At 63.7% G+C, this 46506-nt stretch carries 44 protein-coding genes (1 of these 44 running past the window's edge); 13 read left to right on the top strand and 31 right to left on the bottom strand.

Going from position 1 to position 46506, the window contains the following annotated elements:
- The 3 genes in view from ybaK to rsgA are tightly spaced (at most 6 nt apart) and all read left to right on the top strand, a layout consistent with a single transcriptional unit that may run on beyond the window.
- Positions 1–171 carry the 3' end of a Cys-tRNA(Pro) deacylase gene (ybaK, locus tag ACODSO_RS09550; RefSeq protein ID WP_489036663.1) on the top strand. 324 nt of this gene lie to the left of the window's left edge, so the window shows 171 of its 495 coding nt (coding positions 325–495); its start codon lies beyond the left edge, outside the window; it ends in the stop codon at positions 169–171.
- Positions 172–177: 6 nt separating this feature from the next.
- Positions 178–1497, top strand: coding sequence for a 3-phosphoshikimate 1-carboxyvinyltransferase (gene aroA / locus ACODSO_RS09555; protein ID WP_489036664.1), 1320 nt, complete (start codon positions 178–180; stop codon positions 1495–1497).
- Positions 1494–2480, top strand: coding sequence for a ribosome small subunit-dependent GTPase A (gene rsgA / locus ACODSO_RS09560; protein WP_489036723.1), 987 nt, complete (start codon positions 1494–1496; stop codon positions 2478–2480). Before aroA ends, rsgA begins: the two co-directional genes overlap by 4 nt.
- Positions 2481–2506: 26 nt before the next feature.
- Here the strand turns inward: rsgA and ACODSO_RS09565 are convergent, their stop codons facing one another.
- From ACODSO_RS09565 to ACODSO_RS09585, 5 genes are all read right to left on the bottom strand, one after another.
- The gene (locus ACODSO_RS09565) at positions 2507–3733 is read right to left on the bottom strand and encodes a fatty acid desaturase family protein (RefSeq protein ID WP_489036665.1); all 1227 of its coding nucleotides are present in this window, start codon (positions 3731–3733) and stop codon (positions 2507–2509) included.
- An 84-nt stretch (positions 3734–3817) separates the two neighbouring features.
- The gene (locus ACODSO_RS09570) at positions 3818–5128 is read right to left on the bottom strand and encodes a fatty acid desaturase family protein (RefSeq protein WP_489036666.1); all 1311 of its coding nucleotides are present in this window, start codon (positions 5126–5128) and stop codon (positions 3818–3820) included.
- A gap of 118 nt (positions 5129–5246) precedes the next feature.
- On the bottom strand, positions 5247–6362 hold the full coding sequence (locus ACODSO_RS09575; protein ID WP_489036667.1) for a ferredoxin reductase: 1116 nt from the start codon (positions 6360–6362) through the stop codon (positions 5247–5249).
- Positions 6363–6474: 112 nt separating this feature from the next.
- Entirely contained in the window at positions 6475–6996 is a 522-nt protein-coding gene (locus ACODSO_RS09580) for a DUF6912 family protein (protein WP_489036669.1), read from the bottom strand.
- 7 nt (positions 6997–7003) lie between these two features.
- Positions 7004–8431: a WS/DGAT/MGAT family O-acyltransferase gene (locus tag ACODSO_RS09585; RefSeq protein WP_489036671.1), complete on the bottom strand. Its 1428-nt coding sequence runs from the start codon at positions 8429–8431 to the stop codon at positions 7004–7006.
- Positions 8432–8642: 211 nt separating this feature from the next.
- Between ACODSO_RS09585 and ACODSO_RS09590 the strand changes: the two genes are divergently transcribed.
- Entirely contained in the window at positions 8643–9230 is a 588-nt protein-coding gene (locus ACODSO_RS09590) for an Rv3235 family protein (RefSeq protein WP_489036672.1), read from the top strand.
- Between the two features lie 6 nt (positions 9231–9236).
- On the opposite strand, the gene secA is transcribed toward ACODSO_RS09590, so the two are convergent.
- The 14 genes from secA to ACODSO_RS09660 all read right to left on the bottom strand — a co-directional run bounded on the left by secA (position 9237) and on the right by ACODSO_RS09660 (position 28028).
- On the bottom strand, positions 9237–12128 hold the full coding sequence (gene secA, locus ACODSO_RS09595; protein ID WP_489036673.1) for a preprotein translocase subunit SecA: 2892 nt from the start codon (positions 12126–12128) through the stop codon (positions 9237–9239).
- A 278-nt stretch (positions 12129–12406) separates the two neighbouring features.
- Positions 12407–13075: a ribosome hibernation-promoting factor, HPF/YfiA family gene (gene hpf / locus ACODSO_RS09600; RefSeq protein ID WP_489036674.1), complete on the bottom strand. Its 669-nt coding sequence runs from the start codon at positions 13073–13075 to the stop codon at positions 12407–12409.
- A gap of 234 nt (positions 13076–13309) precedes the next feature.
- Positions 13310–14011 (bottom strand): ComF family protein, encoded by a 702-nt coding sequence (locus ACODSO_RS09605; RefSeq protein ID WP_489036675.1) that lies wholly within the window; start codon positions 14009–14011, stop codon positions 13310–13312.
- 47 nt (positions 14012–14058) lie between these two features.
- Positions 14059–15831 carry an MtrAB system accessory lipoprotein LpqB gene (gene lpqB / locus ACODSO_RS09610; RefSeq protein ID WP_489036677.1) on the bottom strand — a complete coding sequence of 591 codons (1773 nt, stop codon included), beginning with the start codon at positions 15829–15831 and terminating at the stop codon, positions 14059–14061.
- A complete protein-coding gene (gene mtrB / locus ACODSO_RS09615) occupies positions 15831–17603 on the bottom strand; it encodes an MtrAB system histidine kinase MtrB (protein WP_489036679.1) in 1773 nt (590 codons plus the stop codon). Before mtrB ends, lpqB begins: the two co-directional genes overlap by 1 nt.
- A complete protein-coding gene (gene mtrA, locus ACODSO_RS09620) occupies positions 17600–18277 on the bottom strand; it encodes an MtrAB system response regulator MtrA (RefSeq protein ID WP_068369022.1) in 678 nt (225 codons plus the stop codon). Before mtrA ends, mtrB begins: the two co-directional genes overlap by 4 nt.
- Positions 18278–18281: 4 nt before the next feature.
- A complete protein-coding gene (locus ACODSO_RS09625; protein ID WP_489036681.1) occupies positions 18282–18947 on the bottom strand; it encodes a dTMP kinase in 666 nt (221 codons plus the stop codon).
- 19 nt (positions 18948–18966) lie between these two features.
- Entirely contained in the window at positions 18967–20487 is a 1521-nt protein-coding gene (gene ahcY / locus ACODSO_RS09630) for an adenosylhomocysteinase (protein ID WP_489036682.1), read from the bottom strand.
- 67 nt (positions 20488–20554) lie between these two features.
- Positions 20555–21856 (bottom strand): alkane 1-monooxygenase, encoded by a 1302-nt coding sequence (locus ACODSO_RS09635; RefSeq protein ID WP_489036683.1) that lies wholly within the window; start codon positions 21854–21856, stop codon positions 20555–20557.
- An 88-nt stretch (positions 21857–21944) separates the two neighbouring features.
- Positions 21945–23450 (bottom strand): amino acid permease, encoded by a 1506-nt coding sequence (locus tag ACODSO_RS09640; protein ID WP_489036684.1) that lies wholly within the window; start codon positions 23448–23450, stop codon positions 21945–21947.
- Positions 23451–23583: 133 nt separating this feature from the next.
- Positions 23584–24840 (bottom strand): mannose-6-phosphate isomerase, class I, encoded by a 1257-nt coding sequence (gene manA / locus ACODSO_RS09645; protein WP_489036686.1) that lies wholly within the window; start codon positions 24838–24840, stop codon positions 23584–23586.
- Positions 24840–25955 carry a tobH protein gene (locus ACODSO_RS09650; RefSeq protein ID WP_489036687.1) on the bottom strand — a complete coding sequence of 372 codons (1116 nt, stop codon included), beginning with the start codon at positions 25953–25955 and terminating at the stop codon, positions 24840–24842. The genes manA and ACODSO_RS09650 overlap by 1 nt, the downstream gene beginning before the upstream one ends.
- An 88-nt stretch (positions 25956–26043) precedes the next feature.
- Positions 26044–27411 (bottom strand): phosphomannomutase/phosphoglucomutase, encoded by a 1368-nt coding sequence (locus ACODSO_RS09655; protein ID WP_489036689.1) that lies wholly within the window; start codon positions 27409–27411, stop codon positions 26044–26046.
- Between the two features lie 203 nt (positions 27412–27614).
- On the bottom strand, positions 27615–28028 hold the full coding sequence (locus tag ACODSO_RS09660) for a DUF3499 domain-containing protein (protein WP_489036690.1): 414 nt from the start codon (positions 28026–28028) through the stop codon (positions 27615–27617).
- 75 nt (positions 28029–28103) lie between these two features.
- On the opposite strand from ACODSO_RS09660, the gene ACODSO_RS09665 reads away from it, so the two are divergent.
- Complete coding sequence (locus tag ACODSO_RS09665; RefSeq protein WP_068368990.1) at positions 28104–28589, top strand: metallopeptidase family protein; 486 nt, start codon at positions 28104–28106, stop codon at positions 28587–28589.
- Positions 28590–28683: 94 nt separating this feature from the next.
- Here ACODSO_RS09665 and ACODSO_RS09670 read toward each other — a convergent pair whose 3' ends face one another.
- The gene (locus tag ACODSO_RS09670) at positions 28684–28917 is read right to left on the bottom strand and encodes a WhiB family transcriptional regulator (RefSeq protein WP_027496498.1); all 234 of its coding nucleotides are present in this window, start codon (positions 28915–28917) and stop codon (positions 28684–28686) included.
- Between the two features lie 728 nt (positions 28918–29645).
- On the opposite strand from ACODSO_RS09670, the gene cofD reads away from it, so the two are divergent.
- The 3 genes from cofD to ACODSO_RS09685 are packed head-to-tail and all read left to right on the top strand — an operon-like array spanning position 29646 to position 32516.
- Positions 29646–30614, top strand: a complete 969-nt coding sequence (gene cofD, locus ACODSO_RS09675; RefSeq protein WP_489036691.1) for a 2-phospho-L-lactate transferase — start codon at positions 29646–29648, stop codon at positions 30612–30614.
- The gene (locus tag ACODSO_RS09680; protein ID WP_489036693.1) at positions 30611–31966 is read left to right on the top strand and encodes a coenzyme F420-0:L-glutamate ligase; all 1356 of its coding nucleotides are present in this window, start codon (positions 30611–30613) and stop codon (positions 31964–31966) included. Before cofD ends, ACODSO_RS09680 begins: the two co-directional genes overlap by 4 nt.
- A 1-nt stretch (position 31967) precedes the next feature.
- A complete protein-coding gene (locus ACODSO_RS09685; RefSeq protein WP_489036694.1) occupies positions 31968–32516 on the top strand; it encodes an NUDIX hydrolase in 549 nt (182 codons plus the stop codon).
- 10 nt (positions 32517–32526) lie between these two features.
- Here ACODSO_RS09685 and manB read toward each other — a convergent pair whose 3' ends face one another.
- Genes manB through rfbD form a run of 3 tightly spaced genes read right to left on the bottom strand, consistent with a single transcriptional unit; the run spans position 32527 to position 35430 of the window.
- Positions 32527–33612, bottom strand: coding sequence for a mannose-1-phosphate guanylyltransferase (manB, locus tag ACODSO_RS09690; protein ID WP_068368995.1), 1086 nt, complete (start codon positions 33610–33612; stop codon positions 32527–32529).
- A 17-nt stretch (positions 33613–33629) separates the two neighbouring features.
- Positions 33630–34514, bottom strand: a complete 885-nt coding sequence (locus ACODSO_RS09695; RefSeq protein WP_489036696.1) for a glycosyltransferase family 2 protein — start codon at positions 34512–34514, stop codon at positions 33630–33632.
- A gap of 49 nt (positions 34515–34563) precedes the next feature.
- On the bottom strand, positions 34564–35430 hold the full coding sequence (rfbD, locus tag ACODSO_RS09700) for a dTDP-4-dehydrorhamnose reductase (protein ID WP_489036697.1): 867 nt from the start codon (positions 35428–35430) through the stop codon (positions 34564–34566).
- A 376-nt stretch (positions 35431–35806) separates the two neighbouring features.
- On the opposite strand from rfbD, the gene ACODSO_RS09705 reads away from it, so the two are divergent.
- Positions 35807–37255: an LCP family protein gene (locus ACODSO_RS09705; RefSeq protein ID WP_489036725.1), complete on the top strand. Its 1449-nt coding sequence runs from the start codon at positions 35807–35809 to the stop codon at positions 37253–37255.
- A gap of 33 nt (positions 37256–37288) precedes the next feature.
- A complete protein-coding gene (locus ACODSO_RS09710; protein WP_489036698.1) occupies positions 37289–37996 on the top strand; it encodes a TIGR03089 family protein in 708 nt (235 codons plus the stop codon).
- Here the strand turns inward: ACODSO_RS09710 and ACODSO_RS09715 are convergent.
- The 3 genes from ACODSO_RS09715 to ACODSO_RS09725 are packed head-to-tail and all read right to left on the bottom strand — an operon-like array spanning position 37993 to position 40206.
- Positions 37993–38358, bottom strand: coding sequence for a hypothetical protein (locus ACODSO_RS09715; RefSeq protein WP_489036700.1), 366 nt, complete (start codon positions 38356–38358; stop codon positions 37993–37995). The genes ACODSO_RS09710 and ACODSO_RS09715 overlap by 4 nt on opposite strands.
- 40 nt (positions 38359–38398) lie before the next feature.
- Positions 38399–38935 (bottom strand): 5-(carboxyamino)imidazole ribonucleotide mutase, encoded by a 537-nt coding sequence (purE, locus tag ACODSO_RS09720; RefSeq protein WP_489036701.1) that lies wholly within the window; start codon positions 38933–38935, stop codon positions 38399–38401.
- On the bottom strand, positions 38917–40206 hold the full coding sequence (locus tag ACODSO_RS09725) for a 5-(carboxyamino)imidazole ribonucleotide synthase (RefSeq protein ID WP_156520141.1): 1290 nt from the start codon (positions 40204–40206) through the stop codon (positions 38917–38919). Before ACODSO_RS09725 ends, purE begins: the two co-directional genes overlap by 19 nt.
- Before the next feature lie 115 nt (positions 40207–40321).
- Here ACODSO_RS09725 and ACODSO_RS09730 point away from each other — a divergent pair, with 115 nt between their 5' ends.
- Positions 40322–40885 carry a GtrA family protein gene (locus ACODSO_RS09730; RefSeq protein ID WP_068368962.1) on the top strand — a complete coding sequence of 188 codons (564 nt, stop codon included), beginning with the start codon at positions 40322–40324 and terminating at the stop codon, positions 40883–40885.
- Here ACODSO_RS09730 and ACODSO_RS09735 read toward each other — a convergent pair.
- From ACODSO_RS09735 to ACODSO_RS09750, 4 genes are read right to left on the bottom strand one after another with little or no spacing between them, the layout of a single operon-like run.
- Complete coding sequence (locus ACODSO_RS09735) at positions 40882–42204, bottom strand: sensor histidine kinase (protein ID WP_489036703.1); 1323 nt, start codon at positions 42202–42204, stop codon at positions 40882–40884. The genes ACODSO_RS09730 and ACODSO_RS09735 overlap by 4 nt on opposite strands.
- An 11-nt stretch (positions 42205–42215) precedes the next feature.
- A complete protein-coding gene (locus ACODSO_RS09740; RefSeq protein WP_489036705.1) occupies positions 42216–42896 on the bottom strand; it encodes a response regulator transcription factor in 681 nt (226 codons plus the stop codon).
- Between the two features lie 41 nt (positions 42897–42937).
- Positions 42938–43525, bottom strand: coding sequence for a PH domain-containing protein (locus tag ACODSO_RS09745; RefSeq protein WP_489036706.1), 588 nt, complete (start codon positions 43523–43525; stop codon positions 42938–42940).
- Positions 43526–43530: 5 nt separating this feature from the next.
- Positions 43531–44658, bottom strand: coding sequence for an AI-2E family transporter (locus tag ACODSO_RS09750; protein ID WP_489036727.1), 1128 nt, complete (start codon positions 44656–44658; stop codon positions 43531–43533).
- Positions 44659–44880: 222 nt separating this feature from the next.
- On the opposite strand from ACODSO_RS09750, the gene ACODSO_RS09755 reads away from it, so the two are divergent.
- On the top strand, positions 44881–45294 hold the full coding sequence (locus tag ACODSO_RS09755) for a DUF7144 family membrane protein (RefSeq protein WP_068368711.1): 414 nt from the start codon (positions 44881–44883) through the stop codon (positions 45292–45294).
- On the opposite strand, the gene ACODSO_RS09760 is transcribed toward ACODSO_RS09755, so the two are convergent.
- Entirely contained in the window at positions 45288–46124 is an 837-nt protein-coding gene (locus ACODSO_RS09760; RefSeq protein ID WP_489036707.1) for a biotin--[acetyl-CoA-carboxylase] ligase, read from the bottom strand. The two genes, ACODSO_RS09755 and ACODSO_RS09760, sit on opposite strands and share 7 nt — an antisense overlap.
- Positions 46125–46283: 159 nt before the next feature.
- On the opposite strand from ACODSO_RS09760, the gene ACODSO_RS09765 reads away from it, so the two are divergent.
- Positions 46284–46506 (top strand): carboxyl transferase domain-containing protein (locus ACODSO_RS09765; RefSeq protein WP_489036709.1); only part of this gene is annotated, 223 nt, incomplete at its 3' end.

Below are 46506 nucleotides of genomic sequence, written 5' to 3' on the forward strand. Positions count from 1 at the left end.
ATTTCGCCGCTCGGGCAGAAGCGATCACTCGCTACCGTGGTCGACATATCGGCATTGCAGTGGGACCGCGTGCTGTGCAGCGGCGGGCGGCGTGGCCTCGAAATCGAACTCGATCCCCGTGATCTCGTGCGACTCGCCCACGCTGTGACGGCTCCCGTCGCGACACGCTGATCGCCGATGCGCAAGGATAGTGCTGTGAGTACCTGGCCCGCACCGACGTCGTCGTTCCCCGTCCACGCGACGGTCACCCTGCCTGGATCCAAGTCCATCACGAACCGGGCCCTGATCATCTCGGCTCTGGCGTCCGCTCGATCGACCGTGACTGGAACGCTCCGAAGCCGCGACACCGACTTGATGATCTCGGCACTACGCGAAATCGGAATCGGAATCGACATCGATTCGACCGACCCGACATCGCTGACCGTGCACCCCGGCGCGGTTCGAGGCGGGACCGTCGACTGCGGCCTGGCCGGCACCGTGATGCGATTTCTGCCTCCACTCGCGGCCCTCGCCACCGGAACAGTGTCCTTCGACGGCGACGAACAGGCCCGAACGCGCCCCCTGGACACCATCCTGGGCGCCTTGCGTGCCCTCGGCGCCGACGTGGACGGAGATGCGCTCCCGTTCACGGTGACGGGCACTGGAAGCCTGCGCGGCGGTACCGTCGACATCGACGCATCGGGCTCGTCCCAGTTCGTGTCCGGTCTGATGCTCTCGGCCGCACGATTCGACGAGGGCATCACGATTCACCACGTCGGCAAGCCCGTTCCTTCCATGCCGCACATCGAGATGACCGTCGACATGCTGCGTCACGCAGGCGTCGTCGTCGATACTCCAGCAGACAGCGGCGAAGCCGACACCTGGCGAGTACATCCAGGTCCGGTCGACGCCGTCGACTGGGTGATCGAACCCGATCTGTCCAATGCAACGCCGTTCCTGGCCGCTGCCGCCGTCACCGGTGGCGAGGTTCGGGTACCGAACTGGCCGTCGTCGACGACACAGCCCGGAGACGCGATCCGCCACATCTTGGAGTCGATGGGCGCTGCAGTAGAACTCGACGCGGGCACACTCGTGGTCCGAGGACCGAAGACCCTGCGCGGTCTCGATATCGATCTGCACGACGTCGGTGAACTCACCCCCACCGTCGCAGCACTTGCCGCGCTCGCCGACGGTCCGTCGCATTTGCGCGGAATCGCGCACCTACGCGGTCACGAGACCGACCGACTCGCAGCCTTGGTCACCGAGATCGGCAGACTCGGGGGGAACGCCGTCGAGACCGACGACGGACTCGACATCACTCCGGCCGAGTTGCACGGGGGCGTATGGCAGGCCTACGCGGATCACCGAATGGCGACTGCCGGTGCAATTGTCGGACTCGCGGTTCCAGGGGTTCACGTCGACGACATCGGTACGACCTCGAAGACCCTGCCCGGATTCGAGCTCCTGTGGGCCGACATGCTCGCAGGTTCGCCGGCCCATGAAGGGTCGTCGTCCTGACTCGCCGCTACGACGAGTCGGATGTCCGGATCCGTCCGGGCAAGAGTTCGCGACCCCGAACCAAGACGCGACCAGATCATGCCGATGCCGAGTCCGGCATGGTGGTGTCGGTCGACCGTGGACGATGGGGCTGTGTGCTCGGTGGTGACCCCGCGCGTCCGGTCGTCACCATGAGAGCCCGTGAACTCGGCCGCACCCCCATCGTCGTCGGCGATGACGTCGACATCGTCGGCGATCTCTCCGGCAAAGTGGACACCCTCGCACGAATCGTCCGCGTGTCCGAACGCCGTACGGTATTGCGCCGCACCGCCGACGACACCGATCCGTACGAGCGCGTGGTCGTTGCCAACGCCGAGCAACTTCTCATCGTCGCGGCCCTGGCTGATCCCCCGCCCAGGACCGGTTTCGTCGAGCGCGCGTTGGTCGCCGCATTCGTCGGCGGACTGAAGCCGATTCTGTGCCTCACCAAGAGCGATCTCAAGGATCCGTCCGAATTCGCCGCGGCATTCGCCGACCTGGACGTCCCGGTAGTCCTTGCCGGACAGAGCGAGGATCTGACCGAATTGACTGCGACACTGAACAACACCGTGACCGCGCTGATCGGTCACTCCGGCGTCGGAAAGTCCACTCTCGTCAACCGATTGGTGCCCGACGCGCACCGCGCCACGGGCGTAGTGTCCGGCGTCGGCAAAGGACGTCACACCTCCACGCAATCGGTGGCTCTACCACTGCCAGGTGGGGGTTGGGTGGTCGACACCCCAGGAATTCGCTCGTTCGGGCTTGCTCACATATCACCCGAGGACGTCGTGGCGGCCTTCTCCGACCTTGCCGACGCCATCGAAAACTGTTCGCGAGGGTGCACTCACCTCGGTCCCCCAGCCGATCCCGAATGCGCGCTCGACCAACTCACGGGCGACGCGGCTCGGCGCGTTGCTGCGGTGCGGCTCTTGCTGGAGGCAGTGCGCACCAACGACGCCTGGTAGCTAACTCCAGGCGTCGTCGACGCAGCCTATTTCCTCTTCTTCTGCTTCGACTCGCGAATGGCGGTACGCAGGCCGCGGCGCTTTCCGGTGGCGGGATCGACGGTCAGCAGCCCACCTGTTGCATTGGCGAACTTACGCTCCGATGCCGTTTCGGGCGCATCGTCCGCAGTTGCCTTGAGGTACTTGTTGGGCAGTGACAGCTTCGCGATCGTCCGCCATGACAACAGGTACTGCTTGCCGATCGATCCGGTGGTGTACGGCAGGTCGTACTTCTCAGCGAGCTCGAGGACGCGAAACTTGATCTCTCGCAACCGATTGCTCGGCAGGTCCGGGAACAGATGGTGTTCGATCTGGTAGCAGAGGTTGCCGCTCATGAATTCCATGACAGGGCCAGCCTCGAAGTTGGCGCTACCGAGCATCTGCCGCAGGTACCACTCGCCCTGCGTCTCGCCCTCCATGTCGGACTTCGTGAATTTCTCTGCGCCGTCGGGGAAGTGACCGCAGAAGATCACGGTGTTCGTCCAGACGTTCCTGATCATGTTGGCCGCGATGTTCGCCGTCAACGTGCTCTTCCAGGCCGGACCGGTGATCAGCGGATGCAGGACGTAGTCCTTGGCAATCTGCTTGCCGACCTTCTCGAGGACCTCGCGCCGCTTCTGCTCGAACTCGTCACGCGGCACTCGGCCCTTGGCCACCTTGCCCAGCTCGAGGTGCTGCAGCGCCACACCGTACTCGAAGAACAGCTGAAGCAGCAGGTTGTACACCGGGTTGCCGAGATTGAACGGCTTCCAACGCTGGTCGCGGGTGACACGAAGCAGCCCGTAGCCGACATCGTCATCCATGCCGAGCACGTTGGTGTACTTGTGGTGAATGTAGTTGTGAGTCTGCTTCCAGTGCGCCGATGGACCGGTGTTGTCCCATTCCCACGATGTGGAGTGAATCTCCGGATCGTTCATCCAGTCCCACTGCCCGTGCATCACATTGTGCCCGAGCTCCATGTTCTCGATGATCTTCGCCACTCCGAGCATGCCGGTTCCGAGCAGCCACGCTGGACGCTTGCGACTCGCGAACAGCACTGCACGCCCACCGATTTCAAGTGATCGCTGCAGCCGGATCGTGTTGCGAACGTATCGAGCGTCCCGCTCGCCACGCGATGCTTCGATGTCACGGCGAATGGCGTCCAGTTCAATGCCGAGCGCCTCGACGTCTGCGTCGGTCAGATGTGCGTATTCCTTGATGTCCGATATCGCCACGGGTTACAGCCCTCCTGGCAGTCGACGGTGATGCACGTCGTGCACGTTCCGTCCCTACTGTACCGTAACCTACGGTCGCGTAGGTTACGTCTCCGAGGCTGTGATCGACTTCACTCGGTCCCGTTGCACCTTTGCCTGGCGCTTGGCTTCCTTCTTCGCGTTGCGCAGCGATACCCGCGCCTCCGCGATTGCCGAACGAAGCCCGCGCCGCTTGCCCGTCAACGGATCGATACGAAGAGCGTGCACGACCGGCGCGTCCCCGGTTCGGAACTTTCGCTCCGAACTGGTCTCGGGTGCATCGTCACTCGTCGCACGTAGCCAACTGTCCGGAAGCGACAGCTTGTGGATGGTCCGCAAGGCAAGCAGATACTGCTTCCCGAGAGATCCTGTCGTATACGGAAGGTCGTACTTCTCGCACAAAGCGTGCACTTTCTCGGAGATCTCCTCGTAACGATTGCTCGGGAGGTCCGGGAACATGTGATGTTCGATCTGATAGCACAGGTTGCCGCTCATGAACGCCATCACCTTGCCGGCCTCGAAATTGGCGCTGCCCAGCATCTGCCGCAGGTACCACTCGGCGCGGGTCTCGGATTCGAACTGCCCCACCGTGAACTTCTCTGCGCCGTCCGGGAAGTGCCCGCAGAAAATCACTGCGTATGCCCACAGGTTGCGGACGAGGTTGGCGGTCGCATTCGCAGTGAGCGTGCTCTTCCATGCCGGTCCGGTGAGCGCCGGGAACAGGACGAAGTCCTTGCCCACCTGACGACCGATCTTGCGCGCGAAAGCTCGGTTGGACGGCGAATCCCAGAAGCGCTTCTGGTGTTCCCCGTCGAGCTCTTTCTGAGCACCGAGGTCGTGCAGTGCGATGCCCCACTCGAACGTGGTGGCCAGCAACACGTTGGCAAGTGGCTGAAGGAGATTGATCGGTTTCCACGGCTCGTCGCGCGTCATCCGCAGAATGCCGAAACCGATGTCGTCGTCCATGCCGACGATGTTGGTATAGGTGTGATGCGAGTAGTTGTGGGCACGCTTCCACTGTTCGGACGGACCGGTCTGATCCCACTCCCAGGACACCGAGTGGATTTCCGGGTCGTTCATCCAGTCCCACTGCCCGTGCATCACGTTGTGACCGAGCTCCATGTTCTCGATGATCTTCGCCAAGCTCAGCAGTGCAGTACCCGCGAGCCATGCAGGCCGGTACTTGCTGCCCAGCAACACGATTCGACCACCGAGCTCGAGACACCGCTGAAGCCTGATGGCCCGCCTGATGTACGCGGCATCCTTCTCGCCTCGCGAGTCCTCGATGTCGCGGCGGACCGCATCGAGTTCACGACCGAAGGCTTCCAAGTCCTCTTCGGTCAAGTGAGCGAATTCCTTGATGTCCGTGATGGCCATCGTGGTCCTCCGAAAGTCGTGGGCGTCAGCCCGAGTACTTGTTCGCGACAATCCGCCACCAGCAAGGGTAACCGAACTTTCTCAGAAGTCCGTGTGTGTGACCCTTGTGTGCGGACCGCTACAGCTCCAGGGTGCAGTCGCCGGCTGCCGCCGATATGCACGTCTGGATACGATCGCCTTCGCCGTGTTCCTTGCCGGACCGTAGATCGATAACATGCCCCGCAGTGAGCGGTACTACACATGTCTGGCAAATTCCCATGCGACATCCGAAGGGCATCTGGACGCCGAGATTCTCGCCGGCTTCCAGCAGGCTGGTGGCGCCGTCCACGTCCGCCGACCTATCGGACTTCGAGAACGTCACCTTCCCGCCCTTACCGGACGTATCGGCGCGAGCGATCTCGAATCGCTCGAGGTGCAACTTGTCCTCGATGCCCTCGTGCTTCCATACCCGCTCGATCTCCTCGAGCAGTCCCGACGGACCGCAGGCCCACGTCTCGCGCTCGCGCCAATCGGGATAGAGCTTGTCGAGCGACGCCAATGCGAATTTGCCGTCCGAGCGAGTCAGTTGAACATGGGACGTGAACTGTGGATGCCCCTCGGCGATGGCAGTGAGTTCGGCGCCGAACATGAGTTCTTCCTCGGTCGGAGCCGAGTGAATGTGCACCGTGTCGGGCATGTCTCCATGCCGATCCAGCGTGCGCAGCATCGAGATGATGGGTGTGATTCCGCTGCCCGCGGTAATAAAGAGGATCTTCTCCGGCGGCGGGGTGGGGAGTGCGAAATTCCCCTTCGGTGCGGCAAGCCTGACGATCGTGCCCTGCGGAACTCCTCCGACAAGGTGGCTGGACAGGAAGCCCTCCGGCATCGCCTTGACGGTGATGGAGATCAGCTTCTCGTCCCAATTGGGTGCCGATGTAAGGGAGTAGGAACGCCAGTGCCAGCGGCCACCGAGATGCAAACCGATTCCGATGTACTGGCCGGGCTGGTAATCGAAGTTGAAACCCCACCCCGGCTGAATTACCAAGGTCACCGCTGTCGCGGTTTCCTGTTTGACGTCGACAACGCGGCCTCGCAACTCACGCGCAGACCAGAGCGGATTGGCAAGATGCAGATAGTCGTCGGGAAGTAGCGGTGTGGTGATTCTGGTGATCGCACCACGCAGCATGTTGAGCCTAGGGCGCTTGGGCGCGGATACGTCCGCAGCCGGGGCCTCCAACCACCTCTTGAGATCCATCGGAAAGTTCATACCCCTCGCTCGAGACACACCGATATTCGCCCGTCGGACCTGATGTACTCAGACCCGACCTCAAGGTTACGCTACCGTAGGTTACCGGGTGGTTCGAGTGCTACAAGAACTCGAGCAGGAACGGAAGCTCCTGCGTGGCGTACCACGCAAGACTGTGATCCTCCGCATCCCCCAGTACGAACTCGGCGTCGGGGTCACCCATGTCCGCCGCGTCGACCACCGCGACCGCCTTCTCCACAGCCGCCTCCGCACCTTCGAGGTCGACGTGCACGGACGCGACCTCGCTCATCCGCAACGGGTCCTTCAGACGTACGACGGCATCGTCGAGATCGGGCCGAAGTGTCGGATCCTCGACGTCGGCCGCGATCACCGCACGACGGAACACGACAGCTCCGTCGACGACCCCGTCCTGCTCGTCCTCCAGTACCGCGGCCACCAGCCGCAGAGACGCCCTGGCCGCCTCGTTCATCGCGACCTCGGCGAGTTCCTCGTCGTCTCCCGAGGAGTAGGACTCGCGCAGAGTCGGAGTGACGGCGAAAGCGGTTCGGCTCACAGGGTGGAATTCACCGTCGGCCACCAACGTCCGCAACATGGCGACCGTCGCCGGGACATACACCCTCACTGGTACCTCACACTCTCGAATCGTTGCTGGCGTCGACGAGCTCCTCGAGAGCTTCGAACAGCAAGGCGGTGATGACGTCGACGTCCGGCATCGCACCGCGGTCGGCGTTGAGACCGAAGCATACGAAACCGTCGTAGGACGTCAGACCGATGCTGAGAGCTTGGTTCTCGAATAGCGGTGATACGGGGAACATTTCCAACATACGTGCGCCGCCGACGTACAACGGAAACTGCGGGCCTGGCGCGTTGGTGACGATCAGATTGAACAATCGTTGCGAGAGCCGACTCCCAGCCCGCGCACCCATGGCGTGCAGGCTCGCGGGCGCGAAACCCGAAATTCGCATCAGGGTGTGCGCGGTGACGCCCGGGGACTGCTTCGCGTGCGCCTCGGTCGCGTGGGCGATGTGCGACAACCGCACCACTGCATTGAGCTCCCCGACGGGGAGATCGATGAGGAACGACGAGACTTCGCTTGCCTGCGCATTGTCGGTGTACTCGTCGTCCCCAGCCTGCTGGTCGGACACGTACACCGACATGGGCACCATCGCGCGAATCGTCGACGAGGCGGTCACCGGTTCACCTCGCGACAGCAGCCAGTTCCTGAGTGCACCGGTCACTACCGCGAGAACCACGTCGTTGATCGAACACTCGAAGCGGGTGTGAATCTTGCGGTAGTCGGCCAGTTCGGTTTTCGCGACGGCAAAACGACGATTCCGCGAAATGGGTGCGTTCAAGGGGCTCGCCGGTGCCACCTGAGCGGCGGTGCGCACCGCGGACAGCACCTTGCTCGCCGCGCCGAGCGCGCCTCCGGCAATGCCGAGCGCGCCCTTCGCGGCCCCGCGCAGCACCTCGATCCCCTCGCTCGGGGATGCAATCAACTCGGTGATCGCGTCGAGTACGAGCGCCGACTCCCTCGGCTCACGCGCAGGCATCCAGAGTTCCTCGGCCATCGGCGGCGGGCTCTTGCTCGCGTCGAGGATCACCTGACCGATCTCCAACGACTTCTCGCCGTCGACGAGTGCAGAATGCGATTTGGTGAAGATCGCGAATCGGTTCTTGCTCAAGCCCTCGACGAGGTACATCTCCCACAGCGGACGGGTTCGATCCAACGGCCTCGACGTGAGGCGAGCGACGAGGTCGTGCAGCTGCTCGTCCGAACCCGGCTTGGGGAGGGCAGATCGCCTGATGTGGTACGTGATGTCGAAGTCGGAGTCGTCGACCCACACTGGGCGCGCGAGCCCGAACGCCAGTTCGCGGACCTTCTGGCGGTACCGCGGAACCAGAACGAGTCGCTGCTCGACGAGTGACAGCAGATTTTCGTAGCTGAAGCCGTTGCGAGGAGTACGGAAGACCGCCAACGATCCGAGATGCATCGGCGTACTGCTGGCCTCGAGAAAGTAGAACGACGCATCCTGCGTTGTCAGCCTGTTAGCCATCGCGTGTACCGGTTCCCCGCTCTTCCTAGCCACACCTGTCGAAGTGTCTCAGCGCCCGAGACCACCCGTCGTCCTCGAACCTAGACGAACCGAAAGGCTACAGCCATTCGAGGTGGATCCGATGGAACCGCGCGCCCATCGGCGCCGTCTTAATTCTAGAGAACGAATGGTCCGCACGGGCAAGACCACGCACGAGCTCGAGGAGGAACGGGTGGACACGGGAGACGAACCGGTTCGACACGCCTTCCTCGCACGCGCGCCGTCGTACGAGCCGCCCGTCGAAAGCGACTGCACCCACCGTGCACGTGCGTGCGCACTCGATCGGCGCAGTCGACCCTTTCCGCGAAGCCTCGGCCTTCACGCAGGCTCCGCCACGCACCCCGCCGACACACATATCGACACCAGAGCGCACCGACCGAAGGGAGGCGAGGGAGAGACATCGGAGCGATTCCCCTTGGCCGACGCACGACGGGGCGCGGAACAAGCCTTCCGACTGCTGCTGGAAGTGCTCGATCGTCGTCGACCTGCCGACCACATGGACAAGCTGTTCACCCCAGGCGTGGTCGAGTCGGTCAAGACCATCGTTCGCACGCGACCGCCGGGGCTTCGACTCGGAACAGCATCCCTTCGGCAGGTGCATGTGAGCAGGGCAGCACCCGATGCGGCCGAGGTATTCGCCACCTACAACCGTGGTCAACGGGTGTTCGCCGTCGCCGCCCGACTCGAACTACGAACGTCCGCTCGACCGACAGCCGCCCGACGAACCACCTGGACTGTCACGTCCCTTCGGGTGGTGTGAGTGGCGCTAGCGCCTCTTCTTGGACCGTGACGACTTGGGGGTCTTCGTCTGGGCCCGAGCGGCTTCTCGGCGCTCCCTGCGTGTCCCCTGCTGCCCCGCATCGCTCCCGGTCGACGGCCGACCGCTGCGCTGCACGGCGGTCCCTCCGTCCTCGTCCGGTCCCGAGAACGTCAGGCGCTCCTCGGTCCGCTCGTCCAACCCCTTGGCTCGTAGAGCACTCGGCACCGGGGCAGGTGCTTCCTGCTTCGGCACGGTCTTCTGTGCGGGCTGGGGTGCTGCCGACTGGGGTGCTGCCGACTGGGGTGACTGTGACCCAACGGGGGAAGCGAGGCCGGGTGCTACCGCGAGGCCGGCGCCCACTGCTGGTCCGGCAGGAGCCGGGGTTGCCTCTACCTGCAGGTTGAAGAGGAAGCCAACGGACTCTTCCTTCAGTCCCTCCAACATGCCCTGGAACATGTCGTAACCCTCACGCTGGTACTCCACAAGAGGATCGCGCTGCGCCATCGCGCGCAAGCCGATTCCCTCCTTCAAGTAGTCCATCTCGTACAGGTGCTCGCGCCACTTGCGGTCGAGGACCGACAGCAACACTCGGCGTTCGAGCTCACGCATGCCGTTGTCACCGGCCACTTCCTCGATGCTCTTCTCGCGCTTGGCATATGCAGCGCGAGCATCGGCCAGCAGTGCTTCGAGGAGTTCCTCGCGACTGAGATCACTCTTCTCGCCGAACTCGTTCTCGTGCGAGAGCTCCTTGTGGTCGAGACCGACCGGGTAGAGCGTCTTCAGCGCGGTCCACAACTGCTCGAGATCCCAGTCCTCCACGTAGCCCTCAGCGGTGGCACCGTTGACGTAGGCGGTGATCACATCGGTGATCATGCCCTCGACCTGGCCCTCCATGTCGGCTCCCTCGAGGATGCGGCGACGCTCCTCGTAGATGACCGTGCGCTGCTGGTTCATCACCTCGTCGTACTTGAGAACGTTCTTACGAATCTCGAAGTTCTGCTGCTCGACCTGCGTCTGCGCACTCTTGATCGCCTTGGACACCATCTTGGCTTCGATGGGCACATCGTCGGGCAGATTGAGACGCGTCATGATCGACTCCAACGCGCCACCGTTGAACCGACGCATCAGCTCGTCTCCGAGCGACAGGTAGAAACGAGACTCGCCCGGATCACCCTGACGACCGGAACGACCTCGGAGCTGGTTGTCGATACGCCGCGAATCGTGTCTCTCGGTCCCGAGCACGTACAGCCCGCCTGCATCGCGCACGGTCTCGGCATCGGCCTTGACTTGCGACTGCACCGTCTCGAGCGTCGACTCCCACGCTTCTTGGTAGTCCTCGGGAGTCTCGACCGGGTCGAGGCCCTTCTTCCGGAGCTGAAGGTCTGTGAGGATGTCGGGGTTACCACCGAGTACGACGTCGGTCCCGCGACCGGCCATGTTCGTCGCCACTGTCACGGCGCCGAGACGACCCGCCTCGGCGACGATAGTCGCTTCCTGCTCGTGGAACTTTGCATTCAGAACGCTGTGCACGACACCGCGCTTGGTGAACTGCTTGGACAGGTACTCCGAGCGCTCGACACTGGTGGTACCGATCAGCACCGGCTGGCCCTTGCTGTGCCGCTCTACGACGTCGTCGACGACGGCGTCGAACTTGGCTTCCTCGGTCTTGTAGATGAGGTCGCCGTTGTCGACACGTACCATCGGGCGATTGGTCGGGATCGGGATGACACCCAATCCGTAGATCTGGTGCAGTTCGGCGGCCTCGGTCTGAGCAGTACCGGTCATCCCCGACAGCTTGTCGTAGAGCCGGAAGTAGTTCTGTAGCGTGATCGTCGCCAGCGTCTGGTTCTCGGCTTTGATCTCGACCTTTTCCTTGGCCTCGATCGCCTGGTGCATGCCCTCGTTGTAGCGGCGCCCGACGAGGATGCGTCCGGTGAACTCGTCCACGATGATGACCTCACCGTCGCGAACGATGTAGTCCTTGTCCTTCGTGTACAACTCTTTCGCCTTGATGGCGTTGTTGAGGTAGTTGACCAACGGTGAATTCGCGGCCTCGTACAGATTGTCGATACCGAGTTGGTCCTCGACGAACTCGACGCCGGCTTCGTGCACGCCGATGGTCCGCTTTCGGATGTCGACCTCGTAATGAACATCGCTCTTCAGCATCGGCACGATGCGGGCGAACTCGCCGTACCACTTGGACGACGCGTCGGCCGGTCCGGAAATGATGAGCGGAGTACGAGCCTCGTCGATCAGGATCGAGTCGACCTCGTCGACGACAGCGAAATTGTGACCGCGCTGAACCAGATCGTCCAGCGAGTGCGTCATGTTGTCGCGAAGGTAGTCGAAACCGAACTCGTTGTTGGTTCCATACGTGATGTCAGCGGCGTACGCGGTGCGACGCTCGGCGGGGGTCATTCCGGAAAGGATCACATCGACTTCGAGGCCGAGGAACCGGTGCACGCGTCCCATCCACTCGGAGTCACGCTTGGCCAGGTAGTCGTTGACCGTGACCACGTGTACACCGCCACCGGAGAGGGCGTTGAGGTATGCGGGCAAAACGCAGGTGAGGGTCTTGCCCTCACCTGTCTTCATCTCGGCGATATTGCCGAAGTGGAGCGCTGCTCCGCCCATGACCTGCACGTCGAAGTGCCGCTGTGACAGAACCCGCCACGACGCCTCTCGCGCAACCGCGAACGCTTCCGGCAGGAGATCGTCGAGCGACTCGCCTTTCGAATAGCGCTCTTTGAACTCTGCGGTCTTGGCTCGGAGAGCTTCGTCGGACAAGCCCTCGACGTCCGGAGACAGGGTGGACACATGGTCAGCGATGTTCTTGAGTCGCTTGACCATGCGACCTTCACCAACACGGAGCAGCTTGGAAAACGACAGCGAAGGCACGGGCTTTTTCGTCCTCGATCCTCGGTTACGGAAAACAGGTGACAGTAGGCAACACAGCATGTCGCCGGGCAACTACCCGACGCCGACGGCGTCAGGAGCCGACCCGACGCGTCCATGGTAGGCGTTGCTCCCCGACACGTAGTAGGCCCACCACGTCACCGTCGGGTCGCATCGCGGGCGGCGCTCTCACGAAAGCGGACCCGACCTGGTGTTTTCCAAGTCGGGTCCGCTTTGATGTGGTGTGTCGGACTGCCGCCGACGGGAACGATCGACGACGGTCAGGTCAGTCTGATCAGTCCGTAGTCGAATGCGTGCCGTCGGTACACGACCGACGGTCGGTCACTGGCGGCGTCGTGAAAGAGGAAGAAATCGTGACCGACGAGCTCCATCTCGTACAGAGCATCGTCGACGCTCATCGGCGCCGCGGAGTGGATTTTGGTACGGACGATCTGGCCGGGGCCCTTCGGTTCTTCTTCGAACGCGTCGAGCTTCGTGTCGGGATCGAGCGCAAGACTGTCGTCCTCGGCGAGTTCCGCGGTTGCCTCGGCGACAGACACCGGGGTCTTCTCGCCGTAGTGGACTCTGCGCCGGTCCTTGGTTCGCCGCAGCCTGCTCTCCAATTTGGAGGTCACGGACTCGAGCGCAGCGTAGAAGCTGTCCGCGGATGCCTCGGCTCGAACCACGGGACCTTTACCTTTAGCCGTGATCTCGACTCGTTGACATGCCTTGGCCTGGCGGCGATTTCGTTCGTGCTGGAGTTCGACGTCGAACAGGTAGATGGAAGGGTCGAATCGTTCGAGCCTGGCGAGTTTTTCGGATACGTAGACCCGGAAATGGTCCGGGATCTCGACATTGCGGCCTTTGACCACTACGTCGGCATTGGTGCCGCTGGACTCGTCCGAGGGTTTGTCGTCGAAGAAAACCGAAGCTTGTGAAGGGGTCGTCACGCGTACCTCCCGATATCGGCCACGCCGCCGGTGCGACGTGGCAATTGCTCATGCCAGGTGGGGAACCAACCGGCATCACGTTCAGCCGCATCACCTCCACGTACGAGAAGTCGCATCGCACCTCGGCAGTCACTTTCTCGCTGCACCGGTCGTATTCGCGACGTTAGTCTGTCATCCGCTCGTCTGCCACTGTTCACACCGAATTGGCAGCGTTGCGTGCCGACGATCCCACGGTCACACCGCGGCGATCACCACGACACCGTCTACACGAATCCCGAATTCGGCGAGCACACACACTGATTCGCTTGCGGTAGCGCCAGTAGTCAACACGTCGTCGACAAGCAGAACCGTCGGTTCCGACGCGGGGCCGGCGTCGCCGTTGGGCTCGCGCCGGCGACGGGACGGGCGCACGAACTGGACGTGCCCGGCAACGTTTTCTGCACGCGCCGCCGCCCCGAGTCCGACGGAATCGCGCACTCCCCTACCCATCCGCAGCACCGACGGTACCGACACGAATTCGGGCTCCAGTGACTCGGCGGCGGCCGACGCGAATCGCCGAACCGGATCGCCGCCGCGGCTTCGAGCCGCGCGGACTCGAGTAGGCGCAGGCACCAACACGAGGCGCCCGAGTTCCGGTGGATCGATGTGCCCGAGCATGCGTAACGTCCGAACCGCGCCGGCGAGTGCGGCACCGAGCGGGCGTGCCAGGTCGTGTCGATTACGCTCTTTGAGAGCGAGGACCGCACCTCGACGCGGACCCGAGTACGGCCCGAGTGCCCAACAAGGCACTCCCGGATCCACCCGCGGGCGCAGCGACAGTGGGGCGCGAGAGAGTTCGTCGTCGCACCGGCCACACCACGACGTGCCCACAACGTCGCAGCCACCACATTCGCGGGGTAGCGCCAGATCCAACACCCCTGCCAGCAGACCAGCCATGGACAGGAAGTATCGACTACAGGTCGGACACGAACACGACACTCGTTTCAGCCCGGCAGCACCGGCGTCGCTTTCACCCCGGCCAACCCTGACACCTCACGCCAGTAGCGATCACCGGCGGGATCGTTGTTGTTCAGTTGGAATACCGCGCGCGAATCGGCGACGTATTCCGTGGTGGTCGTCGCATCGACCGACAGCACCGGGGCCGTCAGGTTACGACTGGGCAGCGCGTCGAGACGAGAACCGTCTGTGGTGACCTGCACGACCGGAACGTCCGTGGCGATGCGAACCACGACGACCGCGTCTCCGGTGCTCCAGTCGAGCGCGAGGGCGTCGCTGCCCAATCCGTTCGCGACGGCCTTCGGCGAAACCAGCGAGTACGTACCGTTGGCCTGGCGGACCACCGTGGCGACGTAGACGAGCCCGTCGACGATCATCGCCGCTCGGACACCATCACGAGACAGCCGGAGATCTGTGATGCGTGAACCCAGAGCAGTGACGGCGCCTGCATCCACGGGCAGCACCGAAACCTGACCGTTGGCGGGATCACGGGAGGCGCGAATCACGTTGATGCCGTCGATGACTGCCCAAGCCGCGTTGTTGTCCACTCCCCACGTGGGTCTCGTGATCGACTGTCCCTCGGCGACCGGGAATGCCCCGCTGTCGTATCCGCCGATCATCAGCGTCGACGACGGCTCCGGTGCGGGTCGGCCCGTATCGGCTACGCCGGCGACGAGCGTTCCGTCGGTGGACAACGCCGCGCTCCTGAGATTCTGAACGGTCCCGAAGTAGCCCGGCACCGGCGTCGTGCTGCTGTCCCCGACGGAGACGAGTCGACCGTTCACCAAGGCGTGCAGGCCGACGTCGGTTTCCGGTGATGCCAGCGGATCGAGCGAACCGACGTCTGCCGTCGTCCACCCGTCCGGTTTGTCGGTATCGATCGGCTGGCCGTCTGCAAGCAACACGTACGGCCCGGAAATGTCCGCGGACGCCAGCGTCCATACGACCTGCGCGGCAAGAAGCTCGCGGTTCTTCGCATCGACCGCCTGCAGACCGCCGAAATCGATCTTCACTCCGCCAGTTCCGATGCCGACCTGAGTGGTTCGTCCGTCTGCCTTGGTGATCGGCCCCCTGACACCGACGTCCTTGGTCAGTTCGTTCGATACCGCAGGCGCGAGCGTCGGCTTGGGGCCGTCGATCAGCAGCTGCACGAGTTGATTGGCCATCTGGTCGGCGCCGCCGCTCACCCACCGAACATCGGGAACCAGCGCGGCGCCGAGCGGATCGACGAAGAACAACGATTTGCGCTGGTAGGCGCTGAAGAACTGGGAACGATCGACCACAACACCGGGCGGCAGCTCGTCGATCCTCCACTCCCCGTCGACCTGGACCATTCGAATGTTGGAGTCGACGGTGCCCGCACCCGCCTGGTAGTCGCCGCCGGGAGCCAGTAAACCGACCGTGTTCGACCGCAGCGTGAACTGAGCCTCGGTGTCGGTTCGCGGACCGGTCAGCAAATCGATCTTGTCGGCGATGACCGTCTTCGCGCCGTCGTCCCACGAGCTCGACGCAGCGCTGGTCAGAAACTGACGTGCAGCTTGATGGCGATTGGCCGAACTCGCACTGGCCGTGACGAAATCGCGAAGCAGCAGGTCCGGTTCGCGTCCGGCCGCCGGCGGAGGTGGAGTGGTCGACGCCGCGCCTGCAGTGAGCGACCCGATCGCCTGCGGACTGGACGACTCGGGAAGGCTGGCACACCCGGTCGACAACGCCATGACGAGCAGTACACCGGTCACGGAGATACGGCGGCTTCGAGTCATCACTGACCACCCCCATCGTGCACATGTGCCTTGGCTGACTCGATCGCCGCGGAAGCAGGCGTCTCGGGCCGAGACGAGGTGTTCGACGGATCGACCGCTGCCGACCCGTCCGTTCGCTCCGGAGAGGCAGGAAGGGGCTGACCCTGCGTGTACCGTCTGGTGCTCGGCTTGAGCGGAAGTGGGCTGCCGATCACCTTGTGGCCACGCACCAGAGGCAACGTCAGCCGGAAGCATGCGCCTTCCCCTACTGCACCCCACGCCTCCAATTTTCCGTCGTGCAGACGCGCATCTTCGACACTGATGGCGAGACCGAGGCCGGTACCGCCCGATCTGCGCACCCTCGACGGGTCCGAACGCCAGAAACGATTGAACACGAGCTTCTCTTCACCCGGCCGCAGTCCGATTCCCTGGTCGCGGACGACGAATGCAGCCGCGTCCGCGTTGGCACGCAGTCGGATCAGCACGGGTCGTCCTTCTCCGTGATCGAGGGCATTGGCCAGGAGATTTCGGAGGATCCGTTCGACGCGTCGTGGGTCGACCTCGGCGATGACCGCGTGATCCGGCATGTCGACGATCACTTCCGTCGCGCTCTCCCGCGCCAGATGTCGAACCGTCGACACTGCCGCCCGTGCGCACATCCTCAGGTCGAGCTGTTCCGCCGCCAACTCGGCGACGCCTGCGTCGTGTCGGCTGATCTCCAGTAGATCGCCCAGGAGCGTCTCGAATCTGTCGAGTTCGTTGACCAACAGTTCGGAGGAACGCTTCAGCGCCGGATCGAGATCCGCGCTGCCGTCGTGAATGAGATCCGCCGCCATCCGGACCGTCGTCAACGGCGTTCGCAGCTCGTGACTGACATCCGAGGTGAACCGACGCTGAAGACTGCCGAACTCTTCCAGCTGCGTGATCTGTTTCGACAGACTCTCGGCCATCTCGTTGAACGACATGGCCAACCTCGCCATGTCGTCCTCGCCTCTGACCGGCATCCGTTCCTTGAGTCGCCCATCCGCGAACCGCACTGCGATGCGCGATGCCGACCGGATCGGCAGAACCACCTGTCGTGCCACGAGCATCGAGATGGCAGCCAACAGGACCAGTAGCACGATGGCGCCGATCAGGAGGGTCCCGCGCACCAGCGACAACGTTCGTTCCTCGCTGCCGAGTGGAAACACGAGGTACAACTCCAGATCGGCGACGTCCGATGCTGTCGGGGTACCGAAAATGATCGCCGGGCCGGTGTAATCACCTTGCTCGGCGTCGGTCACCGTGGCGTACTGCCAGCTGATCAGACCTTCCTGCACGAAGTTTCGAAGACTGTCGGGTATCTGGCTTGCCGGGCCGATCGACGAGTCGGCTCGAACGCTGTCCCCCTTCACGATCAACACTGGATCGAACGTACCTGCCGACCCGGAGGTCTGACCTGCGTCGACATCGCGGCTGGTCAGCTGCGCACGCGCACGTTCGAGCCTGGCGTTCAGGCCGGTCGTCTCCTCGGCTCCCGCCAATGCACCTTCGACGGTGGTCCGCGAGCGCTCCAGCTCCTCGGTGGCTGCGGTGATCTTGGCCTCGAGTAGCCGGTCGGTGATCTGACCGGTCAACACGGCTCCGAGGATAACGATGACGACCAGAGAAAGCGTCAGTGTCGATACGACGACTCTGAGCTGTAGAGACCTGCGCCAGGCGTGGCCTACGGACGCACCGAGGGCCCTGAACCAGCGCAGGAGCGGCGTGAACGTTCCATTGATTCGACGCCGCGATCGGGTGAACCAGATCACGGTGGTCCGGCCTTGTAGCCGACCCCCCTCACGGTCAACACCACCTCGGGATTCTCCGGGTCCTTTTCGACCTTCGCGCGCAGCCGCTGCACGTGAACGTTCACCAGGCGGGTGTCGGCGGCATGACGGTAGCCCCACACCTGCTCGAGCAATACCTCGCGGGTGAACACTTGACGAGGCTTACGTGCGAGAGCGACGAGGAGATCGAATTCCAGAGGCGTCAAGGACACCAGCTCGTCACCGCGACTGACCTTGTGGGCCGGCACATCGATGATGATGTCGGCTATCGACAGCAACTCGGCTGGTTCGTCCTCGGTACGACGCAGACGAGCTCGCACGCGGGCGACGAGTTCCTTGGGCTTGAACGGCTTCATGATGTAGTCGTCCGCACCGGATTCGAGACCGAGGACCACATCCACGGTGTCGGTCTTCGCCGTCAACATGACGATCGGAACGCCCGAGTCCGCGCGCAGCACGCGACACACGTCGATACCGTTCATGCCAGGGAGCATGAGGTCGAGGAGAACCAGGTCCGGTCGGTTCTCGCGGACTGCGGCCAGCGCCTGCGTCCCGTCTCCGACCACGAACGGTTCGAAACCCTCGCCGCGAAGGACGATGGTCAACATTTCGGCCAGAGCCGAATCGTCGTCGACTACAAGAATCCGAGGCTTCATGGTCCTATGTTGTCACTTTCCCGGCGTCAGGTGGCTGATTGAACACGTCGGCGGCGAGTCGATCCGGATCCACGTCCGCGGAAACGATGCGCCATGGCGAAACCCAGTTCGATGCCGCGAGTTGTCCGTACACCGCTGAGGTCCGGCTCTGCAGAGAGCTGTCACGTTCGTAGACATCTCGGATTCGGGATACATCGGCGACCTCACGGGAGGCTGCACGCTCGGCCGCCAGCTCCACGGGAACGTCGAGCAGAATCTGCACATCGGGCACGGGCACGCCGAACCTGTCGAATTCGAGAGCCTTGATCCATTCGACCGCCTCGCCGTCGGCGGACTGCTCGAGCCGCGCGGCGGTGTAGGCCGCATTCGAGGCCACATATCTATCCAGAAGCACGATATCGTTGCGAGAGAGCATCTTTCGAATATCTCGGGCCGCATCCCTTCGATCCAGCGCGAACAGTAGCGCCATCGCGTGCACGCTTTCCGCGGTGTCGCCATGCTCCCCGCGCAAGGCCTCGGCGGCCAGGTCCGCATGAACCGAGTGGTCGTACCGCGGAAATCCGACCCGTACGACCGCCAGATCCTCGCGTTCCCACGCCGAAAAGAGTCGACGGGCGAGCGTGTTCTTGCCCGCGCCGTCGACCCCCTCGATGACTATCAGAGTGCCCACTGCGGCTGCCTGCGCCGAATCAGTAGCGGTAGTGCTCGGGCTTGTATGGGCCCTCGACGTCGACACCGATGTACTCGGCCTGCTCCTTGGTGAGCTTGGTGATGGTTCCACCGAGTGCCTCGACGTGAATGCGCGCGACCTTCTCGTCGAGATGCTTCGGAAGTCGGTACACCTCGTTGTCGTACTCGTCCGGCTTGGTCCACAGTTCGATCTGCGCGATGACCTGGTTGGAGAAGCTGTTGCTCATCACGAACGACGGGTGTCCGGTGGCGTTGCCCAGGTTGAGCAGACGGCCTTCCGACAACACGATGATCGAGTGACCGTCGGGGAACTGGAATTCGTCGACCTGCGGCTTGATGTTGATTCGCGTGACGCCCTTGGCCTTCTCCAGTCCGGCCATGTCGATCTCGTTGTCGAAGTGACCGATGTTGCCGAGGATCGCCTGGTGCTTCATCCGCTTCATGTGGTCGAAGGTGATGATGCCGAGGTTGCCGGTCGAGGTGATGACGATGTCGGCCTTGTCGATGAACTCCTCGACAGTCCGCACGTCGAAGCCGTCCATGAGCGCCTGCAGCGCGTTGATCGGGTCCGCCTCGGTGACCGTGACGCGTGCGCCCTGGCCCTTCAGTGCCTCGGCGCACCCCTTGCCGACGTCACCGTAGCCGCAGACCAGAACAGCCTTGCCGCCGATCAGCACGTCGGTGCCGCGGTTGATGCCGTCGATCAGCGAATGCCGTGTGCCGTACTTGTTGTCGAACTTGCTCTTGGTGACCGAGTCGTTGACGTTGATGGCCGGGAACGTAAGTTCACCCGCTGCAGCGAACTGGTACAGACGCAGGACGCCGGTCGTGGTCTCCTCGGTAACGCCCTTGATCGCCGTTGCGATCTCGGTCCACTTGGACTTCGACTCCGCGAGCGAACGACGCAACAGGCCGAGAAACACCTTGTACTCGTCCGAGTCGTGGTCGTCGTCGGTCGGCGGTACGACGCCGGCCTTCTCGAACTGCGCGCCGCGCAGTACCAGCATCGTGGCGTCGCCACCGTCGTCGAGGATCATGTTCGCCGGCCTGGAAGTTCCATCGGCACCTGTGGGCCACGTGAGCATCTGCTCGGCCGCCCACCAGTACTCCTCGAGGGTTTCGCCCTTCCACGCGAAGACCGGTACGCCCTTGGGCTCGTCCTCGGTGCCGTGCGGGCCGACGACGACTGCTGCAGCCGCGTGGTCCTGGGTCGAGAAGATGTTGCACGACGCCCATCGAACCTCGGCGCCGAGCGCAACGAGCGTTTCGATGAGGACGGCGGTCTGAACCGTCATGTGAAGCGAACCGGAGACGCGAGCACCCTTGAGAGGCAGAACCTCTGCGTATTCACGACGAAGTGCGATCAGCCCGGGCATCTCGTGCTCGGCGAGGCGGATCTCCTTGCGACCGAACTCCGCGAGCGACAGATCTGCGACCTTGAAGTCGATTCCACCCCGATTGTCTGCGGTGAGTGCCGATCCTGTTGCCGAACGATCGTCCGGCGATACTGAGGTCGTCATCTTGCCTCTCCTGTTGTGCGTCGAATTCCTGCACCAGGCTATCGGGTCGCTGAGGATCGGCTCCGGGCTACCTGCACGCGCGCTCGAATTCTCGTCTCGCACTCTCGCACGATGCCCGAGAGATCCCTTTCGCAGGACCGTACTTCGCCAGGACGTGTCGACGCCGCCGCGGGGAGATGTTGGCGCGAGAAATGTCGCCGTCGTAGTGCGAGAGCACTCGGTGGTCCATCACGCGTCGCCACAGCGGCGGAACTGCGGCTATCAGCACCATCGACGCGTAGCCCGCCGGGAGCTGTGGCGCCTCGTCGCAGCTGCGCAGCGTCTGATAGCGCTTACCGGGGTTCGCATGGTGATCGCTGTGCCGCTGCAGATGGTAGAGAAATATATTGGTGCACAACCTGTCGCTGTTCCAGCTGTGGCGCGGGGAGCATTTCACGAAGCGCCCGCGCTCGTTCTTCTCACGGAGCAATCCGTAATGCTCGATGTAATTGACCGTTTCGAGCAGGAACACGCCCACGACCGCCTGCAGGACGAGGTACGGCAGAATCTCGGCGCCGAACACCAGAGCCAAGGCGCCGAACAACAGTGCGCTCATTGCCCAGGCATGCAGCAGATTGTTGCGGATGCTCCACCACCGGATGCCGCGGCGATCGAGCCGTTGCATCTCCAACCCCCACGCCGATCGAAGTCCGCCGAACACGCTCCGCGGTAGGAACATCCACAGGTTTTCGCCTATCCGCGCACTGGCGGGGTCGTCCGGCGTTGCCACACGAACGTGATGTCCCCTGTTGTGCTCGACGAAGAAGTGCCCGTACATGGTCTGCGTCAACGCGACTTTCGCCAGCCAGCGCTCGTGTTCCTCGATTCGATGGCCGAGCTCGTGGGCCGCGTTGATTCCGGTTCCTGCCACCAGACCGACAGTGACAGCGAGGCCGATCTTGTCGATCACGGTCAATCCGCCGAACGCCCACATCCAACACGCGACCAGCAGGGTCACGAACTGCACAGGCAGGAACAGATACGTGCACCACCGGTAGAAGCGATCCTCCTGCATATCCTCGACGTCCGAGTCGGACGGATTGTCTCCGTCCTCGCCGGCCAGAAGGTCGATGAGCGGAATGATCATGAAGAAGACCATGACCCCGCTCCACCAGAAGATCGGCACTCCCGTCCACATGACCAGCTGCGAGGGAAGCAGCGCCGATGCCGGTGCCAACAAGCCGAGAAGCCATAGCGGCCGCTTGCCGGTTCGCCGCCGTCCCCGAACACGGGTCGAGTCGAACGTGGAGTGCATGGCGGCCGCGTCCCCCGACACGCCGCCACCGGCGTGCTTGTCCGCCGTTGCGGACGCGCGCCCGGCGCGTTTCATCGAAGACCATCCCCTTAAAAGAACTCGAGGTTTGTTCTCGAAGAGTACAGCAGGCCGCTTTCGAGCAACAGGCCTTCGAATCCGGATGCTACTCCCGAGAAGCCGCTTTCTCCCTCTCGAGCAGCAGTTTTTCGACATTGCGTTTGCTGTACACGAAGTAGACGAGCACGCCGATGGCCATCCAGGCGATGAACCGAAGCCACGTCTCGACAGACAGGTTCACCATCAGCCACAGACACGACACAACAGCGAGTATGGGGATGAGGGGCATCAGCGGAACCTTGAATCCACGCGGGAGATCAGGCCGGGTTTTGCGCAACACGACCACTCCGATCGACACGAGCACGAAGGCGAACAGCGTGCCGATGTTCACCATTTCTTCGAGCAGTCCGATCGGGAAGAAGGCAGCAAGCACGGCGACGACGACGCCGACGATCACTGTGATTCGAACCGGGGTTCCGCGCTTGCCCGTGTGCGCAAGTCCGCGTGGCATGAGTCCGTCTCGGGACATCGCGAACAGCACCCGCGTCTGGCCGAGCATCAGAACCATCACCACGGTGGTCAGGCCCGCGAGCGCACCGAAGGAGATGACGTTCTTCGCCCAGGTGAGACCATTGAGTTCGAATGCCGTCGCCAACGTCGAGCTGTCACCTCCGAGTTCGGTGTAGTTGACCATGCCGGTCAAGACCAGCGTCACTGCGACGTACAGAACCGTCACGATGGCGAGTGAACCCAGGATCCCCCGAGGAAGCGCCTTCTGCGGCTCCTTGGCCTCCTCGGCCGTGGTGGCGACGACGTCGAATCCGATGAACGCGAAGAACACCAAGCTCGCGGCTGCCAGCAGGCCGTACCAGCCGAACGTGCTGCCACCTGCACCGGTCACGTACGAGAGAAGAGACTGGTGGATACCCTCCCCGGTCGACCCTTCCTGGGCAGGAGGGACATACGGGGAGTAGTTCTCGGCCTTGATGTAGAACGCCCCGACCACGACGACGAGCAACACCACTGCCACCTTGATCGCAGTGATCACGAGCGACACGCGTGAGGACAGCTTGGTGCCGCTGGCCAACAACACGGTGATGATCACGACGATGAGGAACGCTCCCCAATCGACATCGATCGACCCGATCGTCACGACGGGCGACGACGCGCCGAGCACCTCGCCAAGATAGAGCGACCAACCCTTCGCGACGACGGACGCCGCGAGGGCGAACTCGAGAACGAGGTCCCAGCCGATGATCCAGGCGATGAACTCGCCGAAGGTGGCATAGGAAAACGTGTACGCGCTTCCCGCGACAGGAACCGTCGACGCGAACTCCGCATAGCAGAGCGCAGCAAGACCGCACGCGATCGCAGCAAGCACGAACGCCAGGGACACCGACGGCCCAGCGACATTTCCGGCGGTCCTGGCCGTGAGAGTGAAGATTCCCGCGCCGATGACCACGGCTACCCCGAAGACCGTCAGATCCCAGGAGGTGAGTTCCTTTCGGAGCTTGGTATCAGGATCGTCGGTGTCGCGGATGGACTGTTCGACCGATTTGGTTCGGAAGATCCCGGTCTTGGGAGCGGCCTGCGGCGCGCGCTCGTGTTCCATCGTTGTTGTTCTCTCTGGTCGACTGAATCGCTCGAGTGGGCCGCTCGACACTACGCGCCCAGTTCACTCGAATCCCTTTGGTAACACAGTAAGCCGCGACGATGCGGCGCGTAGGAGCTTGGCGAAAAGCGGCTCAGCCCGAGGTCGCGCCGACGGTGGCAGCGAAGATCTCGGCGTCACCCCAGCGGGCGCTCGCTGTGATCGCGGGATCAGAAGCGGACACCCATGCAGCGGTTCCCCGCTCCAGAACGAGCTCGACTCCCCCGCCGCCAGCACTGTCGGTGTCGGCGGCCAGCGCAACTCTGCCACCGGTGCACAACACGATCTGAGGTCCGGCACTGTCGAGGGTGACCGACGTGCCGTCGGCGAGCATCGATCGTGAGAGTGCGAACTCCGATGCAGGAGTGCGATAGACGACCGGGATTCCCGCCGTGTCGACGTCGGGCTCCAAGATCGACACGTCGGCGGGTTCGAAATCGAGAACCCTGAGCAGCTCCGGCACATCGACGTGCTTAGGGGTCAGTCCACCACGCAAGACATTGTCCGAATTGGCCATGATCTCGACGCCTGTTCCGGACAGATATGCATGCAGGTTTCCAGCATCGAGATACAACCCTTGCCCTGGCGTCAGGGTGACACGATTGAGCAGCAGTGCGGCGAGCACGCCTGCGTCACCCGGGTAGGACTCCCCCAGCTCCAGCAGAGTCCGCGCTTCGGCCACGAACCGGCCACCGTCCTGGTGCGCTGTCGTGGAGAGGTACCGAATACACCCGTCGGCCACCAGCGGCAGCAAGGCGTCGAGCGCAGGTCCGGGCAGCGTGATCCACGACGTGAACACCGTGCGCAGCCCCGCGTCGTCGGGTTGATCGGCGAGCAACGATCGGTATCCGGACAGTGCGTCGACACCGAGGGCGTCGATGAACTCGACTGTGTACTTCGGGGACCGGAAACCTGCCAAGGCGTGGAACTCGGTGAGTGCGACGATCAGTTCGGGCTTGTGTGAGTCGTCTCGATAGTTTCGTACCGGGGAGTCGATGGGAACGCGCCTCGCCTCTTCCCGCGCGTACCCCTCTTTGGCCTGATGCGCACTCGGGTGCGCTTGAAGTGACAGAGGTTCCTCTGCCGCAAGCAGTTTCAGGAGAAACGGTAGGCGTCCAGCGTATTTCTGCGAAATCGTGCTACCGAGCTCACGAGATGGACATTCGTCGATGACGGCGAGAAGAGAACGCTCTCCTCCCTCGCCGGCGAGATGCGCTGGGTCGGCAGGATGCGCGCCGAGCCAGATCTCGGCCTCCGGATGTTCCGAGGGCACCGATCGACCCTGTAGTTGCGCAAGCGAGGTTCGAGATCCCCATGCGTACGACCTAACTGCCCCACGCAGTGGTTGCACTATGTACCGCCCATCAGATGTAGGTATGCGGCGGCCATCTCCAACCGCGTCGTCAGTAGTGCCATCGACTCGAACTCGCCGAGCTCGTCCACCATCGAGCCTTGCTCGCCCGGTATTGCAGGGTTCGACCCGCCCACACCGGCGACGAGTATCTCGACGTCGCTCACTGCTGCAGTACGGCGTTCGGCCTCCGTTGCGCGCGCAGGAGATGCGGCGACGAGAACACGTATGGCCGCTTCGGGGCGTGGACCGTCTACTTGCTCGTCGTGAAAGAAAGGGTCGTAGTCCGTAGGCACCGCGGTGCTCGCTCGCGCCGCGTGCACTGCGGCCGCGATGACCTCGGAGAGCTCGCTCGACGCCGACACGACGCCGGCGACGCGGAACATCACCTCGCTGCCGTGGCGGGCCGCCTCCATCGCGAGCGCGCCGGCTCCGCTGAACACCACTCGCCTGTTCGCCATACGCACTGCGACGGACTTCGCCGGATTGTGAAACACCTCGCGGGATGGGTGATTTCGCGATGCTTCGTCGTCGAGCGCATCGGCGAGGCGGGACAGATCGGGCAGGAGTGGCCGATGGACACCGCCGGCCACGGAGCCCAGAACACTGACTCCCGCAGCGACGTAGCGCATCAAGGTGTTGGGTTCGCGCACTGCCACACGCGGCGGAAGAAACAGTGCACGACCAGCTGCGGCAGAGCGTAGCGGCCCCTCGTCGGGGGTCATCAGGATCGTCTCCGCACCGCGGCGAACGGCGGCCGCCGTGGACTCGGACAGTCTCGGATCGCCCGCATCGTCGCCGCACACGAGGACAACATCCAAAGGTCCCACCCACGGAGGTGTGCCGGGCAAATGCACGAGCGGGACTCCGATACGCGCACCGACGGCGGCGATCAGAACTTCTGCCGCCCGTTCTGCACGACCACCGCCGGCTACGAACACGACACTGCGCGGGCGGAGATCGCTCAAGCGTTCACCGACGATGTCGGCGAACGACGCCGCAGTTGCACGAGTCTGAGCGCCGGCCAACGCGGCGCTACGGAGAGCGCCGTCGGTATCGGCAGCGACGAGCGCTTCGGCGTCGTCGAGATCCAGAAGTGGTGACAGAGTGGTCATCGCGTTCGAGCCTCCGTCCTTCCTTACCGACTCATTTGCCTCACATGTGATGGTGCCCGTATACCCACGGACACGTCCACTATTCCAGTCAGGCCCGGACCACGTCGAGAATCTCCGAGGTGAGTGCATCGACCTCGGATGAACTGCGAGCCTCCACGTTGAGACGCAGCAACGGCTCGGTATTGGACGCCCGGAGGTTGAACCAGGCGCCGTTCTTCAAGTCGACCGTCACGCCGTCCAGTCGATCGATCGACACGGTGCGATCGGCGAACGCCTCCAGTACCGCTGTGGTCCTCTCGGCAGCGTCGGCCACAGTGGAGTTGATTTCCCCGGACGCCGAATAGGTCTCGTAGGAACTCATCAATTCGGACAGCGGACGATCTCGAGAGCCGAGCGCGGCAAGCACGTGCAACGCAGCCAGCATTCCCGAGTCCGCACACCAGAAGTCCCTGAAGTAGTAGTGCGCCGAGTGCTCTCCACCGAAGATGGCACCGGTGTCCGCCATCTGCTGCTTGATGAACGAATGGCCGACCCGCGTCCGCACCGGGGTGCCGCCGAGCTCGGTCACCAACTCGGGCACAGCTCGCGAGGTGATCAGGTTGTGAATCACCGTGGCGCCCGGCTCCTTCGCCAACTCACGCTCGGCGACGAGTCCGGTCACCGCCGAGGGCGATACCGGGTCTCCCTTTTCGTCGACGACGAAGCACCGGTCGGCGTCACCGTCGAACGCGAGTCCGATATCAGCGCCTGTGTCCAGAACGAACTTCTGCAGGTCCTTCAGATTCTCCGGGTCGAGCGGGTTCGCTTCATGATTCGGAAAGGTCCCGTCGAGTTCGAAGTAGAGCGGCTCGACCGTGACGGGCAACCCCTCGAACACTGCGGGGACGGTGTGGCCACCCATGCCGTTGCCGGCATCGACCGCGATCTTCACACCGGAGACCTGTGACAGGTCGACCAGGTTCTTGACGAAACTCGCGTAGTCGCTCAGCACATCGCGCTCGGTCACCGTCCCTGGCTCACCATCGAAGGACGGCACCCCATCGACCAATTCGCTCTTGATCGTCGCGAGGCCGGTGTCCTGTCCGACTGGTTTGGCGCCGGATCGACACAATTTGATGCCGTTGTACTTCGCCGGATTGTGGCTGGCGGTGAACATTGCACCGGGGCAGTCGAGCATGCCGGACGCAAAGTACAGCTGGTCGGTGGATGCAAGTCCGATGTGCACGACATTCAGCCCTTGCGAGGTGACGCCGTCGGCAAAGGCCTTCGACAGCTCGGGCGACGACGCACGCATGTCGTGCCCGATGACAACCTGCGTCACCGACGAGTCCTTCACCAATCGGGCGAACGACGCACCGACATCGCGGACGAAGGCCGCATCGATCTGTTCACCCACCACCCCACGAACGTCGTAGGCCTTGATGACTGCATTGACGGCTTCGGCAGTGCGTGCCACGAACGACTCCTCGTATTGATCAGGTGGGGTTATCGGGTGGATGATGCGCGAGTACGGGTCTTTCCGGTCCGTCGACCTACGAATGTGTCATAGATGATTGTGGTCGGCGCGACGACAGAGGGCAGATGTGACAGAAATGATGCCCTCATCGTTCACTCGAACGATGCTGCGTCGGAACATGGTTTGCGATGGCGCCGATGGAATCAGGCCGTGGGGTCCGGAAGCACCCGTAAATGGCCGCGACGACCGGTCCGTACCGGCGAACCCGGGCGGCGGTCCGTTGACGAGTCCGGCGTGCGCCGACCCTCCTGAGTGCGGACGGAGCCGGATTCCCTGCCACGTTCTCCACGACCGGCTTCGCGAACAGCCTCCGCCAGGGCGGTGAGGTCGTCCTCGTCCGGCGTCGACGTGGTGAAGCCACCCTCGTACCGAACCAGTTCCCACCCCTTGGGTGCCGTGGTGGTCGATGCGTGGACCTCACACAGATCCCAGGAGTGCGGCTCGTCCACGGTGGCGAGGGGGCCGACCACAGCCGTCGAATCCGAATAGACATACGTGAGCGTCGCAACGGCCGAACGGTTGCACCCAGGCCGGCAGCATCCACGCAGAGATCTCACACCAGAGAGACTAACCCCCGCTTCTTTCGCCGAGCCGATCGACACACCGCGAGCAGACCCCGATAACCTCACGCCATGGCTCGAAGTGCATCCGGACGCAGAACGACATCCCGATCTGCCGCACGACGCGGACGGGGGATCCGCGGCCCTGTACTGCCCAACAACGTGCCAGGACACCGTTCGCGAGCCGACAGATTCGACCGATCCGTACTGGAAGCTTTCGCGCGAATCGACCATAAGTGGCACGAGAAGCTCGAGCGCCTCGATATCGCTGTCGACGAGGTACCGAAGATCCGCGCGAAGGATCCCGAGTCCGTCAACTGGCCACCTGAGGTTGTCGCCGAGGGCCCGGTGCCGCTGTCACGACTCGTTCCTGCAGGCATCGACAAGCGCGGCGAAGCTACGCGCGCTCGGATAGTCCTGTTCAGGAGGCCGCTGGAACGACGGGCGAAGCACCCTGAAGATCTCGAAGATTTGCTGTACGAGGTGCTGGTCGAGCAGGTTGCCACCTACCTCGGAGTCGAGCCCGATGTGGTGGATCCGGGCATCGACGGGGACTGACGGCGTAAACGGAGACTGACGGCGTAAACGGAGACTGACTGCGCAGCCGACGACTGACGGCCTACCGGAGGCGTGCGTCGACCCAAGGCCGGTCTCAGCCGATTCCACGCTTGAGACGGCGCCTCTCACGCTCGGACAAACCACCCCAGATGCCGAAGCGCTCGTCGTTCGCGAGTGCATACTCCAAGCATTCGTCCTTGACTTCGCAGCCGAGGCAGATGCGCTTCGCCTCGCGAGTCGAGCCTCCCTTCTCAGGGAAGAACGCTTCGGGGTCGGTCTGCGCACAGAGGGCACGTTCCTGCCACTGATCTTCGATTTCCTCGAACATCTGATCGAATCCAGCGATGAGACTCAGGGCCGGCTTCACAGGCTCACGCATCGAAAGCTGTTCTGCGATGCCGTCGTCCGAGTCATCACCGGAATCGATGTCGGTCTCTGTGTGCACGACGTACGCGGACGCCGCATCCACCGGAACGATCTCCGAACGGACGTCGCCGGATACGTCGTTGTCGATACTGATCGCGCAGTCGCCTCGTGCTGCGCCTGCTTCGGAATCGGTCTGCGGCGCGTCGTCGACTGCGCTGAGGTGAGCAGGGGACTCTCCCCGTTGTTCACGTGTCACGTGCTGGTCATACATCGCTTCCGCCTCCTCACCATTTACTAGCGCAGATATTGCCGGTCGGTTCCGAACACCTTGCCCCGCGCAGGTATTCGTAGCCATTCACAGTCACATTCAAACCCTCGACCTCTACTACACGTTGCCCACAAGGATCACGCCGCATGAGAACGCATGTTCGAATCAAGGCCGCCTCCAAGCGAACTCACTCGGAAACCTTGGAATGACATACATGTGATTAGACACGCCGGAGTACGTCGCGGTCAAGCCGATGAACCATTTTGCAATACCATCTAGAACCCCCGAATCGGCACCCTCGAAGGATCTGCGCCCGTCTTGCGCGTGTCGCGCCCGAAAAATACCCGTCGAACATGCGGTGAGCTCGCTGGAACGGCGGGCGCCCACGCACCGCACGGCCACACGGCATAGGCTTTCGACCTGTGAAAGTGACTGTCTTGGTCGGTGGTGTGGGTGGAGCTCGTTTCCTCCAAGGTCTCAAAACCCTCCTCGGGGACGACGGCGACATCACCGCCGTCGTCAACGTGGGCGACGACGTGTGGATGCACGGGCTCAGAATCTGCCCCGATCTCGACACGTGCATGTACACACTCGGCGGTGGAATCGACACCGAACGCGGATGGGGCCGAATCGCGGAGACGTGGCACGCACGAGACGAACTCGCGGCCTACGGCGCCGATCCCGATTGGTTCGGGCTCGGAGATCGAGACATGGCAACCCATCTCATTCGCAGTCGGATGCTGCGCACTGGATATCCGTTGTCCGCCGTGACCGAAGCGCTGTGCAACCGATGGAAGCCAGGCGTCCGACTGCTCCCCGTCTCCGACGATCGCAGCGAAACACACGTCGTGGTGACAGACCCCGACGACGCCTCGGGAGAATCTCGGCGTGCAATTCACTTCCAGGAGTGGTGGGTTCGATACCGTGCGCAGATACCGACGCACAGCTTCGCGAACATCGGCGCCGAGCAAGCAACTCCAGCTCCAGGCGTACTCGACGCGATCGAGAGCGCCGACGCCGTGATCCTCGCTCCGTCCAACCCGGTCGTGAGCGTCGGCGCCATTCTCGCCGTGCCCGGAATACGCAGTGCGCTCCGTACCACCGAAGCCAAGGTGGTCGGCCTGTCCCCCGTCGTCGACGGAAAACCGTTGCGCGGGATGGCCGACGAATGCCTCTCGGTCATCGGCGTCGACACGAGCGCCGAAGCTGTCGGAAGATACTACGGCGCACGGTCGGACACCGGGATCCTCGATACGTGGATGATTCACTCGACCGATACCGCGGCGGTGCCAGGGGTCGACGTCGTCAGCGTTCCACTGCTCATGACCGACCCGAGAACAACCGCAGAGATGGCCGCTGTGGCGTTGCGATCGGCGGGTCTGACGCTGTGACCGGTACGGTACCGACCGATCACGCCCCGGGCGGGAGCATCGAAATCCTGCCTGTGCGTGGTCTCCCCGAATTTCGCCCGGGGGACGATCTCGCTGCATCCATCGCCGAGCACGCACCATGGATCCGCGAGAACGACATCCTCGTCGTCACGAGCAAGGTGATCTCCAAGGTCGAAGGCAGGCTCGTCGACGCACCTGTCGATCCGGAGGAACGCGACGCCGCACGTCGAGTACTCGTGGACCAGGAGGCAGTCCGGATAGTTGCGCGCAAGGGGCGCACACTCATCACCGAGAACCGCCTCGGCATCGTTCAGGCAGCATCGGGAATCGACGGCTCCAATGTGGACGGCGCCGAACTCGCGCTGTTGCCCGAGGATCCCGACAAGAGCGCATCCGCTCTCCGCAACTCGCTTGCCCAGTTGCTCGGCGTGTCCGTCGGCGTGGTCGTCACGGACACGATGGGTAGGGCATGGCGCATCGGACAGACGGACGCGGCCATCGGTAGCGCAGGTCTCGCCGTGGTCCATGCCTATGCGGGCGCCGAGGACAGCCAGGGCAACGAGCTGATCGTGACCGAAGTCGCCGTAGCCGACGAGATCGCCGCCGCAGGCGATCTCGTCAAGGGCAAGCTCGGTTCGGTACCGGTTGCCGTCGTGCGGGGTCTCACACCTGTCGACGACGGCTCGCGCGCTCGAGATCTGGTTCGTCCGGGCGAGGACGACCTGTTCTGGCTCGGCACCGAGGAGTCGATCGTGCGCGGACGACGACAAGCGCTACTGCTGCGAAGGTCGGTGCGCTCGTTCTCCGACGAGACCGTAGACCCCGAGGACATCCGTGGCGCGGTGGCCGATGCGCTCACTGCGCCCGCGCCACATCACACTCGACCGGTCAGGTTCGTCTGGGTGCGCACGCCCGCACTGCGCACCCGGTTGCTCGACCGAATGACGGAGAAGTGGCGTGAAGACCTGCGGTCCGACGGCCTGGACGAGGGTCGGATAGATGCACGTGTCGCGCGCGGCAGGATCCTGTTCGACGCTCCCGAAATCGTCATTCCGTTCTGCGTGCCCGACGGCGCGCACACCTACCCCGACGAACACCGCACCCGCGCAGAGGAAACGATGTTCACCGTTGCCGTCGGAGCTGCGGTGCAGGGACTGCTCGTCGCGCTGGCCGTTCGAGACCTCGGAAGTTGCTGGATCGGTTCGACGATCTTCGCCTCGGATCTGGTGCGCGCCGAGCTCGGCCTACGCGCGGACTGGAAAGCCATGGGCGCCATAGCAATCGGCCATCCGGTGGAACTTTCGACACCTCGCGCACCGCGCGATCTCGGCGCTGAACTACTGGAGATGTGAGATGAGCGCTCGCTCGCTACACGACTCTGCCGTCGCCGCTCTGGAGGAGTGGCCGGTGCTCGATCACCATGAAGACTCCTTGCGGCACACGATGCTCGCGTTTCTCGCAGGGAGCCCCGACGGTTGCTTGCGCAGCAACGAACCCGGACACGTCACCGCATCCTCGTTGGTACTCGACGAGTCGGGCGAGCAAGTGCTACTGACACTGCACCCCCGCGTCGGGCGATGGATCCAGCTCGGCGGGCACTGCGAACCCGCGGACGAGACCGTCCTCGACGCGGCGATGCGAGAGGCGCGCGAAGAGTCGGGCATCGACGAACTCACGATCGAGCCGACACTCCTGTCGGCGAACACCCACCCGATCACGTGTTCGCTCGGCAAGCCGACCCGTCACCTCGATCTGAGATTCCTGGTCCGCGCTGCGGCGGGAACCACCGCGGTGCGGAGCGAAGAGTCGACCGACCTACGCTGGTGGCCAGTCCACGACCTCCCTGCGAACGCCGAGGCCGACACGATCTCGCACCTCGTCGAACTGGCCCGCCAACGCTGATCGGCGACGATCAGACGTCGGTCGAGAAGCGCACTCCGCCGTCGGGAAGCTTGACCCCGGGCCACACCCGAGCGCCACGCAGAAGCTCGCAGCGGGCACCGATGTCGGCACCGTCGCCGATGATTCCGTCGCGAACGAGGGCCCGCGGACCGATACGAGCGCCGAAACCGATGATGGACCGCTCCACCACGGCGCCTGCCTCGATTTTGGCTCCGTCGAACACGACCGCGCCATCGAGCCGCGCGCCGGCGCCCACCTCTGCGCCACGGCCGATGACTGTTCCGCCGATCAGCAGTGCACCCGGCGCAATGCCGGCACTCGGGTGAACCAGTGACTCACCCCGCGTCCCGTTCAGGGCCGGGGACGGTGCGATGCCGCGAACCAGATCGGCCGAGCCCTTGACGAAGTCCTCCGGTGTTCCCATGTCGCGCCAATATGCGCTGTCGACGTGGCCGTAGACACGCTTGCCCTCTGCAAGAAGCGCCGGGAACACCTCGCGCTCGACGGACACCGGGCGATCGTGCGCGATCGATTCGATGATCTCCCGCTTGAACACGTAACAGCCTGCGTTGATCTGGTCGGTCGGCGGGTCCTGCGTCTTTTCGAGGAACGCGGTGACGCGGCCATCTTCGTCGGTCGGGACACAGCCGAATGCACGAGGGTCCCCTACCCGGACGAGATGGAGCGTGACGTCGGCCTCGGTTCTGCGGTGAGTGTCGAGAACCGCGGTCAGATCGGTGCCGCCGAGTACGTCGCCGTTGAACACCAGCACAGTGTCCGCGCGGAGTTTCGGCAGGACGTTACGGATTCCTCCGCCGGTGCCCATCGGCTCGGTTTCGGTGACGTACTCGAGCTCGAGGCCGAGCGCGGAACCGTCACCGAAATGTTCCTCGAACACCTCTGCTTTGAACGATGTGCCGAGGACGACGTGATCGATTCCCGCAGCCTTGATACGCGCCAACAGGTGGTGCAGAAACGGTAGTCCGGCGGTGGGAAGCATCGGCTTCGGCGCGGACAAGGTGAGCGGCCGGAGCCGAGTACCTTTGCCGCCCACAAGGATCACAGCATCGGTCGTCTTGCTCGTGTCAGCTGACATCGTCGGCCTCTCTGTTGTCATCGCTGTTCCCGATCGTCGATCTGTCGCGCTCGAAGTGCCGAAGCCACAACCACCTTCGAGCGCGCTGCCAGGCCCGCGCGCAGTGCCCATCGAAGGGGAGCTTGCCACACATGTGGGTGACGATCGGCCTGAAAGCGGTACGCGCTCGTGTGGTGGGCCGGAAGCATCAGTTCCGGATGTCTACCTGCCGCATGCCCTTTGGAGTGGGTAACTTCTACTTCTGGAACGTAGACATTGAGCCAGCCGGCTGTTCCGAGGCGGTCTCCTAGGTCCACGTCCTCCATGTACATGAAGTAACGGGAGTCGAACCCGTTCACCGAGTCGAATGCGGCACGCCTGAGCAGAAGGCACGAACCGGACAGCCAGCCGACTGTTCGCTCCGTCACTGCCTCGTTGTCCTGTCGGTACCGCACCGTCCAAGGGTTGTTCGGCCAGATCTTGCCGAGAAGGGCGTGGCCCGCGCCCGAGGTGAGGTCGGGGACCGAGCGAGCCGAGGGGTAGCGACTGCCGTCGGGTTCGCGGATGAGCGGGCCGAGCGCACCTGCGCGCGGCCACCGCTGCGCGGCGGCCAACAGTCCGTCCAGCGAGCCCGGGTGCCAACGGACGTCCGGGTTCGCGACGACGATGAACTCGACACTGTCGTCGACCTCGGCAACCGCACGGTTCACAGCGCCGCCGTACCCGAGGTTTGCACCCGTACGAAACAGGCGGGCATTCGGATAGGCAGCATCAGCCGCTTCGGGGGAACCATCGGTCGACCCGTTGTCGGCCATGATGACCTGTGGAGTCTCGGTCGTTGCCGTCGAGAGCGAACTCAAGAACTGATCCAGATATTCACCGGGCGAATAGGTCACCGTCACGACGGCCAGCTTGGAACTCACGCGGGCAACACTATCGTTCCCACGATTGCGCCCCGACGGTGCGCAGCCGTCATGTGGTGGCCTGCCCTGAAACAGCCAGCGCGTCGGCGAGCGCGTCGCGCCAATCGCGTAGCGGAGTGAGTCCTGCGCGAGCCCAAGCATCGGCGGACAGAACCGAGAACGCGGGCCTCGGTGCCGGACGCACGAATTCCGAGCTCGAACACGGCTTCACCCGGTCCGGATCGGCACCTACCCCGGCAAACACCGCCCGAGCAAGCTCGTACCAGCTCGCAGTTCCCCCGTTCGTCGCATGCAGAATCGGGGCATCGACCTGGTGCGCAGCGACGAGTTCGAGTACTCCGCCGGCCAGATCCCACGAATAGGTCGGCGAACCGACCTGGTCGTCCACCACGCTCACCGTGTCGCGCTCACCCTCCAGCCGTCGCATCGTGGACACGAAGTCGGATCCGGAGCCTGTGTAGACCCAGGCCGTCCGAACGACGTGCGCGGTTGGCAGCGCACGTAGTACCGCCTGTTCGCCTGCACGCTTCGTGCGCCCGTACGCGCTCTTCGGGGCCGTCGGTGCATCCGGCTCGTACGGCCTGGTCGATGTGCCGTCGAACACGTAGTCGGTGGATATGTGTACCAATCGAGCACCGACGCGCGCACACGCCTCTGCGAGATTTCGGGGCCCGTCGGCGTTCACGGCCATTGCCCGGTCCTCGTCGGTTTCGGCGGCGTCGACTGCGGTGTAGGCCGCGCAGTTGACGACGACCATGCCCGGCACAACAGCGGCGGCGACTGCCGCCGGGTCGGTGATGTCCAGCTCGGTGCTCGTTGCGCCGACCGTGTGGTGTTCCCCTTCTCGGCCGGCCGCGCGTTCCACTATCTGTCGTCCGAGTTGTCCCCCGGCTCCGGTCACAAGGATGTTCGCCACAGTCGCAAAGTGTGGCACGCCGCCCGAGCTTGAGCGAGGCAGTGAGATTTCACAAGTAGCCTGGAGCCGTTACAGGGACGAAACCACGACACACTACGAACCGAAGAGGAAAGCCACGGTGCCACGAGAGTCGGACGGAACACGGGACGAGTCCCGCTCCCGTCACCGCGACAATCGTCGCCGCGAGAACCCCAGCCGTCAAGATCCCAGCCGTCAAGATCCCAGCCGTCAAGATCCCAGCCGTCAAGATCCCGGCCGTCGGTCTCGCAGCGGCGATGGGCGCGAGTTCGACGGTCGCCGTCGCACCGCCTCCAGGACGCCCCGTCCGGCAACGAATACGGATGCAGAACAGTCCACTCATCGCCACGCCACCGCGCTGCGGGGTCCTCAGATCATCGTCGCCTCGCTGGCCATTCTGGTTCTGGTGGTCACCGGGTTTGCGTGGCGCAGTGTCGACAGCTTGCGCTCGAACATCGCCACGGCCGGTGGACTCGGCCTCGGAGGCGGCGCCGACGGCGCAGTCGACATCCTGATGGTCGGCACCGACAGCCGTACCGACGCGCATGGCAATGCCCTGTCTCAGGCGGAGCTCGATTCGCTGCGAGCCGGCGACGAGGTCGCCTCGAACACCGACACGATCGTGCTCATTCGAGTGCCGAACGACGGCTCCTCGGCAACCGCGATCTCCATTCCGCGAGACTCCTACGTGGAGGTTCCGGGGATCGGTATGTCGAAGATCAATGCTGCGTACGGCGCGACCAAGGAGACCAGGCGACTCGAACTGGTCGAACAGGGCGTCACCGACGCCGACGCCGAGAGCCAGTCCACCGAAGCTGGGCGCGAAGCACTGATCGAGTCCGTTGCCGACCTCACCGGCATCACAGTCGATCACTACGCCGAGGTCGGCCTACTCGGATTCGTGTTGCTCACCGACGCGGTCGGCGGCGTGGACGTGTGCCTCAATGCCCCCGTCGACGAACCTCTGTCCGGAGCGAATTTCCCTGCGGGAGAACAAACCTTGTCCGGCGCCGACGCATTGAGCTTCGTGCGACAGCGGCACGATCTTCCGCGCGGGGATCTGGATCGCATCGTGCGGCAGCAGGTTTTCATGGCGTCGCTCGTTCGAAGCGTGTTGAGCGCCAAGACATTGAGCAATCCCAGCACGTTGAATCAGTTGAGCGGTGCGGTGCAACGTTCGGTCGTCCTCGATTCCGATTGGGACATACTGGAGTTCGCCACCAAGTTGCAGGATCTAGCAGGCGGCAAGGTCAAGTTCGAAACGATCCCTGCGGTCGACATCAACGGGGTGACCGACTACGGCGAATCCATCGTCGAGGTCGATCCCGCAGCCGTCAAGCGCTACGTAGAAGGACTGCTGGACGGCTCAGCAGACGAAGGGGATACGGCGCCGACCACCGACGCTCCTCGGGTCGACCCGTCCTCGGTGACGGTAGACGTCGCGAACGACAGTGGAATCGACGGTTTGGCCAGCGGCGTGGCCGATTCGCTCGGCGCACTCGGGTACACCGGCGGAACCGTCGGCAACTACGAGGGAACGTCGGTGTCCACGACGACGATTCAGGCAGCCAACCCGGACAGCGACGCGGCGAAAGCGGTTGCTGCTGCGCTCGGCGGCGTCGAAGTGAGCACCGACGAGACTCTGGCGGGCAATACCGTTCGAGTCGTACTCGCTGCCGACTATTCAGGCCCGGGTGTCGGCGGCGCGCCGGCCGCGACCACCACACCCGAACTCGTGGCGGCGGGCGGCGAGTCACCGGCTCCTCCGATCGACGCAGGTTCGACCGGTCCCGCCTGCGTCAACTGATCGCCCCCGTCCTCGTTCGATAGGGTTCGAGTCGTGGCTTCCACTTTGACGCAGGAACTGCTCGATCCGATTCTGGCAACCGATCCGGCCGGTCCCCGAGTGACGTACTACGACGACGGCACCGGTGAACGGGTCGAGGTGTCGACGGTGACGCTTGCCAATTGGGCGGCCAAGACCGCCAACCTGCTGCGCGACGAATTCGGGCTCGAGCCTGGCGCTCGCGTCAGCGTGCTTCTGCCTGCGCATTGGCAGACGGCCGCGGTTCTGCTCGGTGCTTGGTGGGCCGGGGCCGAGGTGGTACTCGGGGTCGACGAAACCGCCGATCTCGCGCTGGTGCACGGAACCCGCATCGACGAGGCAGGAGACGTTCCGGAGATTCTCGCGCTGTCTCTCGATGCGTTCGGAAAGCCGGTACCGGATCTGCCGGTGGGCGTCACCGACTACGCGACCTCCGTCCGAGTACACGGCGACCAGTTCAGGCCGTCCGGGCACCAGGCAGCGCTGGAAGGACGATCCGTCGACGAGGTCCTGGCTTCGGCACGTGCGCGCGCCGAAGCTCACTCGCTCGTCGTCGGCGATCGGGTGCTGTCCTCGTTGCCGTGGACCACCGCCGAGGAGCTCGTCGACGGATTAGTGTCCGTGCTGGTCGCCGGTGGATCACTCGTTCAAGTTGCGGATCCCGACGAGAGCAGAATGGAACGGCGAATCGCCACCGAGAAGGTCACGAAAACCCTCGGCTAATTCGTGTATCCGCCGTCGTCGAGACCGGCTTCGATCTCGTACCGATTCCGTGCGCCGGGTCGGCGGCTTTCCTCGACTAGGTAGCGCACTGCGAAGAGGAGTCCGTAGCGCGCCCACTGATCGGCATGAACGGCTTCGTGACGGAGGACGGCACGGGACACGTTCTTCCCGGTGAGATAGACACCGCCGATCGTCGTCCCACCACGACCGAATCCGCCGCGCATACCGGACGCGACATACAACCGGACCTCCGGATCGAACGCGATGTCGGCCCTCCAGAGCCGGGCGTAGATCAGCGCGCTGTACGTCACAAAAATCGCCTGGAATCTGCCCCGCGCGGCGCTCTGGACCCGTGTGCGCATAGTTGGTCTCCGTTGTTGCCGCGCGCTTACCGTGGGTGCACTAGCCCAGCAGCTTCGCGCGCAGCGCAGCGTCCTTTTCCAACACCATCGACTCCAAGCTTGCCTGAAAGCTCGTCATCTGTTCCCGCAGGCTCGCGTCGGATGCGCCGAGGATTCGAACCGCGAGCAATCCGGCATTGCGGGCGCCGCCGATCGACACAGTTGCCACCGGTACGCCCGCGGGCATCTGGACGATCGACAGCAGCGAGTCCATCCCGTCGAGATACTTCAGCGGAACCGGTACGCCGATGACCGGCAACGGCGTCGCCGACGCCACCATGCCCGGCAGATGGGCTGCTCCCCCGGCCCCCGCGATGATCACCTGCAGGCCGCGCTCGGCTGCTCCGGACGCATAGTCGAGCATTCGCTGTGGTGTTCGGTGCGCCGAGACGACCCCGACCTCGAAACGCACACCGAACTCGGCGAGCGCCTCGGCCGCTGCTTCCATGGTCGGCCAATCGGAATCACTCCCCATGATCAGGCCGACCTGGGGTCCCTGCTTCCCTGCCCGCGCTTCGCTCATGCGTGTGGATCCCATCCGTCGGTCCATTCTGCGTGCGACATCCAATGCGCCGCGCGCTCTGCCTTCTCTCTGACTGCGGCAACATAAGCGCCGTCGGCAGAGCTGCCGGCCCCACCGAGCACGTTGACGTGTCCGATCTTGCGGTCCTTGCGCTCCCCCTTGCCGTAGAGGTGCACCTTGGCATCGGGCATTCGTGCGAAGAGGTGGTGCAGACGCTCGTCCATGCTCATGGTCGGCGCCTCGGCCGCACCGAGAATGTTCGCCATCACGGTCACCGGTGCCAATGGAGTCGTGTCGCCGAGCGGATAGTCCAGCACCGCGCGTAGATGCTGCTCGAACTGTGACGTCCGGCACCCGTCCATCGTCCAGTGGCCGGAGTTGTGAGGGCGCATGGCTAGTTCGTTGACGAGAATCCTGCCGTCGTTCGTCTCGAACAGTTCGACCGCCATGGAGCCGACTACGCCGAGCTCCGCAGCGAGTGAGAGCGCCATTCGCTCGGCGTCGATGGCCGTGTCCTCGTCCAGCGACGGTGCCGGCGCGATCACGACAGCACACTGGCCGTCACGCTGCACGGTTTCGACGACGGGCCACGCCGCGCCCTGACCGAACGGTGAGCGCCCGACCATGGCCGACAGCTCGCGCCGCAGGTCGATCTTCTCCTCGACCATCAGCGGAACTCCGCGATCGAGTTCACGGCGGACGATGTCCTCCGCCTCGTCGGCGTCGTTCGGCATCCACACGCCTCGACCGTCGTAGCCGCCACGGATCGACTTCACCACGACGGGCCAGCCGTGGTCGTCGCCGAACTTGGTGACATCCCCCACCCAGGTGACCTCTGCGAAGTCGGGTATCGGAATCTCGAGCTCGGCGAGCTTGCGGCGCATACGCAGCTTGTCCTGCGCGAAAATCAACGCGCTCGGCGGTGGCTGCACGTTGACGCCCTCGGCGACAAGGGCCTCCAGGTGCTCGGTCGGCACGTGTTCGTGGTCGAACGTAACGGCATTGGACCCGGTTGCCACCGTGCGCAACGCGTTCAGATCGTCATGATGCCCGAGCACGACGTCGGCACTGACCTGCGCTGCAGGCTCGTCGGCGCCCGCCGACAGCACACGCAGCGTCTGGCCGAGAGCGATCGCGGCCTGATGCGTCATGCGGGCGAGCTGACCGCCCCCGATCATCGCGACGACGGGCGTCCCGCTCGTCGCAGTACGCGGCGTACTCGGCCGCGGCGGGTTGTCTGCACCGGAAGAGGATTGTGGACCAGTCACGGCTTCATATCGTGTCATGCGTTGCCGCTTCGGCAGCCGCCAGTACCCGTGCCGCCCGTCCAGGGCTGAGAGAAAGCTGATGATCTGCGTGGCGGTTCGTCAATTGCACCAACGTTTCGTAGACTTCTCCGTTGTGCCCTCGATCGACAGCGTGATCCATCGCCTCCCCGGCCCGATTCGGGAGCTGGCGATTCGTCATAGCGAACTGATCAAGTTTGCCATCGTAGGTGGCACGACGATGATCTTCGACCTCGCGATCTTCTATTCGCTCAGCCTCACCATCCTCGAGCCCAAGCCCGTCGTCGCGAAGATCATTTCCGGCGTGATGGCCACGATCTTGAGCTACATCCTCAACCGTGAGTGGGCGTTCAAGAACCGCGGCGGGCGTGAACGGCACCACGAGGCATTGTTGTTCTTCACGATCAGCGGCATCGGTGTGATCCTCGCCGCAGCTCCGCTGTTCATCGCGAACAACATTTTCGATATTCGTGAGGGCCACACCAGTCTGACGATGCTGGTGATCGTGGACTTCGTCCTGAACTACATCATCGGCAACCTGATGCAGATGGCGTTTCGATTCTGGGCCCTGCGCAAGTTCGCTTTTCCCGACGAAAACGCACGCGGCGCCGCAGCAGGTTCGACCGACTTCGACCCGACCGAGTCCGAGGTGGCCGAAGAGCAGCTGGGACACAGCTAGCGCGGTTCCCTCGTCGAAGGCGAAAAGGTGCCCGTATGACGAACTGCGGGTAGAAACACCGAGAACATGGCTGGGCGACGCCGTTGCAACTCCAGTCGGCCGCCGTCTGCTTCGACGAGAGCGCGGGCCAGCGCCAGGCCGACGCCGGTGGATCCGGCGCCGGAAAATCCGCGATCGAAAATGTGGGGCGCCAACTCGTTGCTTACTCCCGCGCCCTCGTCCGATACCTCGACGCAGGCCAGTGGCTCGCGCCGACGCTCCGCAGTGTCGAGGGCAGGCACCAGACGCACCGAGACCGTGCAGGTACCACCTCCGTGCATCAGCGCGTTGTCGACGAGCACCGACACCGCCTCACGCAGCCGTGAACCCGTGACCGAGGCAGTGACTGCACTGTCCCCCTTGAGTACGAGTTGGCGATCGACGTCCTCGAAGCTGCGCTGCCACTCGGAGATCAATCCCGCCAGCTCGGCCACCACGGGCACCTCCTCGGCACCGGCGGATCCGTCGCTACGGGACGACCTGACCAATTCGTCGATGGCCAGCGTCAGCCGATCGACCTGCGCCATCGCCTCGTCGGCCTCTCCTACGACGTCGGGGTCCGGATGCGTGGACAGCTCGTCCAAGCGGAGCCGAACAGCTGTGAGACGACTGCGAAGCTGATGTGACACGTCCGCGACGAGTGTGTGTTCACGTTGCAGCCGGCCGGCGATCTCGACCGTCGCCGAGTCCAGGACCTCCGACACCCGGTCCAGTTCGGCGATTCCGTGCCGCCTTGGATCGGGTCGGAAGTCGCCTTCGGCAAGCCGAGCCGCTCGTCGGGCGACATCCTGGAGTGGATCGGCCAACCGTTTGGCAGTCAGAACTGCCACCGCGGTTCCCGCAAGAATGGCAGCGAGCACGACGAGGCCCACCGCACCCACGGCCTGACGCTGCAGCGAGCGCATGTCGTCGGACGGCACTTCGAGACGCAGCGAGCCCGACGTCCCCATGGACAACGACTCCACCAGCGGTTTCGGAACGAAAGGTTCGCCGATGTCGACGCGAGACGCCGCGTCCTGCGGGGTCGGAAAGATGACGACGAGCCGACCCGACTGCGGGATGGCCAGCCTCAACGAACCTATGTCGAGATCGCCGATGACCATCCCCATCTCACCCTCCTGCGAGAGGATTTCCGACGCCATGCGATCGAGTCGACGCTGCAGATCGTCCCTCGTGAAGTCTTCGACCCACAACCACGCTGTGTACATCAGCGGAAGGCCGAGAAGGAGCGCGGTGAGGATCACCACGGCAAGAATCGACTGGAGAATGCGGCGGCGCATCGTCGTCGCCCTCAGTCGCTGTTGATCCGGAACCCGACTCCCCGGACCGTGGCTATCCGACGCTCGGCGACGGACCCTTCGTCGCCGATCTTTCGGCGAAGCCACGACATGTGCATGTCGAGTGTCTTGGATCCTCGAAGTTCTGCGTCACCCCACACCTCGCGGAGGATTGTGTCGCGGGACACGACCTGCCCGGCATGATCGAGCAGGACTTTCAGTAGCTCGTATTCCTTGTTGGCCAGCGAGATCTCGTTGCCGTTGACGAGCACACGTCGGGCTGCGGGTTCCATGCGGATTCCGCCGACCTCGATCGGACTGTCCTCCCCCGGCCCGCGCCGCCGCAGCAACGCGCGAACGCGCGCCATCAACTCGGCCAGCCGAAACGGCTTTCCGACGTAGTCGTCCGCACCGGCGTCCAAGCCGACCACGAAGTCGACTTCGTCGGTGCGAGCGGTGAGCATCAGAACCGCTAGTTCGGAACTGTTGGCCCGCACCTGGCGACAGACCTCGAGACCGTCCATCCCCGGTAGCCCGAGATCGAGAATCAGCAAGTCGAAATTGCCGTCCAGCGCACGTTGCAGCGCGGCCGGCCCGGTCTGCTCGACGGTCACGGTGTAGCCCTCACGGCCCAGGGCACGCGAGAGTGGAGCGGCAATCGCTTCGTCGTCTTCGGCAAGCAGCACGTCGGTCACGAGAGGAGCCTACGGTCCGAATCTGTGAAGGAACATAGAGATTACCTTCGCCGACCGGCCCGCCAGCCAGGTCGAGCGCCGTCGGAATCCGAGACCTCGGCGCTTTCGAAGGCATCGGGGCCTGCGCGCCTGACCTCCATCGAGTCGAACACCTGCTGATAGAGCAGGGAATGGACTCGTTGTACGCGCGGTATGTCGTCGAACTCGAGTGGATCGTCGGAGGCCGACGCGATGATCAAGGTGCCGGTACGCAGCATGCGGTCCACCAGACCGTGTCGGAACTGAACGTTGCTGATGCGGCCCATCGGAATGTCGATACCCGAATGGGTGATGACTCCCTGCCGGATGAGCACCCGTCGATCGGTGACGATGAAGTGGGTGCATCTCCAGCTGATCAGCGGCGCGACGCATCGCCATCCGACCACGATCGCCCACACCACGACGACGACCATCGTGGCAATCGTCGCGCCGGAACCATCGAGGCGGGCTGAGATCAGGCCGACGAGAAATCCGGCCACCGCGGTAGTGAGAATGAACGTCACCGCGGGCAACACCAGCATCTTCCAGTGAGGGTGATGATGCAGTAACAGCTCTTCCTCGTCCGCCAACGCATCCTGCGGATAGCCCATACGACTCACTCCTCGACCGGAACCTCGTTCTTGTGAGGCGATCCTGCCACGACTTCATCACCGTCACCCTCCGCGCGGTCGTCGCTATCGTTCGGCGGCGGCGATCCATCCGAGAGAAGCACGTCCGCCCAGCGGGTCGCAGGATCGATATCGACGAGAAGGGCCTTCGCCATCAGAGTGAGCGGAATCGCAAGCACCGCGCCGAGCGGACCGAGTACCCAGGCCCAGAAGACCAAGGACAAGAACGTGAGGGTGACCGACAGACCGACAGCGTCTCCGACGAACTTGGGCTGAATGATCGATTGGATCACCACATTGACGACGCTGTACAAGACGATCACCGTGATCATCAGTGTCGGCCCACCTTGGAGCAAGGCGAGCAGTGCGGGCGGAACCAGGCCGAGCACGAAGCCGACGTTCGGTATGTAGTTGGTGATGAACGCCAGCAATCCCCACAACACCGGCAGCGGAATCCCTAACGCCCACAACACTCCTGTGTCGATCACTGCGACGATGAGACCGAAGATCGTGGACACGATGAGGTACTTCCGCGTTCCCGCAGAGAACGAGGTGAACGCGCTCGCGATGTCGCCCCGCGTCCGGACGAGAGTGGTCAATCGAGCAGAGTAGGAACTGCCGTCGACCGCCATGAACAAAGCCAACACGAGCACGAACAACAGATTCGAGAACACTCCGAGCACGCCGACGAGGAGTCCATCGACCAGCCCGAACACGGTGCCTGCATCGAGGTCGGACAACAGCCCCTGAATCTGATCAGGGCCGACGCCGTTGTCGGCCAGAAAATTGTGCACGTTGGCGATCAGCTGATCGAAATCGTCCGAATAGGTCGGCAGCAGCGTCGCCAGTCGCGCCGTGGACAGCACGAGGGCGAACACCAACGACAACAGGATCGCGTACACGGCGAGAATAGCGATCAGCGTCGCGATCCACGCCGGAACCCCTTTACGCCGCAACCATTCCGGAAGCGGATGCACAGCAACGGTGAGCATCAGCGCCAGGAAGGTCGGACCGACTACGGACGCGAACGCGCGAGTCCCTGCGACGGCTACCACCAGGCAGGCCAAGCCGATCAACACGATCACTCCGCGCGGAAGCGACCACGAGGTCGGCATTGCCTCAGCAGGTTCGGCGCCCGATTCGGTGTCGTGTCGATCGATCTGGACCGGATCGTCTCCGGGCACTGCCTTCGGCTCGCGCACGCGGCCCCCTCACACGCTTCTGCTAGGACCTACAACGCTCGCACCGCACGGAAGTACGGCACATCATCCGCTACGGATGATGTGCCGAACGTCGCTCGGGTTCGACACTGATCTTGTCGGAAAGGAGCGCGAGACATGACTGCACGTACGGGTACGACCGGGTCGGGGCACCAAGGGTTCGCATTCGGCGGCGCCATCGCGGCGTCGATCATCCTGCTGACCGCGGGGATTCTGTCGATCTTTCAAGGGATAGCCGCGATCGCCAAAGACGACCTTCTGGTCGTCGGATACAACTACACCTACGAGTTCAGCGTCGAGACCTGGGGATGGGTTCATCTCGTGGTCGGAGTCCTGCTGCTGCTGGCGGGTATCGGACTGATGTCGGGGGCGACGTGGGCACGCCTCGTGGCGATCGTCGTTGCTTCCTTGTCGATCGTCGCCAATTTCCTGTGGCTGCCGTACTACCCGCTGTGGTCGATCTTGATCATTGCCATCGATCTGGTCGTCATCTGGGCAGTCGCCACCTGGGAGCCGACTCGGGCTCAGTGATCGCCTCGATCGATCGCACGAAGGTGCGTCACGTCGCCGGCCGCGACCGAGATCAGTTCCCCGGTGCCGCCGTCGCGCACAACGATGCGCCCCTGATTGTCGACGTCGGTTGCATCGCCGAGGATCTGCTTCTCGCCCGGTAGTTCGACGCGCACGCTGCGGCCGATAGTGTCGCAGCGTTCGCGGTATCGACTCGCGAGCTGCTCGGTGTTCCAGTTCGAGTTTCGCCACGAGTCGATCTCGGCACCGATTCCACGCAGTATCGCCCGCAGGATCGTGTCTCGATCGACGACCGCTGCGTTCTCGAGCACCAGCGATGTGGCAGTCGGAACGGGCAGCTCCGGCTTCGACAACGACACGTTCAACCCGATACCGACGACGACTGTCGGCGCGGAACCGTGTCGCGCGACCTCGGCGAGGATGCCGGCGACCTTTCGTCCCTCGATCAAGACGTCGTTGGGCCACTTCAATGCCGCGTCGACAGCAGCGACGGTGCGTAGCGCATCGACCACGGCAACTCCCGCCAGCAAGGGAAGCCATCCGAGTACGGCCGGGTCGATGCCTGGGAACCGGACTAGGACCGACAGCAGCAGTTGTGACCTCGGCGGCCCCGAGAACGGTCTCGCGTGCCTGCCACGCCCGCTGTCTTGATGTTCGGCGACTAGCGCGGTCCGATCGGCCAACCCATCGGCCTGCGCGATCAGGTCTGCATTGGTGGACCCCGTCGACTCGACGACGTCGAGCCGGGACCAGGACGCCTGAGGCCCGTCGACGAGTGCACGCCGAAGAGCCGAGAGGTCGAGCGGGGGACGATCGAGATTGGTCCACATGAACAACGAGCATATGGCCTGCTCGTGACGAGCTCCGAGTCGACGCCTGACGGTACTGGCCAGTAGCTATGCAGTAGCGGCTGGTGGAGCCGACGTTGGCTGGTCCAACGCGCCCCTGGGTCGGGACGTGCATCACACCCGTGGTTAAAGTGTTTGCCCATGACCAGTGTTCAGGATCCGACTGCGCAGAATTCGGCAGAGAAGCCCGATATTCACACCACAGCGGGCAAGCTTGCCGATCTGCGTAGCCGCCGCGAGGCTGCAATGGCACCGTCCGGCGAAGCCGCGATCGACAAGGTGCATGCCAAGGGCAAGCTGACCGCGCGCGAACGGATCACGGCACTGCTCGACGACGGGTCCTTCGTGGAGATGGATGCCCTGG

It is taken from the genome of Rhodococcus sp. FG69, from assembly GCF_057808915.1.

What these genes read in the sequence shown, in the direction of transcription:
- aroA (WP_489036664.1), top strand. Translation starts at nt 178, where the DNA reads ATGCGCAAGGATAGTGCTGTGAGTACCTGGCCCGCACCGACGTCGTCG.
- ACODSO_RS09570 (WP_489036666.1), bottom strand. Translation starts at nt 5,128, where the DNA reads ATGGCCATCACGGACATCAAGGAATTCGCTCACTTGACCGAAGAGGAC.
- ACODSO_RS09575 (WP_489036667.1), bottom strand. Translation starts at nt 6,362, where the DNA reads ATGGATCTCAAGAGGTGGTTGGAGGCCCCGGCTGCGGACGTATCCGCG.
- ACODSO_RS09585 (WP_489036671.1), bottom strand. Translation starts at nt 8,431, where the DNA reads ATGGCTAACAGGCTGACAACGCAGGATGCGTCGTTCTACTTTCTCGAG.
- ACODSO_RS09605 (WP_489036675.1), bottom strand. Translation starts at nt 14,011, where the DNA reads ATGGCTGGTCTGCTGGCAGGGGTGTTGGATCTGGCGCTACCCCGCGAA.
- lpqB (WP_489036677.1), bottom strand. Translation starts at nt 15,831, where the DNA reads ATGACTCGAAGCCGCCGTATCTCCGTGACCGGTGTACTGCTCGTCATG.
- mtrA (WP_068369022.1), bottom strand. Translation starts at nt 18,277, where the DNA reads ATGAAGCCTCGGATTCTTGTAGTCGACGACGATTCGGCTCTGGCCGAA.
- ahcY (WP_489036682.1), bottom strand. Translation starts at nt 20,487, where the DNA reads ATGACGACCTCAGTATCGCCGGACGATCGTTCGGCAACAGGATCGGCA.
- ACODSO_RS09635 (WP_489036683.1), bottom strand. Translation starts at nt 21,856, where the DNA reads ATGAAACGCGCCGGGCGCGCGTCCGCAACGGCGGACAAGCACGCCGGT.
- ACODSO_RS09640 (WP_489036684.1), bottom strand. Translation starts at nt 23,450, where the DNA reads ATGGAACACGAGCGCGCGCCGCAGGCCGCTCCCAAGACCGGGATCTTC.
- ACODSO_RS09650 (WP_489036687.1), bottom strand. Translation starts at nt 25,955, where the DNA reads ATGACCACTCTGTCACCACTTCTGGATCTCGACGACGCCGAAGCGCTC.
- ACODSO_RS09665 (WP_068368990.1), top strand. Translation starts at nt 28,104, where the DNA reads ATGGCTCGAAGTGCATCCGGACGCAGAACGACATCCCGATCTGCCGCA.
- ACODSO_RS09670 (WP_027496498.1), bottom strand. Translation starts at nt 28,917, where the DNA reads ATGTTCGAGGAAATCGAAGATCAGTGGCAGGAACGTGCCCTCTGTGCG.
- ACODSO_RS09685 (WP_489036694.1), top strand. Translation starts at nt 31,968, where the DNA reads ATGAGCGCTCGCTCGCTACACGACTCTGCCGTCGCCGCTCTGGAGGAG.
- manB (WP_068368995.1), bottom strand. Translation starts at nt 33,612, where the DNA reads ATGTCAGCTGACACGAGCAAGACGACCGATGCTGTGATCCTTGTGGGC.
- ACODSO_RS09715 (WP_489036700.1), bottom strand. Translation starts at nt 38,358, where the DNA reads ATGCGCACACGGGTCCAGAGCGCCGCGCGGGGCAGATTCCAGGCGATT.
- purE (WP_489036701.1), bottom strand. Translation starts at nt 38,935, where the DNA reads ATGGGATCCACACGCATGAGCGAAGCGCGGGCAGGGAAGCAGGGACCC.
- ACODSO_RS09725 (WP_156520141.1), bottom strand. Translation starts at nt 40,206, where the DNA reads ATGACACGATATGAAGCCGTGACTGGTCCACAATCCTCTTCCGGTGCA.
- ACODSO_RS09735 (WP_489036703.1), bottom strand. Translation starts at nt 42,204, where the DNA reads ATGCGCCGCCGCATTCTCCAGTCGATTCTTGCCGTGGTGATCCTCACC.
- ACODSO_RS09745 (WP_489036706.1), bottom strand. Translation starts at nt 43,525, where the DNA reads ATGGGCTATCCGCAGGATGCGTTGGCGGACGAGGAAGAGCTGTTACTG.
- ACODSO_RS09750 (WP_489036727.1), bottom strand. Translation starts at nt 44,658, where the DNA reads ATGCCGACCTCGTGGTCGCTTCCGCGCGGAGTGATCGTGTTGATCGGC.
- ACODSO_RS09755 (WP_068368711.1), top strand. Translation starts at nt 44,881, where the DNA reads ATGACTGCACGTACGGGTACGACCGGGTCGGGGCACCAAGGGTTCGCA.
- ACODSO_RS09760 (WP_489036707.1), bottom strand. Translation starts at nt 46,124, where the DNA reads ATGTGGACCAATCTCGATCGTCCCCCGCTCGACCTCTCGGCTCTTCGG.